Source organism: Mycobacterium kyorinense, from assembly GCF_002101735.1.
Taxonomy (GTDB): Bacteria; Actinomycetota; Actinomycetes; order Mycobacteriales; family Mycobacteriaceae; genus Mycobacterium; species Mycobacterium kyorinense.
In genome coordinates this window covers 1-56,239 of sequence record NZ_LQPE01000147.1, presented here as the reverse complement: position 1 = coordinate 56,239, position 56,239 = coordinate 1, and the positions used below count along the sequence as shown (strand labels likewise).

The following is a 56,239-nucleotide window of genomic DNA, read 5'->3' as shown; positions in this document are numbered from 1 at the left end:
CCTGGGTCCGTTCGGGCCGAATGGGCCGTACCCGGCGCTGCCCGACGTGTTGTCGTCGCCGCCGAACCCCAACGGCTTGCCGCCGACACCGGGCATCTCGATCGGCGGGCGACCGGGCGAGGTCGCGCCGGACGTTCCGGGCACACCGGTGCCGATCGCGCCGGGTCCGCCCGGGGGACGCAGCGAGCCACCAGGTCCTGTGGCGGGTCCGGCTCCGGCCAATCCCGCAGCGGCGCCTCCGCCGGCACCTCTGCCTCCCGGACCGCCCGCGCCGCCGGGGCCCGGGAACCAGTTGCCGGCGCCGTTCATCCCGCCCGGTCAAGGCGGAAACAGCCAGCCAGGCGGCGGGGGCGGAAGCTTGGGAGGTAGGGAAGGTTGAGCACCGTCTTCGATATCCGCAACCTACGGCTGCCCAAGCTGTCGCGGGCGGCGGTGATCATCGGATCACTGGTGATCGTGCTTGCCTTGGTCGCCGGCTATGTCGGGATTCAGCTCTTCAAAAAGCTGACCAACAACACCGTCGTCGCGTACTTCCCCGAGGCCAACGCGCTGTACAAGGGCGACGAGGTTCGGATCATGGGTGTGCCCGTGGGTTCGATCGACAAGATCGAGCCGGCCGGCGACAAGATGAAGGTGACCTTTCACTACGCGAACAAGTACAAGGTCCCGGCCAACGCCTCGGCGGAGATCCTCAACCCCACCCTCGTGGCGTCGCGCTACATCCAGTTGGATCCGCCCTACAAGGGCGGTCCGGTGCTGGGCGATAACGCGGTGATCCCTATCGAGCGCACTCAGGTGCCCACCGAATGGGACCAGCTGCGCAACACCGTTACCAACATCATCTCCAAACTCGGCCCCACCAAGGAGCAGCCCAAGGGGCCGTTCGGCGACATCATCGAATCGTTCGCCAATGGGCTCGCCGGCAAGGGCAAAAAGATCAACACCACGCTGGACGCCCTGTCGCGGTCACTCAACGCGCTCAACGAGGGCCGCGGCGACTTCTTCGCCGTGGTGCGCAGCTTGGCGCTGTTCGTCAACGCGCTGCATGAGGACGACCAGAAATTCGTCGCGCTCAACAAGAACCTGGCCCAGTTCACCAACAGCCTGGCCAGCTCGGACCGCGACTTGGCCAATGCCATCCAGCAGTTCGACAGTTTGCTCACGACGCTGCGGCCCTTCCTGGCCAAGAACCGCGATGTGCTGACGCACGACGTCAACAACCTCGCCACCGCAACCAACACGCTGCTGCAGCCCGATCCGCTGAACGGGTTGGAAACCGTGTTGCACGTCGCGCCGACCGCGCTGGCGAATCTCAACCAGATCTACCACCCGGCGATCGGTGCCGTCGTCAGCCAGCCGGTGTCGATCCTCGGCGGCATCGGCTTCGCGAGCCCGATGCAGTTGATCTGCAGCACGATTCAGGCCTTCAGTCGGGCGGGCTATCAGGAGTCTGCCGAACTGTGTGCGCAGTATCTGGCGCCGATTCTGGACGCGATCAAGTTCAACTACATCCCGTTCGGGTTGAACTTCTTCAGCACCGCTGCGACCCTGCCCAAGGAGGTGGCCTACTCCGAGCCACGGCTGCAGCCGCCACCGGGATACAAGGACACCACCGTGCCGGGGATCTGGGTGCCCGACACACCGACCTCGCACCGCAACACGCAGCCGGGCTGGATTGTTGCGCCCGGAATGCAAGGGACGAGGGTGGGCCCGATCACGGAAGGCTTGCTTACCCCGGAATCGTTGGCCGAACTGATGGGTGGCCCGAACATCGAGCCGGTCCAGTCGCAGTACCAAACCCCGCCGGGCCCGCCTAACGCGTACAACGAGGAGCCTGGTCCGCTGCCGTTCATCGGCGTACCCGGTAATCCGCAGCCGATACCGCCACCGCCGCCCGGACCAGAGGTGGTTCCCGGCCCGGTCGCGCCGACGCCGGCACCGGTCTCGGGTCCGGTCAGTCCGCAGGTGCCCGGCCCGGGCGGACCACCGCTGCCCGCTGAGGCAGCCTCTTCGATAGGAGGGGGCTCGTGAGCCGCGTGATGCACCTGGTCTGTGAAAGGGCCTGGCAGGGGCTGGTTCTGCTGGTCGCCGCGGTGATGGTGAGCTCGTGTGGCTGGCGCGGCATCGCGAATGTGGCGCTGCCCGGCGGCCCCGGCAGCGGAGCCGGCGCCTACACCCTCTACGTGCAGGTGCCGGACACGCTGGCAATCAACGGCAACAGCAAAGTGCTGGTGGCCGACGTGTTCGTCGGCAAGATTCGCGACATCCAGCTGAAGAACTGGGTGGCCACCCTGACGCTGGGGGTGGACGGCAACGTCAAGCTGCCGAAGAACGCCACCGCCAAGATCGGGCAGACCAGCTTGCTCGGTACTCAGCACATCGAGCTGGCCGCACCGCCCAACCCGTCGCCGCAACTGCTGAAGGACGGCGACACCATTCCGCTGAAGAACTCGTCAGCGTGGCCCAACATCGAGCGCACGTTGGCCAGCCTCGCAATGATTCTGCGCGGCGGCGGTATCTCGAATCTCGAGGTGATCCAAAACGAGGTCAACAACATCTTGAGCGGTCGCGGGCCGCAGATCCGCGCGTTCCTCGGCAAGCTGGACACCTTCACCCGCGAACTCAACCAGCAACGCGACGACATCACCCACGCCATCGACTCCACCGACCGGCTGCTGGCGTACGCGGGCACACGTGCGGACGTCCTGGATCGGGTGCTCACCGAATTCCCGCCACTGATCAAGCATTTCGCCGAAAAGCAGCAACTGCTGATCGACGCCACCAACGCGCTGGGCCGCCTCAGCTTGGCCGCCGACCAATACCTGTCGGAAACGCGGGGCCCGCTGCATCAGAACCTGCAGCTGCTGCAGTGTCCGTTGAAGGAGTTGGGCCGCGCCGCGCCGTATCTGCTCGGGACGCTGAAAATCCTCGCCACGATCCCGTTCGACATAGACACCGCTCCGAAGCTGATTCGAGGCGATTTCATGAACGCCTCGCTCAACCTCGACACGACGTTGTCGACGGTCGACAACGCCTTCCTCACCGGGACGGGGTTGTCCGGCGCGTTACGGGCGCTCGAGCAGTCGTATGGCCGTGACCCGGCGACGATGATTCCCGACGTCCGCTATACGCCGAACCCGAACGACGCCCCCGGCGGACCATTGGTGGAGAGGGCGACATGCTAACCAGGTTCATCAAACGCCAATTGGTGCTGTTCAGCATCATCACCGTGGTCGCGCTGGTGGTGCTGGGCTGGTACTACCTGCGTATCCCGACCTTGATGGGTATCGGCCAGTACCAGCTGAAGGCCGACCTGCCCGCGTCGGGTGGCTTGTATCCGACGGCCAACGTCACCTATCGCGGTATTACGATCGGCAAGGTCACCGATGTCGAGCCGACCGAGCACGGCGCGCAGGCGACGATGAGCATCGACAGCCGCTACAAGATCCCGGCCGATGCGACGGCGAACGTGCACTCGGTGTCGGCGGTCGGTGAGCAGTACCTGGACCTGGTGTCGCCGGGCAATCCGGGCAAGTTCTTCTCGCCCGGGCAGACCATCACGAAGGGCACAGTGCCCAGCGAGATCGGGCCGGCGCTGGACACCGCCTACCGCGGGTTGAAAGCGTTGCCGAAGGACAAGATCGGTCAGCTGCTCGACGAGACAGCGCAGTCGGTCGGCGGGTTGGGTCCGGCGCTGCAACGGCTGGTCGACTCGACTCAGGCGATCGTCGGTGACTTCCGGACGAATATCCGCGATGTCGACGACATCATTCAGAACTCCGCGCCGATCCTTGATAGCCAGGCCACGTCCAGTCCGCAGATCGAGCGTTGGGCGCACAACCTGAACGTGTTGGGCGCGCAGGCCGCCGAGAAGGACCAGAACCTCAGGGACCTGCTACCGAAGGCCGCGCCGACCGCCGACGATCTCAACTCGGTGTTCAGCGACGTCCGGGATTCGCTGCCGCAGACCCTGGCCAATCTCTCGGTCGTGATCGAGATGCTCAAGCGTTATCACGCCGGCGTCGAGCAGGTGCTGGTGCTGTTGCCGCAGGCCGGTTCGATCATCCAGACGATCTCGGCTCCGTATGAGCAAGAGCACAACGCGGTGCTGGACCTCGGTGTGGCGATCAACCAGCCGCCGCCATGTTTGACCGGGTGGCCTCCCGCGGCCGAGTGGCGGTCGCCAGCGGATGTGAGTTTGGCGCCCCTGCCGGAAGGCGCGTACTGCAAGATCCCCCAGGAGACGCCCGCCAACGTGGTGCGCGGAGCGCGCAACATTCCGTGTGTCGACGTTCCGGGTAAACGCGCCGCGTCGCCGAAGGAGTGCCGCAGCAACAAGCCCTACGAGCCCGCGGGTACCAACCCGTGGTACGGCGACCCGAACCAGATCCTCAACTGCCCGGCACCCGGTGCCCGCTGTGATCAGCCGGTGAATCCGGGCCAGGTGATACCGGCCCCGTCGATCAACAACGGCTTGAACCCGCTGCCCGCCAGTAAGCTGCCGCCGGGTGGGTTGACGCCGCCACCGATCAGCGACCCGCTGCAGCGGCCGGGGTCGGGTACGGTCCAGTGCAACGGGCAACAGCCCAACCCGTGCATATACACCCCGGCTGGACCCCCCACCGCGGTCTATAGTCCGCAGAGCGGTGAGGTGACGGGCCCCGACGGCGTTAAATACTCCGTCAACAACTCGAGCAACACAGGAGACGACGGATGGAAGGAGATGCTGGCGCCAGTCAGCTGAACCCCGCCGAAACAGACGATTCGTCGTCAGATCAGACCAGCACCGAGGTGAAGAGCGAAGATTCGGCTTCTGAGCTGACGGCCGAGGATTCGGCTTCGGAGGTGATGGCCGAGGATTCGCCAGAATCCGAGGGCGAAGCCGACCAGACAAGCTCCGCCGAGGGCGGAGCCGACGCGCAAGCCCAGGAGGAGCCGGCGGCCGAAGATGCTGCTGTTGACGAACGGGGCCCGTCGCGTTTGGGACGCAGGTGGTGGATTGGCATCGCTGCGTCGCTTCTTCTGCTGGCCGGCGGCATCGGGGCCGGTGGCTTCCTCGCGCTTCGGTTCAATCAAGAGAGCCAAGCCATCGCCCGCCACGAGGCCCAGGCCGTCGCGGCCGCAAAGGATTGCATAGCGGCGACCCAGGCGCCCGACGTCGAGGCGATGTCGGCCGGGGCGCAGAAGATCATCGACTGCAGCACGGGAGATTTCCGTTCCCAAGCGGTGCTGTACAGCAGCTTGTTCGTCCAGGCGTATCAGGTTGCCAACGTGCAGGTCCAGGTGTCCGATCTGCGTGGGGCGGTAGAACGGCGCAACCCGGACGGCTCCTTCGACGTGCTCGTGGCCCTGCGCGTCAAGATGTCCAACACCGAAACGCAGAACCGAGAAATCGGCTACCGACTGCGGGCGAAGATGGCACCCGACGAAGGGCAGTACCGGATTGCCAAGCTCGACCAGGTGGCCAAGTGACGGCAGTGGTCGACGAGACCGACACCGTGCCGGCAGTCGATACGGCGGCGCCGAATAGCTTGGCGCGCTGGCACATCCGTGCGGCCGCGTTCGTCGTCGACGTGTTGCCGAGCGTCGCCGTGGTGGCGACGGTGGTTTTAGCCTCACTAGCGGTACCGGTACGCAGCGCGTGGTGGTCACTGTGCATTGCGGTTGCGGCGACCGTGATACTGCTGACCCTGATCAATCGGACCGTGTGGCCGGCGAACCGCGGTTGGAGCCTGGGTCGTGCGCTAGTGGGAATCACCGTGGTACGCCGCGACGGGAGTTCCGCCGGAGTGGGGCGACTGCTGCTGCGAGACTTCGCCCACCTGTTGGACACGATTTCGGTGTTCGTGGGTTGGCTTTGGCCGCTGTGGGATTCGCGTCGACGTACATTTGCCGACCTGCTGCTGCGTACCGAGGTGCGCCGTGCCGAAGCGGATCAGCGGCCCACGGTCGCCCGCCGGATTGCCGCAATCGTCGTGGCGGCTGCGGCGGTGCTGTGTGCGGGCGGTGCGGTGTTGAGCTTCACGGTGGTCTTCATGAACGAGCGGGCGTGCGACCAGACGCGCGCTGCCATCCAGGCGCAGGGGCCGAAGATCGTCGCCGAGATGCTTACCTATGACCCGAAAACTCTGCAGCAGGATTTCGCGCGGGCGCGTTCACTGACCACGGACAAATACCGCGACCAGCTCGCCAAGCAGCAAGAGGTAGTGCAAAAGGGCCAGCCGGTGGTCAACGAGTACTGGGTGACCAACAGCGCGGTAAAGTCCGCGACACCGGATCGGGCGGAGATGCTGCTGTTCCTGCAAGGTCATCGCGGCGGCGAGCAACAGCAGCGGTTCATCACTGCCACCGTCCGAGTCGCGTTCGCCAAGAGCCACGACGCGCGCTGGCTCGTCGACGACCTGACCGTGGTGACCAAACCCAAGCCAGCCAAGGGGCAAAAGTGAGCCCGCGCCGCCGAGTTCAGCCCGGTGAAGAGCCACTGCTATCCCAAGGGATACCGAGGACATCGCTGTGGTCGCGGATGTCGTTGCGGCGGTTGAAGTTACCGCGCCAGTGGTGGAAACCGTCTAGGCAGTGGGTAATGCCGCTAGCGATGACGGTCGCCGTGTTGGTCGCGGCGGGCGCAATCACGGCGTCGTCGCTCATCCTGGTTACCCATCGCAAGCATCACGAGTTGGCGATGAAGGAAGTCGACGTGCTCGGCTTCGCCCGATCATTCATGACAACGTTCACGTCGCTGGACCCGTTTCACGCCAACGCCTACGTCGACAGGATATTGGCAAACGGTACCGGCGATTTCGCCAAGCAGTACCGAGACAAGGTGAACGAGGTCCTCCTCAACGTCGCGCAAGCTGAGCCCACCAAGGGCATCGCGCTGGATGCCGGGGTGGAACGGTGGAACGACGATGGCAGCGCAAGCGTGCTTGTGGCTACCGAAGTCACTTACAAGACTCCCGACGGGAAGCAAACAATCGAGAGCACAAATCGTTGGGTGTTAACCGCTCAGCGGGAAGGCGATCAGTGGAAGATCAGCAGCCTGCAGCAGGTGATCTGACCGAGGCCGAGCAGCCGCCGCGGAAGCGCCGCTGGTGGCCCAGCCGAGGACGCAACAAGTCCGCGGTTGCTTCGACCGAGGCTGTCGAGACGGATTCGGACGAGCCCGAGAAGGCCGACGAGCAACCCGAGGTGGAAGCGTCTGAATCGGCTGCCGACGATGCTGGTGAGAGCGCCACGGCAACAGCCGAATCCAACGAGTCTGACGAGGCCGCCGAGTCTGACGACGCCGCGGCCGAGGAAGCAGAGATCACGGAGACCGACCCGGCCAGGCGACCGGTCGGTCGGCGTCTCGCCATCGTGGTTGCCGCTGCGGCCGTATTGTTCGTGGCCTCTGCGGCGTTCGCCGGCGCGATGGTTCAGCCGTATGTGAAGGACCGCGCCACCGTGGACACCAAGCTGCGAGTCGCGAGCACTGCCGCCAATGCGATCACCACGTTATGGACCTACAACCCGGACAACATGGACAAGCTGGCCGACCGGGCGGCCCAGTACCTCAGCGGCGATTTCGAAGCGCAGTACCGCAAGTACATCGATGCGATTGTGGCGCCGAACAAGCAGGCCCAGATCACCAACACCACCGAAGTCACCGGGGCGGCGGTCGAGTCACTGCATGCCAACGATGCCACCGCGATCGTGTATACCAACACGACATCCACCAGTCCGTTGTCGAAAAACGTTCCTTCGCTGAGGTATTTGTCTTACCGGCTGACCATGAAACGTGATCACGCGCGCTGGCTGGTGACCAAGATGACGACCATCACCTCCTTGGATTTGACGCCACAGATATAGGGCAGCCCGCCGAAAGGTATTGGACCCCATGGCAGTTGCCTCGCCGGTGTCCGATCGACTCACGGTCGCCGCTTTGCTGCTACTGACATTCGCGACGGGTTTGGTGGACGCGATCAGCGTGCTGGTGCTCGGCCACGTCTTCGTCGCCAACATGACGGGCAACGTCATCTTCCTCGGGTTCTGGTTTGTGCCCGGCGCCGGAATCGACCTGACTGCCGCCGTCGTCGCGTTCCTGGGATTCCTGTGCGGCACGGTGATCGGCGGGCGGTTGACCCGGTTGCTTGGCGACGAGCCTCGACGGTGGCTCACCGTAGCGCTGGGCGTAGAGGTCGCGATGCTGGTGGCTCCGTCGATTCTGGCCGGTACGGGTGTGCTGGGCTATCACGACAACACAAAGCTCATCCTGATCGCGGGGCTGGCCATGACTTTCGGCGCGCAGAATGTCGCGGCACGCCAATTCGGGATCCAGGAACTCAGCACGACGGTGCTGACGTCGACGATCGTCGGCATCGGCTTCGACAGCAGGCTGGCCGGTGGCAGCGGCGAGCGGGAAAAGTTGCGCTACAGCGTGATTGCGGCGATGTGTGGCGGCGCCGTTGTCGGTGCGACGCTGTCCCGGATCACCGTCGCGCCGGTGATCGCGCTGGCCGCCGTGGTGATCGCGGTCAGCATGCTGATCTTCCGGTTCGGCAAGCCCCGGACACCGACCCACGCGTAGCCCGTTTTGCTGGGCCTGTGCGGCCGGATGGCAGTAGGCTCGTGTGCAGCCGATTGGCAGGGAGTGAGCACGTGCCAGTCCGTGAGTGGACGCATTGGGCGGTTGGCTATGGCGTGCTGCGCCCGGTGTGGAAACTGCAAGCCCGGCGGGGTGATCCCTTGGCGCGGCTGGTGAGAATCGATATCGATCCGGCCGCTGAACCGACCTTCAACGACACGATCGGATTGCACGGCCTCAAACGCCTACCGGTGTCGCTCGGCGCGGCCGTTGCGTCCTGACTGGCGCTCACGCGGCTAAGCGGTGACGCCCATCAGTCGGATGTTGCGGTGAAATAGGCAACTGCCCCCGACCGCAGCAGTCGGTTGACCCGCAACCCGGCGCCTGTGAGCCAGTCGCGCAGGTCCTCGGCGGTGCCGCCGGGGCCGAACACCGCGGCGCGGCGTAAGGCTCCAATCAAGTTGTCTTGGTGCCGCCCCACACCACGGACGACGGCGGAGCCCACCAGTCGGCCGCCGGGTGCCAGGCACCGCGAGATCTCCCGGACGGCTGCAGCAGGGTCGGGCAGACAATGCAGTCCGTTAAATGAAAGGCATAGGTCGAATTCGTTGTCGCCGAGCGGCATTCGCTCGATGTTGGCTTGGGCGAACTCGACATCGTCACGCCCCATCACGGATGCTCGCCGCCGGGCCCGCTCCAGCATGTCCGGTGAGATGTCCGCAGCCACGTAGCGCACCCGTTGCCCCTTCCGCAGGCCACGCAACGCGAGGCCACCGCCGCAGGGGATGTCCAGCACCGCTGAACCATCCGGCACCTCGCCCACCGCGCGGATGCTGTCGAACAGCAACCGGATGTCGGTGCCCCACAGTGCGAGACCCGCCGGTCTTGCAAGCCATTCCCGCTCAACGCCGAAGTCATAGACCGCCCCGCCGAGCTTCCCGAGGGTCCATCCACTCCATGCCGCGCGCGTATCAGCCATCCCCCCAACCATCGTGGACCACGGATTGGCCGTCAATGGGTTGCTTGTGAATCCCTGGCCCGAGATCGCGACCAGGGCTAGCTGCGCTTCGGCTGCACCTCTACGTAGATAGTCGGCACCGGCAGCCGCTTCGATGCGCCGTAATAGAGCCTGCGCCCAAGTCCGTAATTAGCGGCGATAGTGCGCTCTGCATAGTCTGTTTCGCGGGGGTCGAGGACGCGTGCGATGCCGACTGCCGGCGGACCAAGTGGCTTCCCACGCACATCACAAGGGGCGAGCCGCACCTCGGGATTGTTACGGATGCGTTTGACCTTGCCGGCGGCCTCTTCGGTGTCGAAATACACCCGATCCTGCTCGGCGCGGCCGAACCACACCGGTGATGGAACAGCCCGCCCGTCTTTGCGGTAGGTGAGCAGCAGGGCATACTTCTGCCCGGCGAGCGAAGCGAAGCCAGTGGTCGGTTCGGCGTCTGCCACCGACCAGGCAGCCTTGTGCCGCATCCGCTCGTAGAAGAAGTCGGTAACTTTGGTGACAGCCGACTTGGAGGAAGTTGCCATGTACCGAGTCTATGAGGGCTCCTTCGCATGATCGACATGCGCAGCGACACCGTCACCCGGCCCAGCCCGGCCATGCTCGAGGCGATGGCCCGCGCTGAGACCGGCGACGACGTGTGGGGCGACGACCCAACCGTGCTGCGGCTGCAGGCCCGACTGGCTGAGGAGGCGGGCAAGGAAGCCGGGCTGTTCTTTCCGAGCGGCACGCAAAGCAACCTCGCCGCGGTGATGGCGCATTGCGGACGCGGCGACGAATACATCGTCGGCCAGGCTGCCCACTCGTACAGATATGAGGGCGGCGGCGCGGCGGTGCTTGCCAGCGTCCAGCCGCAACCCCTGGACAACGCCGAGGACGGCACGATTCCGCTCGAGCGCGTCGCGGCGGTCATCAAACCGCTCGACGACCACTTTGCGCGCACCCGCCTGCTGGCGCTTGAAAACACCATCGGGGGAAAGGTTCTGCCGGCGGATTACGTCGCCGAGGCCACCCAGTTCGCGCACAGCCGCGGGCTGACGACTCACCTGGACGGCGCACGCCTTTTCAATGCGGCGGTCGCATCGAACAAGCCTCTGGCGGCGCTGACCGAGGGCTTCGATACGGTGTCGATCTGTTTTTCGAAGAGTCTAGGTGCGCCGGTGGGTTCGGTGCTGGTAGGCAGCAGGGCGCTGATCGACGTGGCGCACCGGTGGCGCAAGGTGCTCGGCGGCGGCATGCGCCAGTCGGGAGTGCTTGCGGCCGCGTGTCTTTACGCCCTCGATCACAACGTGGCGCGGCTGGCCGACGACCACGCGAACGCCGCGCGCCTTGCCAAGGGGCTGGCGCAGATCGACGAAGTAGGCGCGGTATCGCACGCCACCAACATGGTTTTCGCGCAGTTCCCGGAGGCGGAATGCGCGGCCCTGGAGGCGTGGCTCAAGAAGCGGGGCATTCTGACGCAGATGCTTTACTCATCGCGGTTCGTGACGCATCTCGACGTGAACACGGACGATGTCGACACGTTTGTTGCGGCAGTACGGGAGTACTTCACGCGTTGAGCTTTTGAGCCGATAACTTGGCCGAATATTTTGGCCCTCAACGACGCGGCGAGCACCTGGCTCAACAACCACCTAAACACGAGGACATAAGGCTGTCTGTATGAGCGAAACCAGCATTGTTCGGTCGGCGTCGTCGGCGGATGCGGCGGCTTGCGTCGCGATCTATCGTCCCTATGTCGAGGACACGGCAATCACCTTCGAGACCGAAGTCCCGACGACCGAGCAGATGGCGTCGCGCATCGCCGCGGCTCGCGAGAGCCACGACTGGCTTGTCCTCGAACTGGACCAGGAGATCGTCGGCTACGCCTACGCGCACGCGTTCAACCCGCGCGCCGCATACCAATGGTCGGTGGAGACGAGTATTTATGTCGTAGCCCACCATTACCGCTTTGGCGGCGGCCGCAAACTCTATGCACACCTTCTGCAGCGGCTCAGCGAGCGCGGCTATCGCCGAGCCTTCGCGGGAATCACCCAACCCAACGAAGCCAGCAACGCCTTTCATCGATCTTTCGGATTCGAGCAGGCCGGTCTCTACCGTCGCGTCGGATGGAAGCACGGGCACTGGCACGATGTCGCATGGATGCAGCTGGATCTACTCGGCGCCGCTGAAGACGACGGCCCGCCGGCCCCGATCACCTAACCCGTCTGCTCGGCAAGGAAATTAGTTGAATGCCAACCAGCTTGGCAATGCCCGCTCGTGCGAGTCGCAGAGCACTTGGCGGGTGTCGCAGGAGCCCTTCGGCACCCCGGCGCCGGCCCACATGCCGCCGGTGTCGCGTCGCAGCACAATCGCCGACGACCCGCCGCCGTCGAGCAAAATTGCGGTGTCGCTGCCCAATCCGCGGAACAGATCCTGGATATTGTCCGGTGTGTAGCTGCCGCCCTGGAACACGTACATCTCGTCCCGGGTCTTCGAATAGGCGAGCGCAGTCCGCGCCGCACTGGGCCCGCCGTCGTTGAGTTGGCCGGTACTCCCGGGGGACAACAACCCCAACCCGCTCACCGCAACAAACTGCTCGCCCTTGTCCACCAAACCCGTAACGACCTGTGTGGCGGCATCGTAGTCGTTGCCGTCACGTCCGCCGTTGGGCCACAACACATACGGCGCTCCGTGGGTCGGGAGGATCATCGTCGCCAATGCACTCCAGTGTTCGCTGCCGCCGGACAAGCCTTGCTTGCCGGCGTAGGGGATGGTGCCGGTGACAGCCTGGTTCGCCCGGCCCTGTCCGCGGGTGTTGTCGACGTAGGCGCCCAGCGGTGAGCTGCAGCCCGTCGACCGCCACGAGCCGCCTTTCTGTCCGCGGACATCGAAGAAGTTGGCGTTGATGGCGATGGTCGGCTGGCCCATCACCTGCCACGCTTGCACCGGGGCATAGGTTTCCGACGCCTGGAGGAGCCCGTCGCCGGTGCGCGCCCCCGGGTTGCGTTCACACCGGGCCTGGTAACCGCGGTGGCTGTCCACCAATAGGTGCGGGGAAAGCCGTTGCGAGGCAGCCTTGATGATCATCAGGTGGCCGCCGCTGGTCCCGTCGTACCAGCTGCCGCCCGCGTTGAGCATTGGCGCGGGGTGGCCGGCGCCGAAGTTGTACACCAGGTAGGAACCGCGGGTATTGGCAATGGCGTTGGCCAGCAGCTCGCGAGCCTCGGCGGCGCGCGCAACCGGCTGTCCGATGCCGGTCGCCAGCGCGACACACGACGCCAGCACGGCGCAGCAGGCTGTCACGCGCCGGAAGACGACAGCCAGAGTCGACACGGGTGACCTTTCGGCGCGGAAGTCGGTACAACAAGCACAACATTAGCCACGCCAATAACACAGTCAACTTACATAACAGTCGGGTGACGCTTTGGCTGCGGCGGAATTACGTTCAGCCGCTTCGATTTACGATTCTTCAGGCTCCGGCGTGGCCTTCTCCGGACCCGGCGCCGCCGGGATGCGGTGATACCCCCGGCGGTCGTAGATGCGAGTGACAATGCCGCCGAGCAGCAGCCCGATCACCAACCCGACGGCCGTCAATACCAGCGCGTGCGACAGCCCGGCATCGGCTCGCCCGTCGAGGTAAAGCAGGGCCCGCGCCCCCAGATAGACCTGGTGCATCGGTTCGAATTTGGCCAGCCAGCCGAACAGCGGCGGCGTCGCCTCCAAGGGAACCGTCGCGCCCGCCGACGGCAATCCGAGGATCACGAAGACGAACATGCTGACCACCAAGCCCAGTGTGCCCAGCACCGCGATCAGCGACGTCGACGTGACCCCCACCGCCGCAATGGCGAACACCCCGTAGAGCCAGATCGGCCAACTGCGATCGATGGGCATGCCGAGCCCGCTGGCTATCGCCATGTAGACCGCCGACGTCAACAGCGCCAGCAGTGCCATCAACGCCCATTTGATCAACAGTGTGCGAAACCGCGAGATTCTCACCTGTTCGGCGAACCGGTAGACCGGGCCGAATTCGGCCGGCACGTAACCGAGCATCGAGTCCACCAAAGTGCTGACGACGATGCTGCCGGTGAATCCCGCCAACAACAGCAGCAGCGCGTAGTAGAACGCGGACAGGCCGTTGCCGGTGCCGTTGGGCAAGGGTTTGTAGACCTCGCTCTTGACGTCGATGGGGCTGCCCAGTATCGCCGCTACAGCGGCGGCCATCGGTGCGCCCTGGCTTTGCATCGCCACCTCTTGGGAAAGCCGTTCGCCCAAGCGGTGATTCGCCACCGTCATCGCTTGGGACAGCGTGTGGCCGGCGATGCTGGACCCCAACCTGCCGGCCCGCGGATTCGTCGTGACGTGGACGACAGGTCGGTCGATGGGTCCCAAAGCCACTGCGCTGCGGGCGAAGTCCTGCAGCTTCGACGAGAACGTCGGAGGTATCACCACGGCCCCGTACACCTGCGCGGTGTCCAATTGCCGCATGGCGTCTTGGCGGGAGAGCGCGCGGACGTCGAACTTGTCCTTGTCCAAGCCGGATGTCACCCCGCTGACGAGTTGATCGCCCGTCGGCCCCGCATCTTCGTTGACCACCGCGATCGGAAAATGCCGCAGGTTAGTCGTCGGATTCAAGATGCCGCCGAGGTAGAAAGCGGCGAGCGCCGACAATACCGCCACTGTGATGACAATCGGTACCGCCCAGAAGCGCACGGTTCGGGTGGCTCTGACGCCGGCCTTGGGGTCGGGCGCTGCGTGTCGCGGTCGGGTATCAGACATACAGGCTCCTGTTCGTCGCGCTCACCCTAACCGCGAAAAAGTTAGGCGCGGCGCATCAGCGGGCACTCTGGTGTTGACGGCGCCGGCGGGCGCCTCCCGAACACAGGAGAAGCAATGATCGGAACCATTTTCAGCGCCCTGATCGCCGGGCTGATCGTCGGAGCGCTTGCCCGACTGGTGATGCCGGGCAAGCAGAACATCGGCATCATCATGACGATCGTGCTGGGCGCGCTCGGTTCATTTCTCGGGTCGTGGTTGACGTACAGCGTGGGCTACAAGAACGCGAACGGCGGCTGGGCGGTAATCCCGTTCCTGGTGGGCATCATCGTCGCCGTCGTGCTGATCGCGATCTACCTGGGACTGACGGGACGACGAGGCCAGATCCATCGGTAGCGGCCTATCTGCCAAGTGCCGTGTGCATCTCCCAGACCAAAATCTCCGACGGCGCAGCGGCGGTGACGCGTTGGCCGTCCGACTCGGTGAAGCGCACGGCGTCTCCCTCGGCCAGGTCACCGGTGCCCTCGACGTTGACCTGGCCGCGCGCGGCGAAGAGGTGCAGATAGGGCGCCGCCGGTAATTCCACGGCCGCATCTGGCTCGAGCCGGGCGGCGTACAGCGCGGCGGAGCGGTTGTGGATGGCGATCGCGGCGTCCTGTCTGGGCCGCCCTGAGGCGATGGGCACGAGGCCACGCAGGTCGCCGATCTCGTGCTGCTGGTAACTCGGGTCGATGCCGGTCTCGTCGGGCGCCACCCACATCTGCACGAAATGCACCGGCTTCGTGGCAGAGTCGTTCTTTTCGGAGTGCATGATGCCGCTGCCGGCCGACATCCGTTGGGCCAGGCCGGGATAGATCACGCCGCTGTTGCCGGCTGAATCGCGGTGCGCCAGCGACCCGTCCAGCACCCAGGTCACGATCTCCATATCGCGGTGCGGGTGGGTGTCGAAACCCGAAGCAGGGGCGACGATGTCGTCGTTGTTGACCAGCAGCACGCCGTGATGGGTGTTGTCGGGGTCGTAGTGGTCGCCGAACGAGAACGAGTGCCTCGAGTTCAGCCACGACGTCGTGGTGACGGCCCGGTCTTGTGCACGTCGGACGTCGACGGTGGGAGCGCTGGACATGGTTGCCACTGTATGACGGGGGCGAGGCTTCAGGTGAGCTCCTCGGCCAGCTGCCGATATCTGTCGCGCATCTTGATGATCCGTCGGCGGCGAGGCGCGATCAGATAGTCGGGTGACCCGAGTCGCACGGTGTACGTGTCGTCGTCAAATCCGCCGGCTCGCAGCATGGTGGCAGCACGCCGCGCGACACTGCTCTGTTCCAGCCCGAAATGGCTCATGAGATCCCTGACTTGTATACCGCCGGTCCCTTGCTCGAACAGGTCGTTGGCCTTGCCGACTATCCAGACCAGCGCTGCGGCAGCCGTTTCCGCGCGGCCCCTGCGACGGAAAAACTCCGGCTCCCTGACTGCGATACGGGCAAGTAGCCGTCGGCATGCGGTGCGGTATTCGACGTCGAGAATCTCTTCGCAGCAGCGGTCGGTGAGCGCGAGAACCTCCTCGCAACGTGCCGTCACGTCGTCGGAGATGCCCTCCCACCGGAACGGTTCGTCCGGTAATGGGGTGTCGTCGAGCTGATCCAACTGATCGTGGTCTCCGACGGTCAGCGCGAGCCAGGCAAGCAGCGACTCTTCGAAGCTCTCCTCGGCATCGAACGGCTCGTCCGCCATGTCCTCTGTATCGATGCCGAGCGCGGCGAGCAGCGCGGCGGGCCCCTGCGGTCGTGGTGAGCGGATCGTCTGCTGGTACCGCGGCTCCCAGTCGTCGATCGCGGCCAGGGTCTCGTCGGTCAGATCGGCTCGCAGTCCGATCTCCGCGTGAGCAAAGCGGATGAACGCCCGTAGCAAGTCGGGCGCCTTGGCCAGGTACTCGGGAGGCGCCACGATCTTCCGGGGTATCCAGTCATCGAGCAGGATCTCCACCCGGACCGCACTCCAGCGCAGCGGGTCGCCCGGGCCGTAGTCGGTGCCGTACCACAGCAGGGACTCAAGGAGGTCGCGGTGGTCGGGATCGTCGAGCTGGGCTCCGTACGGCGAGGCGAAAAAATGATCGGTTAGCTGGGCGAGCTCCGCGGAATCCCATTGTGGCCGTTGATATCCGGTTCCACCTTCGGGCAGGCCCCGGGTAATCCATTCGACCAGCGCGCGACACGCGGGCTACGTCTCGGTCTCCAGCGGTGGAAAGGTGATCGCGGCCAGTTCGATCGCCGTCTCGATCCAGGCTCGCGCGTCGGCCAGGCTGATGTCTTCCCACCGCGTGTCGGGGTCCTCGGTTACGCGCCTGAATTCGGCCACCATGTCTGCGACCGGCGCGGGTACGAAGAACGCGTCCTTCACCAGCGTGCCGAGGTTATGGTCGATGTAAACCAAGCAGGTGAGCTCGTGTCCGCCCGGCAGCCGCACCCCGAGCATGATGTTGTCGCCGTCGCCGAGGACATGACTCATCCGAACGGCCTGATAGGTTGATGTCTCCCGAAGCCGGGCAAGCCATGCCGGTTCGACCTTCAGGCGCGTGCCGAGCTCTCGTCGGATGCGGGCACGCAGCACGTCGTCGTCACCCGCCATCTCGGCGATCACCGCCAGCAGCGCCGACGTCTCCGGGATAACGACGTCGAGGAACGTCCGGATAAGTTTCTCGCGGGTAACTGCCCTCGGGTCCGGGGCCTCGTCCAGGGTGAACGGGTGATTGCGCCGGGTATCGGTCGCGCACAGCAGCGTGCTCACGTAGGTCAGGAAGCTCAGCGGGCTCGGATCGGCGAGGGCGCGTCGAACATCGGCAAGCAGATCTGGCTCGGTAGAGGTGCGCTGCCGAGCGCGGGTACCACGCCGGGCCGGGCTGTGCTTCTTCGGCTTGCCACGTCGATTCCTCTTCGACATGGCCGCCACCATACTGCGTGTCCTATGCGCGTGCGACGTACGGCGCGAGCTTGTCGCTGAGCGGCACAATACGCGGCCAGCGTGGCTGATCGAAGTAATGCGGCTTGCGCCGCCGCATTATTTTCTCGCCGTCGGCCTTCCAGTCGAAGTGCTTGCGCCCCAATAGTTTACGGAACACCTGGTTAGTTTGCTCGGGGGCGCGCGCGGCCATCCGCTCGAACAGCACCGGCGAGATGCTGGCGTCATCGAGGTAGTCGCGGAGTCGGCGGCGATAGTCCGGATGCTGAAGCAGGCTCGGGTCGGCGAACGCCTGCTCGATCGGCCCGAACTCGGCGTACAGGCCCAGACCCTCGACTTCGTCGTGGATCACCGCGACCGCATCCGAAGCGACCAGAGCACCAGGGTAATCCGGGCCGTGGAACGGCTGGTCCTTCGGTTGCCTACCGGAGCCGGCGATCTCGGCCATCGCCTGATCGCGACAGAATGCGTAGAAACTCCCCATTCGTTCGGTTAGCCGGGCTCCGGGAATGACGACAAAGTCGGCGCGGAAAAATCGGATGAACCGGTCGTGCTCGGCGTTCAGCAGCTGTTGTGCGCGAATAAGTTTGTCTCTATTACGGAACGCCCTCTCCGGGTGCCGCATCGTGAACTCGCATGCGACGCGAAGAATCGACGTGCGGTCACGTTTCGGGTAGCCCACGAAGTTGCCGCTGATCAACCATTCGTGCCCGACCGGCACGAACCGGCCGACTATGAAACCGCCGGCTTCCAGCGGCCGAAAAACGCTCGGCCCCATATTCGAGCGCACGCGGTACGTCAGCTCATCGATAAGGTTCTCCGTGACCAGCGTGTCGCCGTCGAGGGACTTGACTTCGAAGATGCCCTCAACAACGTTCCGCCAGCCCAGCAGCAGCTCGCGCTCGTCTTCGGGCAGATCAGGGCGGCTGGCTGCAAACCTCTCCACCACGGTCTTCCCGCTGCGCAACTCGTGCTGCAGCAAGAAGTAGTCGAGCGCCGTTATCAGTTCCGACTCGTCGCCGACGTATCGACCGGAAAAGTGGTTCCGCAGCACCTCGCGGCGGTCGCGGTCGAAGCGCGGCTGCCGGGAGAACTCGAGCAGTTCTCGCTTCAGCTCCGCGCTGCGCTCCACCAGGCTCGTGACCACTGCAACCACCGCTTCCTCGATGCATCGGTTCGGAGTCGCTCCTACGCTATGCGCGGGTAGTCAACGACCGTGTGCGCCACTCCGATTCGACATTGTCCGGTTTCGACTCAGTAACGGATCGGCTCCCGCGGGCCGTCAGCGACCTGGCACCCAATGAAGGTCAGTCCTTCTTAGCGCTCAGTGTTGTCTACGTGATAGTCTACTTAAGTGGCGACTGCGACGACGACAATTAGGGTTCCGATCCAGACTCGTGACCGTCTGGCCGCTCAGGCCCGTGAACGAGGAATCTCCCTCGCTGCCCTGCTTACGGAGCTGGCCACACATGCCGAGCACGAGGCGATCTTCCGCGCCGAACGCGACGCCACCCGCGCGGACGTAACCGTCGTCGGGGTGCGCAACGAGGACCGCGACTGGGACGAGACCGCCGGCGACGGCCTTGCCTGAACCCCGACGCGGTGAGGTGTGGCTGGTCGCTCTCGGTGCTGCCCGCGCGGGCGAGCCCGGCAAACATCGCCCCGCAGTCGTCGTCTCAGTCGACGAAATACTCACCGGCCTCGACGACGAGCTTGTTGTGGTGGTGCCGGTGTCGAGTTCACGTGCCGGCTCTCCTTTGCGGCCGCGCGTCTCGCCCACCGAAGGGGTAGACACGGAAAGTGTCGCGGTCTGTCGCGGCGTTCGCGCCGTCGCGCGCTCCCGACTACTGCAACCGCTAGGCACTTTGGCGCCCGGGACGATCCGCCAAATCGAGCAGGCCCTCGCCCTGATTCTGGGCATCAGCGCCTGACCACACGACGCCCGGTTACCAGTCGGCGTCGGTGTATTTGATGACGCCGCGGATGTTCTTGCCGTCGAGCATGTCCTGATAGCCGTCGTTGATGTCTTCGAGCCGGTAGGTGCTGGTCACCATCTCGTCGACCTTGAGCAGCCCGGACTTGTACAGGCCCACCAGCCGCGGTGTCTCCACGTGCGAGCTGCCACCGCCGAAGATGTTGCCCTTCAACGTCTTCTGCAACATGGTGAACAGGAACAGGTTGAGCTTGACGTCGACGTCGGTCATCGCGCCCATGCCGGTGACCACGCAGGTGCCGGTCTTGGCGGTCAGCGTCATCGCCTCTTCGATCATCTCCCCGCGCATCTCGCCGACCGCGATGATGGTCTTGTCGGCCATCAACCCGTAGGTCAGGTCGATCATCGGCGCGATGGCCTCGGCCATCGTCGGGTACACGTGGGTGGCGCCGAATTTGACGGCCTGGTCGCGCTTGAACTCCACCGGGTCGATCGCGATGACGTGCTTGGCGCCGGAGAGCACGGCGCCCTGCAGCGCGCTCATCCCGATGCCGCCGACGCCGACGATCGCCACGGTGTCGCCGGGCTGGACTTCAGCGACGTTGGTGGCCGAGCCGAATCCGGTAGGCACCGCGCAGCCCATGATCGCCGCCGACTCGAACGGCACGTCGGGGTCGATCTTGACGACGGAATCCTTGTGCACGGTCATGTAGGGCGCGAACGTGCCGAGCAGGTTCATCGGAGAGACCTCGTGCGAGCCGGCGCGCACGCGGCTGGTTCCGTCGGCGATGGCCTTGCCGCCGAGCAGCACGGCGCCCCGATCGCACAGCGACCGGAAGCCCTTCAGACACGGCGGGCACTGCCCGCAGGCGGGGATAAACGCCAGGATGACGTGGTCGCCCTCCTGCAGCCCGGTGACGCCCTTACCGACCTTGGTGACGACGCCGGCGCCCTCGTGGCCGCCCAGCGCCGGCAGCCCGATCGGGGTTGCTCCCGTGGTCAGGTGGTAGTCGGAGTGGCACATGCCGGCGGCATGGAGTTGGATCTGGACTTCGTCCTGGACGGGATCGCCGACCTCGATCTCGTCGACTTTGAACGGCGAGTTCAGCTCCCACAGCAGAGCGCCCTTGGTCTTCATGCCTCGCGATCTTAACCACCCAGCCAGAACGCGTTACAAAACAGGTCAGCATTGAGGCTCTGACCTGCGTTGATATGGCGCTATGCGCTCTTGTGCGGTACGCCCACCGTCAGGCCGCCGTCCACGACGAATTCTCCGCCGGTGGAGTACGACGACTCGTCGGAAGCCAGGTAGACGACGCACGCCGACACCTCGCCCGGCTCGGCGCCGCGGCCCAGCGGGATCTGCAGGAAGTCCTCCGGAATGCCCGCCGTCATCGGGGTGCGAATCAGTCCGGGATGGATGGAATTGACCCGGATGTTGTGCGGCGCGAGCTCCAGCGCGGCGGCCTTGGCCAGGCCCCGCACGCCGAACTTCGATGCGACGTAGCCGTACAGACCGGGGCTGCCGCGCAGCCCTTCGACCGACGAGATGTTGATCATCGAACCGCCGCCGGCGGCGATCATCGGTTCCACCGCGGCCTGCATGCCCAGGAACGTGCCGGTGAGATTGATGTCGATGATCCGCTGCCAGTCGGCGAGCGGGAAGTTCTGCAGGGTGTTGCCGTTGACGATGCCGGCATTGTTGACCAGCACGTTGAGCTTGCCGAATGCGTCGACTGCCGCGTCGACGGCGGCCTTCCACTGCTCGGGCAGGGTGACGTCGAGGTGCACAAAGCGGGCCGCGGAGCCCAGCTCGCCGGCCAGCGCGGCGCCGTCGTCGTCGAGGATGTCGCCGACGACGACCTTGGCCCCTTCGGCGATCAATGCCCGTGCGTGGGCGGCGCCCATACCCCGCGCGCCGCCGCTGATCAGTGCAACTTTTCCGTCTACGCGTCCCATGGCGGGTCAGGCTACTAGCAGCGCCTGCGCGTGCTTTAGCGCGTTATCGAGTTCGGCGAGCGTCAGCCTCTGTGGGCGGCCGAGGTGGATCTCGATCTGGTACTCCGGCTGGGCGTTGCGGCCGAAGACCGGTAGGACGACGAATTCCGTTGAGGCCAACTCGGTTTCGAGCGTGTCGGTTACGGAGTGCAGGGTGACCATCGTCATCAATGTGCTGAGCTGACGCGTCACTTGCGCGGTTGGCTCCAGCGAGGCCAAGACCGTGGCGAGCCGATCGTGCAGCGAGGCGTGGGCGTCGTCGAAACGCCAGGCGCCGTAGCCGCGGTCGCGGATATCGGCGAGTACCCGTCGATGCGCGGCGATATCTGCCTGGGTCAGGCGGGGTTGGACCCGGCGCAGCCATGCGTCGACGGCGTCGTCGTCGCGCCAGGCCATTGCCACCAGACCGAACGGCGGGTCGATCGGAAAGCGTTGGCCGACGGCGTGTTCGCTGTCGGTGCCGTGGCCCACCGTGTCGACGGTAATCAGGTACCGGTCGCCAATCTTCGACATCGAGCAGCCGGCGCCCAGCGTTTCGTGCAGGAAGGTGAGCGCGTCGCGGCCACGGTCAAGCAATGGGAATTGTTGGCGCAGCCCGTGGACCAGGCCGAACAGACCGCTGCCCAGCACGTAGCGGCGGTCGTCGCGACGGGCTACCCAGCTGCGTTGTTCCAACTCGGCCAGTATCAGTGCGCACGTCGAAGTGCTGATACCGCAGGTTTTGGACAGTTCGGCCGACGTGTGCCCGTCGGTTGAACCCGCCAGTGCGGCAAGGACATCCATGACGCGACCGGTGGGTGGCGATTTGACCGTTGACGACGCCACAGCCACCTCCCTACGATCTGTCCAGAATATAGCTATCTTCGTCCTAACATTAGGAGATCGGGATGTACAAGGTCGGCGTATGGGGCCCGGGCTCGATGGGACTGATCGCGCTGCGCGGAGTGATCGACCACCCACAGCTGGAGTTGGTCGATCTCGTCGTGCACAGCGACGCCAAGGCGGGCCGGGACGCCGGCGAGCTGTGCGGGATCGACCCGGTGGGTGTGGCGGCGACCCAAGACCCCGCGGCTCTGCTGGCCGGTGACGCCGAGGCGGTGGTCTACGCCGCGGCGGCGAATCTGCGTCCGGCCGAGGCGATCTCGGACATGGTGTCGATTCTGCGGGCCGGCAAGAACGTGGTGTCCTGCTCGATGGTACCGCTGGTCTTTCCCGACGGCGTCGATGCCGCATTCGCCGATCCGTTGCGGGAAGCTGCGCTGGCCGGCGGTGTGTCGTTCTTTACCACCGGCATCGACACCGGGTTTGCCAACGATGTTCTGCCGCTGGTGCTTTCGGGGGTGTCGCGGGTCATCGAGAGTGTGCGCGTGACCGAGATGTTCAACTACGCCACCTATCCCGACAAGGAGGCGGTCTACGAGATCCTCGGGTTCGGCAAGCCGCCCGAATTTCCCGCGTTCGCGGCGCAGCCGGGAATGTTCACCTTCGGTTGGGGGCCGGTGCTGCACCAGCTCGCCGCCGGGCTCGGCGTGAAGGTCGACCACATCGACGAGAACGTGGAGCGGGTGGCCGCGTCCGAGTCGTTCGACACACCGACCGGGCGTATCGCTGCCGGGACGATCGGCGCGATGCGATCGACGTTGACCGGATACGTCGACGGCAGAGCAACTTTCGTCGTCGACCATGTCACCCGCATGCACGACGAGTTGGCGCCGGACTGGCCGCAGCCGCACATCTCGATCCCGCCGCGCGATTTCGGCTACGGGGCCGCCTCGGGCCGCGGCGCGTACCGCGTCGAGATCGACGGCTCGCCGAGCATGCGGTGCGAATTCGAGATGGCCGACGACCACGACCACGACCTGGGCGCGCGGATGGCCGGCGCGTCGCGAATGGTCAACGCCATCCCAGCGGTGTGCGACGCAGCGCCCGGTCTGCTGTCCGCACTGGACCTGCCGCTGATCACCGGCAGCGGCATGGTCCGCCCGGTGGCCGGCCCGTCACCCGATTCGCGCCTGTTCTAAGTTCTGGGCGCCGAATGTGGACTTAGTCAACGCTTTTCCACCAGCGGCGTTGCGCAAGCCCACATTCGACTTGCGCTGTCAGCTGGTGCTGACAAGGTCAGCGCATGGGGAGCAGACTTGGCCATTTGTCGGCACTGAAGCATTGCAGAAGGACGAGCTACCAAGCGCACCCTACGCAGCCGACACGAGATGATCTATCGCAACGTCTACATGCCGAACGGCCACGAGTCGACCGCCGTCACGAAAGGGATCGCGGCCTGGCTGTGGTCTGGACGGGCCGCCACGATCGCCGGCCTGTCGGCCGCCGCGCTGCATGGTTCGCGCTGGATCGATTCCCGGCTCCCGGCGGAGTTGAATCGCACCGAGGCCCGCAGCGTCGACGGCATTGTCATCCGTCGCGAGAAACTCCAGGATGACGAGACGTGCCTGGTCCGCGGGATGCCGGTCACCACACCGGCGCGGACAGCCTTCGACCTGGCTCGCCGGAAGGGCTTGACTACGGCGGTCATTCGCGTGGATGCACTCGCAAACGCCACCGGCCTCAGCTCGACCGGTATCGAATCCGTCGTCGAAAACCATCGCGGAGCGCGTGGACTCGTTCAATTGCGGCGAGTTCTGGAGTTGATGGACGCTGGCGCGGAATCGCCACAGGAAACGCGGACGCGGCTCGTACTCGTCCGTGCCGGACTGCCAAAGCCGAAGTCGCAGATCGTCGTACGCGATCGATACGGCATACCGTTCGCCCGCATCGACATGGGATACGACGAGTGGAAGGTCGGCGTGAAGTTCGACGGTCCGCAACACTGGACCGATCCGGCGATACGGACCGCCGACATCGATCGACGGGCCGAGCTTGCCGCGCTGGGCTGGCGGATGGTGCACGTCAGCGGTGAGCTGCTGCGGCATCGATCCGACCTCGTAGTGGTTCGCACATGCGATGCGCTGCAGGCCGCTGGCTGCACATGGCTCGCCGATTGTGGGCTACAGGAACGTTTCCGGCGACGCCGCGTGGCATAAGTCCACACTCGGCGGCTAGAGGGAGGCCGGTAACCCGAACCTCCCAAAGAGGCTCGTGTCGAGGAAGGCGACGACGTGAGATACGCCGTCGGGCCGCATGTCGATCACCTGCAGCTGGAACGGCAGGTGGCGATCGCCGTCGCGCATATACATCGCGGCCGCGGGTTGGCCGTTGGCCACCAGCGGAAGAAGCCGCATGTCGCCGGCGGCTTGGGCGGGGCATTGCTGCCGGATCAGGGTGGCAATCGCCTGCGGGCCCTGGTACCAGCCGACGAACGGCGGCATCTCCCAGACCGCCTCGCTGGTGAACAACTCCACCAGCCGGTCGACGTCGTAGGCCTCGAATGCCGCGATGTAGCGGGCCAACCGGTCCTGCGCGTCCGGCGAATCGGGTGCCGCCAGCCGCTCCTCGTCACTGGGCCCGACCGCTTCCAGTTGTGCGCGAGCCCGTTGCAGCAGGCTGTTGACGGCGGCCGCGCTGGTGCCGATGGCCTCGGCGACTTCGGCGGCCTTCCACTGCAGCACGTCGCGCAGCACCAGCACCGCCCGCTGGCGCGGCGAGAGGTGCTGCAGGGCCGCGACGAACGCCAGCCGCACGGATTCACGCGAGCCGACGATGTCGGACGGATCACCGGCCGGGTCCGGTAACGGCTCAAGCCACGCAATCTCAGTGCGTTCCACCAACTCGGCCGCCGGATCCGAGCTGGGCGCACCCAGCCCGCTCGGCAACGGCCGGCGCTGCCGGCCTTCCAGCGCGGTCAGGCAGGTGTTGGTGGCGATGCGATGCAACCAGGTGCGCACCGACGACTTGCCCTCGAAGCGGTCGTAGGCCTTCCATGCCCGCAGATAGGTTTCCTGCACCAGGTCCTCGGCGTCGTGCAGCGACCCGGTCATCCGGTAGCAGTGCGCGAGCAGTTCACGGCGGTAGCGCTCCGCTTGGGCGGAGAAGTCGCTGTCGAAGTCTTCTGCGACCAAACTCACCCGAGTGAGCTTACGCAGCACGTGTGACATGCTGCCTCTGATGAGTACCACCCGCACCGAACGAACCTTCGACGGCGTCGGCGGCGTGCGCATCGTCTACGACGTCTGGACACCGGACGCCGCACCGCGCGGGGTCGTCGTGCTCTCGCACGGGCTCGGCGAACACACCCGCCGCTACGACCACGTCGCGCAGCGATTCGGCGACGCCGGGCTGGTCACCTACGCGCTGGACCATCGCGGGCACGGCCGCTCCGGCGGCAAGCGGGTACTGCTGCGGGACATCTCGGAGTACACCGGCGACTTCGACACGTTGGTGGGAATCGCCAGCAAGGAATATCCGGGCTCTAAACGCATCGTGCTGGGACATAGCATGGGCGGGGGCATCGTGTTCGCCTACGGCGTCGAACGCCCCGACAACTACGACCTGATGGTGCTCTCCGGCCCGGCGGTGGCCGCCCAAGACGCGGTGTCCCCGCTGCTGGTGTTCCTCGCGAAGACACTCGGCGCCGTCGTGCCGGGACTGCCGGTGCAGGAACTCGACTCCAGCGCGATATCGCGCGACCCGGCGGTGGTCAACGCCTACGACACCGACCCACTGGTGCACCACGGCAAGGTGCCCGCCGGCATCGCCCGCGCGCTGGTGCTGGTCGGGGAGACGATGCCGCAACGCGCACCCGCGTTGACGGCGCCACTGCTGGTCGTGCACGGATCCGAGGACCGGCTGATCAGCGTCGACGGCAGCCGGCGGCTGGTCGAATGCGTCGGCTCCACCGATGTCGAGCTGAAGGTCTATCCCGGTCTGTACCACGAGGTGTTCAACGAGCCCGAGCAGGATCAGGTGCTCGACGACGTGGTTTCGTGGATCAACGCACGACTGTGAATGGCTGCACCGAAATGTCGTACGGGTGCCGTAGTTTGGCGCTATGACACGCGCCGGCGACGATGCGGAGCGCAGCGATGAGGAGGAGTGGCGCCATTAGTGACGACAAGATGCTGGCGCGGATCGCGGCGCTGCTGCGTCAAGCCGAAGGCACCGACAACGTCCACGAGGCCGAGGCGTTCATGGCGGCCGCGCAGCGGCTGGCCACCGCGACCTCCATCGACTTGGCGGTCGCTCGGGCACATGCGGCCAAACGCACGCCGGCACAGTCGCCGATTCAGCGCACTATCACGATTGGTGAAGCAGGCACCAAGGGTCTGCGTACCTACGTGCAGCTGTTCGTGGTCATCGCCCACGCCAACGACGTGCGCTGCGACGTGGCGTCGAATTCGACGTTCGTGTACGCCTACGGGTTCGCCGAGGACATCGACGCCACCCATGCGCTCTACGCAAGCCTGGTGGTTCAGATGGTCCGCGCGTCGGATGCGTACATCGCGTCCGGTGAGCACCGGCCCACGCCGACGATCACCGCGCGGCTGAATTTCCAACTGGCGTTCGGCGCCCGGGTCGGGCAGCGGCTGGCCGAGGCTCGCGAACAGGCCCAGCAAGACGCCAAGAAGGACCGCGGCAGACCGCCGGGGACCGCAATCGCCCTGCGCAACAAGGAAATCGAGTTGCGCGACTACTACCGCACCGCGTCGAAGGCCCGCGGCACCTGGCGGGCCGCCAGCGCCTCGGCGGGATACTCGTCGGCGGCCCGCCGCGCAGGCGACCGGGCCGGCCGGCGGGCTCGGCTCGGCAACAGCCCGGAGCTGTCGGGAGCGCGGGCCGCTCTGGAGTGATGGGCACTGCCGATCGCGACACGCAGCGCTCGAGGGTCTACGCCGCCGAGGAATTCGTTCGCACACTGTTCGACCGTGCCGCCGAGCACGCCTCACGCAGCGTCGAGTTCTTCGGCGCGCAGCTGACCCTGCCGCCTGAGGCGCGGTTCGGTTCGGTGGCCGCGGTACAGCGCTACGTCGACGACGTGCTGGCCCTGCCGGCGGTCCGGGAGCGGTGGCCGGACACGCCGCCGCTGCGGGTGCGCGCCCGGCGGGCGGCCACCGCCGCGCATTACGAAAGCGGCGAGGGCACAGGCGTTATCGCGGTGCCTGACCGCGACACCGCCGACTGGGCGATGCGTGAGCTGGTCGTGTTGCACGAGATCGCTCATCATCTGTGCGACCGGCCGCCTCCGCACGGACCGCAGTTCGTCGCGACCGTGTGCACACTGGCCGAGCTGGTGATGGGACCGGAGCTGGGGTACGTGCTGCGGGTGGTGTACGCGAAAGAAGGTGTGCGGTGAGCGATCCCGACGCGCGCGCCCGCGAGGTCGAGGCGCAGATGACCGACGTCGAGCGGTTTTCGTTGCTGCGCAGCGTGATGGGCGCCAGCGAACTGCTGCCGATCCGCGATGAGCGCATACCCGCCGACGTCCCGATGAGCGCCGGCTACGTGCCCGGCGTACCTCGTCTCGGTGTGCCCGCGCTGTTGATGAGCGACGCCAGCCTGGGTGTCACCAACCCCGGCTACCGGCCGGGCGACACCGCGACCGCGCTGCCGGCCGGCCTGGCGCTGGCGGCAAGCTTCAATCCCGCCCTCGCTTATGCGGCCGGCGCTGCAATTGGGCGCGAAGCCCGCAGCCGCGGATTCAACGTGCTACTGGCCGGTGGAATCAACCTCGCCCGCGACCCGCGCAACGGGCGCAACTTCGAATACCTTTCCGAGGACCCGCTTTTGAGCGCGGCGATCGCCGCTGAGACCGTCAACGGCATCCAGCAGCAGGGCGTCATCTCGACCGTCAAGCACTACTCGCTGAACTGCAACGAAACCAACCGGCACTGGCTCGATGCGGTGATCGATCCCGACGCGCACCGCGAATCCGATTTGCTGGCTTTCGAAATCGCCATCGAGAGGGCACAGCCCGGTGCGGTGATGACCGCCTACAACAAAGTCAACGGCCAGTACGCCGGCGGCAACGACGCCCTGCTCGACGGCGTGCTGAAAGGAGCCTGGGGATACCGCGGCTGGGTGATGTCCGACTGGGGCGCGACACCGAGCTGGGAGTTCGCGGTCCACGGCCTCGACCAGGAATCCGGCGCGCAGGTCGACGCCATGCTGTGGCACGGCGAGGCGTTCGGCGATCCGCTCAGGGCGGCCTACGCCGACGGGAAGCTGTCCAAGGAACGCCTGTCGGACATGGTGCGACGGATCCTGCGGTCGATCTTCGCGGTCGGTGTCGACCAGTGGGGCGCGGCGCCTGCGGTGGACATGGCGGCTCACCACCAGATCGCGCTGGAGATCGCGCGGCAGGGCATCGTGTTGTTGAAAAACGATGGCGTGCTGCCGCTTTCGCCCGATGCGCGTATCGCGGTCATCGGCGGTTGCGCGCAACTCGGCGTTCCGGCGGGCTGCGGGTCGAGCACCGTGGTCCCGCCGGGCGGCTTTGCCCAAGTGTTCCCGCTCGGCTGGCCGGGCGGCCTGCGCAACCTGTACCTGCTGCCGTCGACGCCGGTCGACGAACTGCGACGGCACCTGCCGAGCGCGAGCATCGAATTCGATCCCGGCGTCACCCCGGCCGAGGCGGTGCTGGCGGCGCGGCGGGCCGATCTCGCGATCGTGTTCGCCATCCGCGTGGAGGGCGAAGGCCTCGACAGCGCCGACCTCTCGCTGCCGTGGGGTCAGGACGAGGTGATCGCCGCGGTTGCCGACGCCAATCCGAACACCGTCGTAGTGCTGGAGACCGGCAACCCCGTCGCAATGCCGTGGCGCGACAAGGTCAACGCGATCCTGCAAGCCTGGTACCCGGGGCAGGCCGGTGCGCAGGCGATCGCCGAAATCATTGCCGGACAAGTCAATCCGTCGGGCCGGCTGCCAGTCACATTCCCGGCCGATCTCGGCCAGACGCCACGTCCCGAGCTGCCGGGCCTTGGCGAACCGTGGGGAACCGAGATAACCATCTGCTACACCGAAGGCGCCGAGGTCGGCTACCGCTGGTTCGCCGACCAGGGCCTCGAGCCGATGTTCGCGTTCGGCCACGGCCTGTCCTACACCAGCTTCGAGCACCGCGACCTGGCGGTCAGCGGCGGGGACACCGTCAGCGCTAGCGTGACCGTGGCGAACACCGGCGATCGTCGCGGCGCCGACGTGCCGCAGCTCTATCTGACCGCGGCACCAGATGGACAACGGCTGCGGCTGCTGGGATTCGAACGAGTCGAACTCGACGCGGGCGAGTCGCGCCGCGTCACGATCGAGGCGGATCCGCGCCTGCTGGCGCGCTATCGCGATGGCAGGTGGTGCGTCGCCGCCGGCCGCTACCGCGTCGCGGTGGGCTCGTCGGCGGCGGCCATGGCGCTTGCGGGCGAAGCCGAGCTGACCGGCCGCGTCTTCGGGCGGTGATCGGTCAGCTCGGCTCCGCGAATCCCTAGCTGACAGCGACCAGTTCGTCGCCGCACGTGCAGCGGTACGCCTCACCCGAACCGGCGCAGTGACATTCGACCTCGATGCGAACCCGGCAACCGCAGCCTTCGTGGCCGCAAGTGAGCAAGGTCCCAGCCTCGTAATTGCCCATGACGTCACCCTTATCTGTGTTGGGATCCCGGACGGATCCGGGATGCTTGCCCGCCACGAGCATATACCCCATACGGGTATATGGTAAAGCCCCGCCGGGCGGGCTGGGTCGCGCTGCTCGGTAGCGTGGGGTCATGACTGCGCAGCCAAATCCGAAGGAAGTCGACGCATTTCTGGATGCCACCGTGGTGGGCGACGATTCCGCGTTGACCGCCGCACTCGAGGCCAGCGACGCCGCCGGGTTGCCGCGCATCGCCGTCTCGGCCCAACAGGGCAAGTTCCTGTGCCTGTTGGCCGGCGCGATCGGGGCCCGTCGCGTCCTGGAGATCGGCACGCTGGGCGGGTTCAGCACCATCTGGCTGGCCAGGGGCGCCGGCCCGGAGGGGCGGGTGGTGACGCTGGAATACGAGCCCAAGCACGCCGAGGTCGCCCGCGCCAACCTCGCCCGCGCCGGTGTCGGCGACCGGGTGGAGGTGCTGGTGGGACCCGCGTTGGAGACGTTGCCGGCGGTGACGGGCGGCCCGTTCGACCTCGTGTTCATCGATGCCGACAAAGAAAACAACGTCGGCTACGTAGAGTGGGCGGTCCGGCTCTCCCGCCCAGGTTCAGTCATCGTGGTAGACAACGTGATTCGGGAAGGGCAGATCCTGGCAGCGGACTCGCGCGACAAGGCAGTCAAGGCATCGCGCCGCACGCTGGAGCTGATGGGCGAGCATCCGCGCCTGGACACCGCGGTGATTCAAACGGTCGGAGCCAAAGCGTGGGACGGCTTCGCGATGGCGTTGGTCAAGTAGGCGTCAAGTCCTCGACGGCCTGCCGGGCCGAGGTCACCTCGTTGATGCGCAACGCGGTTTCGCCGGCGTAGAGGGCACCGCAGTCCACCGACGACTCGGGCATGCCCTGTAGCGGCGCCAGCGGCGAAAACACGGGCAGGGCAGGGGATTGCAGACGGATCAGCGCGCCGGCGTCGAAGTAACCCAGTACGGATAGCCACCGGCTGGCGGCGTTGAGAGCGGCCGGCAGTGCCTTGGCAGACCCGTCGTCGCGGCACCACCGCCGGGTGGCGGCGTTGGGGACGACCCGGTGCCGAAGCGGCCAACTCAGCCCGAACAGCGTGGTCTCGACGGTCCTGTCGGCGTTGATGATTCGCCGCTGATACTCCGGGTGGGCGCTGGCCTCACGCGTCATCAGGAATCGCGTTCCGGCGACGACGCCGGCGGCTCCGGCATCCAGTGCCGCGCGGGTGTCGGCACCGGAAGCGATTCCGCCGGCGACGAACACGGGCCGCTCGCCGGCCACTGCCTGCGCGCGGGGCAGGAACTCGAGCGCGGGCATTGTCCCGACGAGATGCCCGCCGGCCTCCCGGCCCTGGGCGATCAAACCGTCGGCGCCCCAACCGATTGCGTCGCGTGCCTGCGCGTCGGTGCCGACCATCACGAATACGAAGATCCCGGCGTCGCGGAGCCGCTGCACCAGGTGACGATCGCCGCCGAAGGCCACCACCGCGACGTCGACCCGGTGCTTGATGCACACCTCGACGTGGCTGCGGCGCGCGAAGGGCATCAACAGGTTGACCGCGACGGCGCGTCCGGGCGCCTGGGCGCGTACCTGGTCGATCGCCGACCGCAGTCGTCCCGGCGACACCAGCCCGAGCGTGCCCAGCCCGCCGGCCGCCGCGACCGCGCCGGCCAGCCGCGCACCCGCCATTCCGCCGCCCATGCCGGCCTGCGCCACCGGGACGTCGAGCCGAAGTCGATCAGCGATGTCCATGTGCCGACCGTACGGCGTGGGTGATAGCTGGGCCGCACCGGGTACGGGCCCGCCGAATGCCACCCGTTTTCGTTGCTGGCGGATGATCAGCGAGCGTAATCTTGGAAGAGGTGGATGGTTTGCAGCCAGCCCAAAAGGCTTGCTGCATAACAGAAAGGTCACAAAATGAGCACAGTCCATTCATCAATCGATCACCACCCGGATTTGTTGGCTCTGCGGGCGCGGTATGAGCGCGCCGCCGAGTCGATGTCCGCGCAAGGCACCTTCGGCCTCACTTTGCTGACGGCGGTCTATGCGGCGGTGTCGCCGTGGATCGTCGGCTTCCAAATGACCAGGCCGCTGGCTGTCAACGACCTGATCGTCGGTCTTGTGTGCGCGGCGCTGGCGTATGGGTTCGCGGCCGCACTGGACCGCACTCACGGCATGACCTGGACGCTGCCGGTCTTGGGGGTGTGGTTCATCGTTTCGCCGTGGGTCATCTACCACGTGTCGCCGCACGGCGGCATGATCTGGTCGAATGTGATTGCAGGTGCGGTGCTGACCTTGCTGGGCCTGAACGCGATGTACTTCGGTATGCGCGCGCGCAGCGACGAAGCAAAGCACGCATAGCCAGCCCAGGCGCCTCGGCGCGAGCGTGCGAAGAATGCCGCCGTTTAACGGCGTGTCGTGTACAAACACGCACGCTCGCGCCTTAGCCGCAGACCGCTCCGATTGCCGCGGACCCGACCAGCTTGGTGTACTTGGCCAGCACGCCGGTGGTGTACCGCGGCGGCAGGGGCGTGAAACCCGCACGACGGGAAGCGAACTCGTCGGCGTCTACCAGCACGTCGAGAGTGCCGTTGGCGACGTCGAGGCGGACACGGTCGCCGTCGCGCAAAAACGCGATCGGCCCGCCGTCGACCGCCTCCGGTGCGACATGCCCGACGCACAGTCCGGTGGTGCCGCCGGAGAAGCGGCCGTCGGTCAACAACAGCACGTCCTTACCCAGCCCGGCGCCCTTGATGGCGCCGGTGATGGCGAGCATTTCGCGCATCCCGGGCCCGCCCTTGGGGCCCTCGTAGCGGATCACCACGGCATCGCCCGCGGTGATGGTGCCGTCCTCCAGTGCATCAAGCGCGGCCCGCTCGCGGTCGAAAACCCTTGCGGTGCCTTCGAACACGTCGGAATCGAAACCGGCTGACTTGACGACCGCGCCTTCGGGCGCGAGCGATCCGTGCAGGATCGTGATCCCGCCGGTCGGGTGAATGGGATTCTGCAGTGCTCGCAGCACCTTGCCGTCGGGATCGGGCGGGGCGATGTGCGCGAGGTTTTCGGCGACGCTCCGTCCGGTCACCGTCAGGCAATCACCGTGCAGCAGGCCGGCATCCAGCAGTGCTTTCATCACCACCGGGACACCGCCGACGCGGTCGACGTCGAGCATCACATGCCGGCCGAACGGCTTGACGTCGGCCAGGTGCGGCACTCGCGACCCGATGCGGCTGAAATCCTCCAGCGACAACTTGACATTGGCCTCGTACGCGATCGCCAGCAGATGCAAGACGGCGTTGGTCGAGCCGCCGAACGCCATGACCACCGCGATCGCGTTCTCGAACGCCTCTCTGGTGAGGATGTCGCGGGCGGTGATGCCGCGCCGCAGCAGTTCGATGACGGCCTCGCCGCTGCGGCGGGCGAACACGTCGCGGCGGCGATCCGTCGCCGGGGGTGCCGCGCTGCCGGGCAGCGACATGCCCAGTGCCTCAGCGGCACTGGCCATGGTGTTGGCGGTGTACATGCCCCCGCAGGCGCCCTCGCCGGGGCAGATGGCCCGCTCGATGGCGTCGACGTCCTCGCGCGGCATCAGCCCGCGGGCGCACGCGCCGACCGCCTCGAAGGCGTCGATGATGGTGACTTCGCGCTCGGTGCCGTCGGACAGCTTGGCCCGCCCCGGCAGGATCGAGCCCGCGTAGAGGAACACCGCGGCCAGATCCAGTCGCGCGGCCGCCATCAGCATTCCGGGCAGCGATTTGTCGCAGCCGGCTAGCAGCACCGAGCCGTCGAGGCGCTCGGCCTGCATCACGGTTTCGACGCTGTCGGCGATCACCTCGCGCGACACCAGCGAGAAGTGCATGCCCTCGTGGCCCATCGAGATGCCGTCGGACACCGAGATCGTGCCGAACTCAAGCGGATAGCCGCCGGCGGCGAAGACCCCTTCCTTGACCGCCTTGGCGAGTCGGTCCAGCGACAGGTTGCACGGCGTGATCTCGTTCCACGATGACGCCACACCGATCTGCGGCTTGGCGAAGTCGTCGTCGTCCATGCCGACCGCGCGCAGCATTCCGCGGGCCGCGGCCTTCTCCAGACCGTCGGTGACGTCGCGGCTGCGGGGTTTGATGTCGGGGGTCTGTGCCATCGTCCAAGTATGCGTGGGCCGCGAGCACCTCCCAAATCAATTTCGATACCCCGCGGGGGTACCCTGGAGCCATGACAGCCGCCCACGGCTATTCGCCGCAGAAGGACAACTACGCCAAGCGGCTGCGCCGCATCGAGGGCCAGGTGCGGGGCATCGCCAAGATGATCGACGAGGACAAGTACTGCATCGACGTCCTCACCCAGATCAGCGCCGTCAACAGCGCCCTGCGGTCGGTGGCGTTGAACCTGCTCGACGAGCACCTCGGGCACTGCGTCACCCGCGCGGTGGCCGACGGCGGCGACGATGCCGACGCGAAGCTCGCCGAAGCCTCCGCCGCGATCGCGCGGCTCGTGCGTTCCTGACGCGCACACGCCCGAATACCCATGATTGAGTGCTGGTCGTGGGCGATGTGCGTACGGTAAGTGCAGCCCTGATGACCGCCGAAACCGAAACCCTTCGCAGCGGACCGTGGACGCCGCGGATCGCGGTGCAGTTGTCGGTGCTGGCCGCTGCGGCGTTCATCTACGTCACGGCCGAGATTGTGCCGGTGGGTGCGCTACCGGCCATTGCGCGCGATCTGCATGTCAGCCTGGCTCTGGTCGGCACCTTGTTGTCCTGGTACGCCCTGGTGGCGGCGCTGACGACGATTCCGCTGGTGCGCTGGACCGCGCACTGGCCGCGGCGACGGACGCTGCTGCTGACCCTGGTTTGCCTGACCATGTCGCAGCTGGTGTCGGCGCTGGCTCCGAATTTCGCGGTCTTGGCCGGCGGACGAGTGCTGTGCGCGGTCACGCACGGCCTGATGTGGTCGGTCATCGCGCCGATCGCGACGCGGTTGGTGCCGCCCAGCCACGCCGGACGTGCGACGACGGCGATCTACGTGGGCACCAGCCTGGCTCTGGTGGTCGGTAGCCCGCTGACCGCGGCGATGAGCCTGATGTGGGGCTGGCGCTGGGCCGTGGTGTGCGTGACCGTCGCCGCGGGGATCGTCACGCTGGCCGCGTGGCTGGCGCTGCCGGAGATGGTCCTCTCGGCGGAGCAGCTCGAGCGGGTCGGGCCGCGGGCCCGCCACCATCGCAATCGCCGGCTGTGGGCGGTGAGCTTGCTCACGATGGTGGCCGTCACCGGACACTTCGTGTCCTACACCTTCATCGTGGTGGTCATCCGCGACGTGGTGGGGGTGCGAGGACCCAATCTGGCCTGGGTGTTGGCCGTTTACGGAATCGCCGGGCTGGTGGCCGTGCCGGTGGTGGCCCGCCCGCTGGACCGCTGGCCCAAGCGCGCGGTGATCGTGTGCATGGCCGGGCTGGCGGCCGCGTTCGTCCTGTTGACGGCGCTCGCGTTCGGTGGCCGGGCCACCGCGGCGACGGCGCTGGTGGGGACGGGTGCGATCGTGCTGTGGGGGGCGATGGCGACCGCAGTGTCGCCGATGCTGCAGTCGACGGCGATGCGCAACGCCGCGGGTGACCCCGACGGGGCGTCGTCGCTGTACGTCACGGCGTTTCAGGTCGGCATCATGGCCGGTTCGCTGGCCGGCGGGCTGCTCTACGAGCACGGCGTGCCGATGATGCTGGCCGCGTCGGCGGTTCTGATGGGCGCCGCGCTGGCCGGGATGACCGCGAGCCGGCACATCTTCGACGTCCCCGTCGGCCACGAGTAACGTTTCCGGCCCCGCGGCCGATGACGCATTAGCGCAGTTCAGCGCGGTGAAGGGGGATGCCCAGCGGCCGCTGGATCGCGAGCCGCTCTCGCCGCTATGCCACACTGGTTGGGACTGTGACTGGAGGTATGCATATGTCGCGATGGACGACGGGAACTCTCGTCGCCGCGCTCAGCACAGCCGGATTGACCGCTGTGCTGACGCTGGGCACCGGTTCGGCATTGGCCGATCCCGACCAGCCACCGCCCCCCGGCGACCCGGGCGTGGCCGACGCCGCGCCCGCTGACCCGCCGGCGCCGCCGCCCGCTCCCGAGCCGATCGCACCCCCGCCGGCCGACCCGCTGGCCGGGCCGCCCCCCGCTGCACCCGCGGCACCCGCTGCACCCGCGGCACCCGCCGCTCAGCCTGCGACCGCCTCGGGCCCCGTGGCCGGGCAGAACCCGGAGCCTTTCACGGGCCAGCCGCCGTTCCTGCCGCCGACCTTCACTCCGGTCAGTGGCTCGATGGTCGGCGTCGCCCAGCCGATCATCATCAACTTCCAGCGGCCGATCGCCGACAAGCCGATGGCCGAGCAGGCGATCCACGTCTCGTCGACCCCGCCGGTGCCGGGCAAGTTTTACTGGATGACCCCCACTCAGGTGCGGTGGCGCCCCATCAACTTCTGGCCGGCCCATACCAGCGTGCACATCGACGCCGCGGGCACCACGTCGGACTTCCACACTGGCGACGCGCTGGTGGCGACGGCCGACGACGCCACGCACACGATGACCGTCACCCGCAACGGGACCGTGGAGAAGACCATCCCGATGTCGATGGGGATGGCGGCGGGCGGACATCAGACCGCCAACGGCACCTACTACGTGCTCGACAAGAAGGCCAAGGTGGTGATGGATTCCACCACCTACGGCGTGCCGGTCGACTCGACCTACGGCTACAAGGTGAATGTCGAAAACGCCGTGATGTTCGACAACAGCGGCGATTTTGTGCACAGCGCGCCGTGGTCGGTGGCCGACCAGGGCAAGCGGAACGTCAGCCACGGCTGCATCAACATCAGCCCGGCCAACGCCAAGTGGTTTTTCGACAACTTCGGCACCGGCGATCCCATCGTGGTGAAGAACTCCGTCGGCACCTACAGCAAGAACGACGGCTCCAACGACTGGCAGATTTAGCCCATCTGCTCGCGCTAGTTCCAGATGCGGACCCGCCGCTGCGGTTCCAGGTAGAGCGCGTCGTTCTCGGCGACGTCGAACGCATCGTAGAACGCGTCGATGTTGCGGATGACGCCGTTGCAGCGGAACTCCGGCGGCGAATGCGGGTCGACCGCCAGACGCCGAATCGACTCGGCCTCACGGGATTTGGTCCGCCACACCTGCGCCCAGCCGAAGAACACCCGCTGGATCCCGGTCAGCCCGTCGATCACCGGGGCGGGGCGGCCGTCGAGGGAAAGCTGATATGCGAGCAGAGCTATTGAGAGCCCGCCCAGATCGCCGATGTTCTCGCCGACGGTGAATGCGCCGTTGACGTGGTGGCCGTTGCCGAGTGCTCGCGGGATAAAGCCGTCGTATTGCTCGATCAGCGCCTTTGTGCGGGCGCCGAACTCGGCGCGGTCGTCGTCGGTCCACCAGTCGACCAGGTTGCCGTCGCCGTCGTATTTGGCGCCCTGGTCGTCGAACCCGTGCCCGATCTCGTGGCCGATCACCGCGCCGATTCCGCCGTAGTTGGCGGCGTCGTCAGCGTGGGGATCGAAGAACGGCGGCTGCAAAATGCCAGCGGGGAAGACGATTTCGTTCATCCCGGGGTTGTAGTAGGCGTTGACGGTTTGCGGGGTCATGAACCACTCGTCGCGGTCGACGGGACCGCCCAGCTTGGCGAGCTCGCGGTCGTGGTTGACCGCGTAGCCGCGACGGTAGTTGCCGTAGAGATCGTCGCGGTCGATCACCAGCGCCGAATAGTCACGCCACTTGGCCGGATAGCCGATCTTCGCGGTGAACTTGTCCAGCTTGGCCAGCGCACGTTCCCGGGTCTGCGGCGTCATCCAATCCAGGTTGGAGATGCTGATCCGGTACGCCTCGCGCAAGTTGTCTACCAGCGCGTCCATCCGGGCCTTGGCATCCGGCGGGAAATGCCTTTGCACGTATAGCTTTCCGACGGCGTCGCCCAGCAGGCCCTCCACCATCGACACACCGCGCTTCCAGCGCTCGCGGATCTCTTCCGCCCCGGTCAGCGCTCGCCCGTAGAACGCGAAGTCCTCGCGAACCAGCTCGTCGGTCAATAGCCCGGCGCGGGCATGGATCAATCGCCAGCGGGCCCAACGCTTCCAGTCGTCGAGCTCCTCGGCGCGCCACAGCGCCGCAAACTCGGTGAGGTAATCCGGTTGACGCACAACAAGTTCCGCAACTGCCTCCGGTGTGCTACCCAGTGCGCTCACCCAGCCCGGCCAATGGAAGCCGGGCGCCTGCTCCTGCATCTCGGCGAACGTGCGCAGGTTGTACGTGAGGTCGGCGTCGCGGCGCTTGACCACATCCCAGTGTGCGGCAGCCAGTTTGGATTCCAACGCCACGATGCGGTCGGCTGTTTGGGCATGGTCCGCCGCGTCGCCGCCGTAGACCAGTGCGAACATCCGCGCGATGTGGCCGGGATAGGCGGCCAGCAGCTTCGCGTGCTGCTCGTCGCGGTAGTAGGACTCGTCGGGCAGCCCCAGGCCCGACTGGTTGACGTGCACCAGATAACGGGCGGAGTTTTTCTCGTCGGTGTCGACATACACGCCGACCCCGCCGCGGACGCCGGTGCGCTGCAGCGCCCCCACCACCGCGGCCAGCTCGTCGGCTTCGGCAGCGGCGTCGATCAGTGCCAGCTCGTCGAACAGGGGCTGCAGGCCGCGTTGCTCGACGGCGTCCTCGTCGAGGAAGCTGGCGTACAGGTCGCCGATGCGTTGTTCGTCGGCGTCGGCCGCCGCGGAGCGTTCGCTGAGCTCGGTGATCAGGTCGCGGACCTGCTCTTCGGCACGGTCGAACAGCGAGCGGAAGGCGCCGTCGGTCGCCCGGTCGGGCGGGATCTGATACTCGGTCAGCCAGCGGCCGTTGACGTGACCGAAGAGGTCGTCTTGCGGGCGGACACCAGCGTCGACATTGCTCAGGTCGATCCCCGAGCGCATTGCTTCAACCGTCACCTTGTCATCCTTACCATCGATCGGCAGGTAGCCTCACGGCCATGCCCGACGAGGGGGACCAGACCGAGCCGGCCGCCGAAGAAGCGCCCGGCGGCCCGATCTTCTCCGCCTACGGCATCGCCTCGGCCGTGCTGGGCGTGCTGTCGGTCGCGGCGATCGCGCTGGGCGCACTCATCTGGACGACGCATCGCGGCGACGTCGACGAGCGGCACTACCAGAGCCGGGTCATGCAGACCGCGGCCGACTGGACCGGTGTGTTGATCAACATGAACACCGATAACGTCGACGCCAACCTGCAGCGGCTGCACGACGGCACCGTGGGAGAACTCAACGCCGACTTCGATTCCGCGATGCAGCCCTACCGGCAGGTGGTGCAGCGGCTGCAGGCCCGCAGCACCGGCCGCATCGAGGCCGTCGCGATCGAAGCGGTGCACCACGAGCCGGACGCCCAGCCGGGCCGCCGGCCGTCCGAACCGCTGCCGGCGGGAATCGCCCGGCGTACCGACACGGTCATGGTGGTCGCCACGTCGGTCAGCGAGAACGTCGGCGGCAAGCCGCAGATCGTGCATTGGAACCTGCGGCTGGCGGTGTCCGACGTGGACGGCAGGCTGCTGATCTCGCAGCTGGGGTCGATCCGATGAGAAACGCGTGGCGCGTGGCGGCCTTCGACGTGGCGGCGCCGCTGGCAGCGCTCGCGGCGTTGCTGGCGATCGGCGTGGTGCTGAGCTGGCCGCTGTGGTGGGTGGCGACCTGCTCGGCGCTGATCCTGCTGATCGTCGAGGGCGTGCTGGTCAATTTCTGGCTGCTGCGACGGGATTCGGTCACCGTGGGCACCGACGACGACGCGCCTCTGCTGCGGCTGATTGTCGCGGCGCTGTGCGCGGCCGCGCTGGTGGCCGCGGTGCTGACCGGCTATTACCGCTGGACGACGCCCGACCGCGACCTCAAACGCGACTCGGCCGAAGTGGTACGGATCGCGACCGGGATGGCGGAGGCGGCGGCGTCGTTCTCCCCGGGCGCCCCGACCGCGTCGATCGACCGGGCTGCCGCGATGATGGCACCCGACAAAGCCGGGGCGCTAAAGGAGCAGTACGCCAAGTCCAGCGCCGACCTGGCCCGTCGCCACGTCAGCGCCCAGGCCGAGACGCTGGCGGCCGGGGTCGAAGCGATCGGCCCGTCGGCGGCGGTGGTGGCGGTGATCCTGCGGGTCACCCAGGATGTGCCGGGTCAGCCGCCCGAGCACGCCAGCCCCGCGGTGCGGGTGGTGCTGAGCAAGGACAGCGGCAGCTGGGTGGTGCTCGACTGGTCACCGATCAATTCGCGCTAGCGGCGATCGCAAGCGCGGCGCAGCCGGGCGCGGCGGGTCGCCGCAATCAAGGCAGCCGCGCGTGCTCGACCATCAGGCACCGGTCCATCACCACGTGCAGCCCGGCGGCCGCGGCGTCGCGTCCCACCTGCTCATGCCACAGACCTTGCTGCAGCCAAAGGGTTTTCGGATGCGGCTGCAGCGCCAGAGTGTCGGCCAGCACGGCCGGCAGTTCGTCGAACCGGCGGAAGACGTCGACCATGTCGGGAATCACCGGCACGTCCGCCAGCCGCGGATACACTGGGGCGCCGTCGATTTCCGTGATCGTCGGGTTGACCGGGAACACCTGGTACTGGCCGGTCGACACCAGATACGAGTAGATCTCGTAGCTCGGCCGGGTGCGTTTGGCCGATGCGCCGACCACCGCGATGGTGCGGGTCTCGGCCAGGATGCGCCGCAGCGCCGCGTCGTCGGGCGAAGCCGTCATCCGTTGTCCGGTGGGCGCCGTGACCGCGACTTGGCGAATCGGTCGGACAGCCGTCGCATCCGGATCATCAGCGAGGCCGACGGGCTGACCCTGGCGTCAAGGTAGCTGGCCAGTTCCTCGGCGGGGACACCGATGCGTGATGCGAATTCCCGTGGGCCCAGCCCGGATCGGTCCATCAGCAGGCGCACGTGGCGGGCCACTTCTTCGCGCTCGTTGGCTTCCAGGTGGGCGCGGGCGCGGTCGAGCACCTCGGCGAGCGCTTTGGAGATGCCGTAGGGGCGGGCCCGCTCGAGCACCTCTTCGACCTGACGTGCGGTGCGGCCGTACGGGTCTCGCTTGATCGCGACCGCGATCTGCTTCCAGGTGGCGATGTCCCCGCTGTCCAGCGCCGCACGGATCGCCGAGGTAGGCCAGAACTCGACGGGCTGGTCGGCGTAGGCAGGGCGGGGCGGCCGCTGCGGCGCCGGGCGTGGGCGCGGGGCGGTGGGGGACCGATGCGGCGCCGGTCCGGGGCGTCGGTCCGATGCCAACGTCACCTCGCCTCCTCCAGCATCGCCACCGCCACCGACAGGCAGCGCTGCCTGACCTCCTCCCAGTCTGCCTTCCCTTCCGGCTCGGGCCACTGATCGTCCTCGACATCGGACGGGTGTGGATCCGCGAGCCGACGAACCAACTGGGTAGCGATCCATTGTCGCTTAGATGATTGACAACAGTAGTACTTATCCATCCCCGCCAGCACGACCGCGGCGGTCTCGGGCTCCATCGCGTCGACCAGTTCAGCAAATTCCGCGTAGTCGCGGCTGCTGTTGCGCGACATGATCAGGTACCCCTTGAGACGTAGCGTTTCGGCGCCAGTGGGGATTTGCAGGCGGTCACCGGTGGGCAACTGCACGTGGGTGGTCTCCACCGGGCTGCGGCGCTCGAACCGCGGCTGGTCGGCCCGGCGTGCGCTTTCCAAGGCATCGAGCGCGACGGAGAGCCGACCACGCCACAGCGTGACAGGGTGCACCGGCCGCCCGGTGCCGTTGCGGTACGGCAGGCCGCCGACGAGTTTGCGGGCCACGGACCCGCCGTTGGTGCCGTTGCCCGCAGCGGCCATGGCGACGCGGTGGGTGGCGGCGTCGTCGCTGCCCTTGACCCGTCCGCGCAGATCGCCGTTGCGCCCGCATCCGGTGAAGGCCAGCGGGTCGGCCACGCAAATCGCGTCCGGGACAAGGTGTTTGAGCTTGGCCGCCGACTTGAGCACCATCCGCAGGTCGGCGCCCGGCACGACGGGGGCGGAGATGTCGTCGGGGATCATCACGACGTCGCCGAGATCGGCCATAGGCAGCGGTTTTTCGAAGTCCACCGACGGCAGGATGCGGTGCAGCCAGGCCGGCAGCCACCAGTTCCACTGGTCGAACATCGCCATCAGCGCCGGCACCATCACCAGCCGGACCACGGTGGCGTCCACCGCGATCGCCACCGCGCAGGCCACACCGATTTCGGCGACCAGCGGCATGCCGGCGAACGCGAATCCGATGAACACCGCGATCATGATCAGCGCCGCGCTGGTGATGGTGCGGGCACTGGTGCTGACCCCGTAGGCGACGGCGTCTCGGGTGTGGCCGGTCTGCAGGAACCGTTCCCGGATCCGGGTGAGCAAGAAGATCTCGTAGTCCATCGACAGGCCGAACGTCATCGCCAAGACCAGCGGCGGAACCGTGGAATCGATCGAGGTGATCGGTTCGAAGCCCAGCTTCTGCAGCCAGCCCCATTGGAAGACCATCACCAAGCTGCCGTAGGCGGCCGCCACCGACAGCACGGTCATCAGCACGCCCTTGAACGCCAAGAACACCGACTGGATCGAAACCAGCAGCATGACGAACGCGATCAGCGCGACGAACACCAACACCAGCGGCTCGGTCGCCGACACCTGGTCGTCGAAGTCTTTGATCAGCGCGGTGGGGCCGCCGATCGCCACCTGGGCCGAACCCACCTGCGGCAGGCCGGGCAGGTGGGCCCGCAGCCAGTCCACGGTGTGCCGGGCGCCCAGGTCCTCGGGATCCACCGCAAGCACCGCGGACAGCATGGCGCTGCTGTTGTCGTCGGCGAACACCGGCGGTGCCACCGTGACGATGTCGGGTGCCTGCGCGATCTCGTGTTGCAACGCCTCCAGCGCCTGGCTGTGCCCGGGGGAGGACGCGTCGCCGTTGGGGAACGTGATCAGCACCTGCACCGGGCCCAGCGCGCCGGGCCCGAGCGCCTCGGCCGCGCCGGCCACCCCGGCGCGGATCTCGTGTGACGAATCGAATTGGCGCAGCAGGCTATTGCCCAGCACCATCGACAGTGCCGGCGCCGCCATCGCCAGCAGGACCGCCGAGGCGGCCAGCGCCCATGCCCACGGCCGGTGCATCACCCAGCTGATCCAGTGCGTCCAGAACCGCGACTGGGTGGTCTCGGGCCGCCGCGACCAGTGCAGCACCGCGGATCTCTTGGCCGCCGCCCGGCCGAACGTCGCCAGCACCGCCGGCGTCATCGTGGTGGAGGTCAGCATCGCCACCGCCACCGCCAAGATCGCGCCGGTGGCCATGGACGCCAGCGCCGGGGTGTCGATCAGGTAGATCCCCGTCAGCGACGCGACGACGGTCATGCCGGACAACGCCACCGCCAGCCCGGAGGTGGCCATCGCGGCGTCGACGGCCTCGGCGGGCTGACGTCCGGCTCGCAGTTCCTCGCGGAAGCGCATCAGGATGAACAGCGAATAGTCGACGGCCAGCGCGATACCGAACATCGACACCGTCGAGGTGACGAACACCGACATCGTGGTGTAGGTCGACAGCAGATAGACCAGACCCATCGTGATCGCGACGGTGCAGACGCCCAGCGCCAGCGGGATCGCCGCGGCGGCCAGCGATCCGAACACCGCCAGCAACACGATCAGGATGATCGGCAGATTCCATTTTTCCGCCGCGGCGATGTCGTGCTTGGTGTTGGCGGCCGCGGCCGTGCTCAGCGCGCCCTGGCCGATCACGTACAGCCGCACCCGGCCGTTTGCGATCTGCCCGGGTTTATCGCCGTGTACGCCCACCTTGGTGCGCAGCTTCTTGGCGGCATCGCTGGCGCTGTTGTTGTTGGAGTCCAGCCGCAGCGTCACCACGTAGGGCCGGTCGGGCTGCGGCGCCCGCTGGGTCGGGTTGGGCACCATCACCACGTCGGGAACCTCGCCGGCGACCCGCTTGAGCATCGCCGCGGCGTCGTTCATGTCCTCGAAGCTGGCGTCCGCCCGCGGTGCTGCCACCAGCGCCAGCGGCGAAGCGCCCTGGTCGGGGTAATGGGCCTCGAGCTCGTCGTGCACGCGCAGCGACTGCGACCCGGCCACCTCGAAGCCGCCGCCGGTCAGATGCCCCGACTGGGTCACCGTCAGATAGATCGCAGGTATCAGCGCGAGCAACCAACCCGTGAAGACCAGCCAGCGGAAGCGACGCAGGTTGCTGCTGAGGCGCATCATGAACTGCTGGATGGCCGCCCTCCCCGCTTTCCGCGTTTCGTGCAGGCGAGCCTACCGCAGCGTGCTGTAAAGTATCTCGGCTTCGGGTCGCTGAGCTGCAACGACTCGGCATCGGCGACCGTTACCCGGGCACTGCGCCTGCGCAGTTTGCGCTCGCCAGGATTGGCGGAGGCGCCGCAGCCGATGGCAGGATGTCCGGTGGGCGTTTCCGGGTCGGGGATCACCTCCCACTGTCATGTGGCAAGACCAGGCGTCCGCAAGCCCTTAAGGAGTGTTCATGACGACGACTGCGACGTTGCGCCACAGGCTCTTTGGCGTACTGACCGCCACCGCGCTGGGCGGCGCTGCCATTGTCGCGTCGGCTGTGCCGTCGGCGGTCGGTGCGTCCGATCCCTGCGCGGCGAGCGAGATGGCGCGCACGGTCGGCTCGGTGGCGAAGTCTGCAGGTGACTACCTGGACTCGCACCCGGAGACCAACCAGGCGATGACCAACGTCATGCAGCAGCCTGCCGGACCGCAGTCGGTCAACTCGCTGAAGTCGTACTTCGACGCCAATCCCAAGGCCGCCAGCGACCTGCAGACCATTTCGCAGCCACTGACCGCGCTGTCGACCAAGTGCAAGTTGCCGATCAGCCTTCCGCAGATGCTGGGACTGATGCAGGGAGCGCAGAACGGGCTGCCCGGTGGTGGTGCGGCTCCGGCGTTGCCGGTGGCGGGTCCCGTCGGCACTCCTCCGAGCGGCGGCGCCCCCGCGGCACCGGCCGGCCCGGCTGCACCCGTCGTCGTCAGGTAGCGGCCCGGCCCCCGGGTTCGGGGTCCGGTGGCGGCACTGGGCCTTGTAGCGCGCCGTCGCCCGGATCGGCCGGCGGGATCTGGTCCGCCGAATCCTGCTCGGTGTCCGGGTCGATCTCGTTTTCGGTGCGGAACATGAAGAAGAACACCACCCAGCCGACCGCGGCGATCAACAACCAGCTGATCACCCGGTAGATCAGCATCGCCGAGATGGCATCGGGCAGCGACATGCCGCTGGAGACCAGACCGGGCACCAGCACCGCCTCCACGACCAGCAGCCCGCCCGGCATCAGCGGGATCGTGCCGACCGCGCGCGCCGCCGCGTAGGCAACGGTCAGCCCGGCCACCGACGCATTTCCGCCGGCGGCGTACGCGGCGAAGCCGAGGCAAGCCACGTCGGCGATCCAGTTGAACAGCGACCAGCCGAACGCCACCGACAGGTCGCGGCGGCCCAGGCTGACCGACTCCAGCTGGTCGAGGGTTTGGCGCCACCTGTCGATGCCCGTGGTGGCCGGCTTGCCGCGCACCGAGTTGACCCAGGACAGCACCCGCAGACCGATGCCGTCGATCAGCTCCGGTCGTGACGCCACCGCTTGGGCCAGCAACAACAGCGCGACAAAGCCGCCCAGCGTGAACAGCAACGAGAACGGGTTGTTCTTCGCGCCCAGAAAGAACGCGCCGCCCAGACCGAGCAGCGCCAGGCCCACCGCCTGCAGCACACCCGACATCACCAGCTGCCAGGACGCCACCACCGTCGACGCGCCCCAAATCCGTTGCTGCCGAAGCAGAAACGTCGCCGATAGCACAGGGCCGCCGGGCAGCGTGGTACTCAACGAGTTGGCGGCGTAGAAGGCGGCCTCCGAGCGCCACTGCTTGACGTCGACGCCCGCGGACCTCAGCAGGGTCCGCTGGATCTGGGCGAAACTGTGCATCGACGCGCCGGCCGCCAGCGCTGCTGCCAGCAGCCAGTACCACTTGGCCGAGTACAGGCTGTTGGCCGCCTTGGCCAGCTGGTCCCGCACCAACGCCACCTCGACCGCGAGCACGACGGCGACGATGCCCAGGATCACCCACCGAAGCCACCAGTATTTGCCGTGGACGGGCGCTTCCTGCTGACCGTCGACGTTGTGTGGCAACGCGTCGTGCGACACGTGGTTTAGGGTAGCCGCGCAGGTCGCGCCAGGATCGTTGCTTCGCGTCGCGCCGTGTCGGTGTCCGCGCCGATTACGCTTGACCGCATGCCGTCGATCGACGACTCGGTCGAACCCCTCGTCCGCAAGACCGCCGCCTGGGCGTGGCGGTTGCTGGTCATCCTGGCCGCCGTTGTCGCATTCCTCTGGGTGGTCAAGAAGCTCGAAATCATCGTCGTCCCGGTGCTGGTGGCGTTGATGCTCAGCGCGTTGCTGGTGCCCCTGGTGGACTGGCTGGACCGCCGCGGCGTGCCCCGCGGCGCCGCGGTGACCCTGGTGCTGCTGGCCGGCTTCGCGATTCTCGGCGGCATCCTGTCGTTCGTCATCAGCGAGTTCGTGATCGGGCTACCGGATTTGGTCGACCAGGTGACGCACAGCATCGACTCCACCCGCAAGTGGCTGATCGAAGGTCCGCTGCATCTGAGCCGCCAGCAGATCGACAACGCCGGCAACGCCGCGATCGAAGCGCTGCGCAACAATCAGGCGAAGTTGACCAGCGGCGCGCTGTCGACCGCGGCAACCATCACCGAGATCCTCACGGCCGCGCTGATGATGCTGTTCACGCTGATCTTCTTCCTCTACGGCGGGCGCAACATCTGGCAGTACGTCACCAAGATCTTCCCGGTCGCGGCGCGAGAGCGGGTCCGCGCCGCCGGCCGGGCCGGATACGGCTCGCTGATCGGCTACATCCGGGCCACCTTCCTGGTGGCGCTGGTCGATGCGGCCGGAGTCGGCACGGGCCTGGCGATCATGGCCGTTCCGTTGGCGCTGCCGCTGGCCTCGCTGGTGTTCCTCGGCGCGTTCATCCCGCTGGTCGGTGCCGTGATCAGCGGCATTTTGGCGATCGTGGTGGCCCTGCTCGCAAAGGGATTCGTCTACGCGCTGATCACGCTCGGGGTGCTGATCGGGGTCAACCAGCTAGAGGCGCACATTCTGCAGCCGCTGGTGATGGGCCGGGCGGTGTCGATCCACCCGCTGGCGGTCGTGCTGGCGATCTCGACCGGCGGAGTGCTCGCCGGTATCGTCGGCGCGCTGCTGGCCGTCCCGACGGTGGCTTTCCTCAACAACGCGTTCAAAGTGCTGTTGGCGGCCGAACCGTCCGCGGAGGCCGAAGCGCTGACCGAGGAAGGCGAGTCCGTCATGGAGGCAGAGCCGGACGATATCGAGGCCGAAGCGGCCGCAGAACCCAGTAGCTAAAACCGGCCTTCGCGGCGCAGCAGGTCCTGCGCACTCAGACCCCCGCCGCGACGCTGCCGCGTCCGCTCGGGGTCGGCGGCGTCGCGGGCCCGGGTGTTCAGTTTCTCCGTGGCCATGTCGGAGTCGTCGTCGTCCGACGGCGCCGTGGGGATGGCCGTGGTGGCTTCTTCCTCGTCGTCGTACGGCTGCGGCGGCGCAGGAGGCTCGGCGTTACCCGCACCACGTGAATCAGCCTGCCGCTCAGCGGGTTTGGGCCCACGCAGCTCGCTGAGCCAGGACTCGATTTCGCGGTCCTGCGCCGGCGTGCCCGACGGCTTGGGCCGGCGCTCGCCACCGGAGGGCTCCGGCGCGGCGTTCCTCGGGGCAGCGAAGCGCGTCGTCGCCGGCTCTTCCTCGGGCTCCGGCGGCGTCGGGGTCCGCATCCGGGTGGTGCCCGCCGCCGACGGCGTGTCGGAACGCGGTGGCCGGTACTCCGGCCGGGGGCGCGGACGGGCGGCGCCTTCCGCGGACGGGTGGGTGGGATCGTGCGGCGGTCGCGGTTTGGTGGCAACCGGACCACGCGGCGCGACGGCAACGTGCTCGGGCCGACGCTGCGCAGGCCGCTTGCGTTCGGGGGGCAGGTGGATCTCGCCAAGACCGAGCCGGGTCTGCAGCCGCTTCATCCAGCGCGGCGCCCACCAGCAGTCGTCGCCGAGCAGCTTCATCACCGACGGCACCAGGAACATCCGCACCACGGTGGCGTCCAGCAGCAGCGCCGCCATCAAGCCGAACGCCAGGTACTTCATCATCACCAGGTCGGAGAACACGAACGAGCCGGCGACCACGGCCAAGATCAGCGCCGCGGCGGTGATCAGGCGACCGGTGGTCGCGGTCCCGATCCGGATGGCCTCCGACGTGGACATCCCTGATTCGCGCGCCTCCACCATCCGCGAGACCAGGAACACTTCGTAGTCGGTGGCCAGGCCCCAGCCCACCGCGACCACCAGCGCGATGACCACCACCATCAGGGGCGTCGGGGTGAAGTTCAGCAACCCTGCACCGTGTCCGTCGACAAAGATCCAGGTCAGGATTCCCATCGTCGAACCGAGCGTCAACGCGCTCATCACCGCGGCCTTGATCGGCAGGACCACCGAGCCGAACGCCAGGAACATCAGCAGTGTGGTGGTGGTCAGCAGGATCACCAGCATCAGCGGCCCCTGAGCGGACAAAGCGTGGATGCTGTCCTGCTCGAGGGCCGGGGTTCCGCCGACCATCAGCTCCAGCCCCTTGGGCGGGGGGATCGCCCGCAGCTCTTTGATCTTCTGCGCGGCGTCGTTGCGGTTGATCAGACCGTTCTCGATCACCCGCACCGACTTGTCCTTCGACGCACCCGGCAGCACGGGGCGTTCCTTCCACATGTCGGCCGGGTTGTTGTCGGGCTCGACGAACCCGCTGATGGACATCGCCCTGTTGCGAATGTCGGCGACCTGCTGATCGGTGACGGGCTTGTGGTTGTCGGATTCGATGACCAGGGTCAGCTTCTCGGTGCGGAACCCGGGGAAGATCTTGTCGAATTGCTCCTGTGCCTGACGGCTGGGATTGTCCGGCGGCAGATATTTCTCGCTCATCCCGCCGAACGACAATTTCCCCAGCGGGATGATCAGCAGGATCATCGCGATCACGATCGGGACGGCGAACGCCAGCGGCCGCTTCATCACGACGTTGACCAGCTTGCCCCAGAATTCGCCCTCGACTTCCTCGCGTGTCTTGGTCTTCTGGGTCTTCTCGGCCAGGAAGTTCAACCACCAGTTCATCGGCTTCCAGCTACGGAAGAACGGCACCCGCAGCAGGGTTCGCACCCCGAGCGCGTCGACGTGGTGGCCCAGCACACCCAGGCAGGCCGGCAGCAGCGTGATCGACAGCAATGCCGCCAGCCCCACCGCCGCGAAGATGGCGTAGGTCAGCCCCTTGACGAAGCCTTGCGGCATCACCAGCAGGGCGGAGGCCGAGACGATGATCAGCACGGCGGAGAACACCACGGTACGACCGGCCGTCATCACACTGCGGCGCACCGCGGCCTCGGTGTCGTAGCCTTCGGCGATCTCCTCACGGAAGCGGCTCACCACGAACAGCCCGTAGTCGATGGCCAGACCCAAACCGATCAGCGAGATCACCGGCTGGGCGAAGAAGTTCACCGGCCCGAAGAGGGTGGCAAACCGCAGGATGCCCGTCGCTCCGGCGATGCTCAAGCCGCCGACCATGACGGGCAGCCCGGCGGCGATGACCCCGCCGAACACGAAGAACAGCACCACCGCCACCAGCGGCAGTGCCAGAACCTCCATTCGCCTCTGGTCGGTGGCGATGGTGCCGGTCAATGCGTCGGCGATCGGCTGCAAACCGGCCAGTTTGACCGTGCCGCCGTCGAGCTTTTGCAGGCTCGGCTGGACGGCCTGGTAGTTCTTCAGGATGGTGTCGTCGTCGTCGCCCTTGAGCTGAATGGACGCGAAGGCGTGCTGTTTGTCGGCGTCGGCCATGGTGCGCAGCGCCTCGGGGTTGGTGAAGTACCCCACCCAGCTGAGCACCTGGTCAGGGTGGTCGCTTTTGACCTTGTTGAGCCCGTCCTTGGTGCTGTCGAACCACTGCTTGTCGTCAACCGTCTTGCCTTTGGGCGCAGTGAAGACGGCGACGATGTGGCTGGTTCGGTCGCGGCCGTAGACCTGGTCGCCCAGGATCGACGCCTTCACCGACTGGCTGCCGTCGTCGTAGAACCCGCTTTGCGTGACGTGTTTGCCGAGGCTCATCCCGAAGATGCCGCTGCCAAGGCACAGCGCCACCATGACGCCGATTACGACGTACCGGTAGCGGTATACAGTTCGGCCCCACCAGGCGAACACGTAAGCTCCTTACTGGATCTGCTGAAAAATCTCAGTGACCCGCGGCATTCTTCTCCAGTTGTCACACACGCGAGGTCAGTAGCGACGACAGCGGCCGGAACGGCTGCAGCCACGCCCCCTGCTCAGGCAGCGAATCCAGTCCGATTCGCGGCAGCGGTTCCCGGAACACACCGTCGATGTCCTCCAGGTCGACGAACTCCAAGGTATCCGACGCTAACGCCCAACTCGCATGTTCGCGAAATCCGAGCACCTGGACCGGGACCCCGCCGCGCGAGATGTCTTCCAGCGGTTCACGGAAGGCTTGGCCGTCGGCGGAGGCCACCACCAGCGCCGCCAGCCCCTCCTGGCAGCGCAACGCGATGTGCTGCAGCATGTCGGTGTCGACGTCGCTGTCCTCGTCGATTTTCGGCTTGGCGAAGACGGCAAATCCCACGTTACGCAACGCATCCACCCATGGTCGAACTACTTCGGCGCTGCCGGGTGCGATGTTGGTGAACACGGTGGCCTCGGGTTCGCTCGACACGTCGTGGCGATCGGCGGCCACCTCGGCGGTGCGGGTCAAAAGCCAGCGGCCCAGCGCGTCGAACCGCGGCCGTTCCAGCGCCGTGGGCCGGCGGCCCAGGATGGAGCCGAGGCCCATGTCCAGGTTCGGCGCATCCCAGACCAGCAGCACCCGTCGGCCACCGGGGCCGGCGGGGTCGTCGCCGGACGGCTCCGCCAGCGCGGGCATCAGCGCGCCCGTTTCTTCGGTCAGGCTCATGGACTGGTTCTTTCCCAGAGCAATTCGGTGACGGCGCTGCCGGCGTGTTGTGCCTTGGACTCGTATTTGGTGGTCGGGCGGACGACCGAGATCGGCAGTGTCGGGTCGTCCGGATCGACTCGGCGCAACCGTGGCTCGGCGTCGCCGACCTCGGCGATCTGCGCGGCGTAGTCGGCGTGGTCGGTGGCGGTGTGCAGCACCCCGCCTGGGCGTAACCGGTCGGCGATCAGGGCCACGGTGGGCGGCTGCAGCAGCCGCCGCTTGTGGTGGCGGGCTTTGGGCCAGGGGTCGGGGAAGAACACCCGCACCCCGGTCAGGGTGCCCGACGGGATGAGGTGCTCGAGGACGTCGAGCGCATCCCCGCGGACCAGGCGGATGTTGCCGACGTTCTCCCGGTCGATGCCACTCAGCAGCTGCGCCAGCCCGCGCCGATAGACCTCGACGGCGATCACATCGACGTCCGGTTCGGACTGTGCCATTACGAGGGTGGAAGTGCCTGTGCCGCAACCGATCTCGAGAACCACCGGCGCCTCCCGGCCAAACCAGGCACCGATGTCCAGCGGATCGGCCGGCCCGTCGGCGCTGCGGGCCACGGTGCCCAGTTGCGGCCACAACCGGTCCCAGGTCCGCTGCTGGGCGGCCGAGAGGGCCGAACGCCGTGTCCGGAAGCTGGTCGTCCGGGGATAGCCGCCGGTGGGGCGGGGCTCCGCCACGCCGGTATCCGGGCGCGCCTGGACCCCGGACTGTGCGTGCATCCGTCCATCGTTACCCATATACCCATGGTGTAGCCGCATCGCGGTACAGATTGATACCCAACAGTTGCCTTCGACTGGTATCTGGTGATGGCTGGCTCGCGCCCCGGCGGGGCAGATGTCACGATGCGATGGGGAGCGGCGCTCGCCGGTTCAGCAGGCCAGTTCAGCGACAATGGGCAGGACATGAGCGGACAGCGGCACCGGGATTTCCTCGACGAGCTGGCGCGATATGCCGCCGACAGCGACGACGTCCGCTGGGCCGTGATTGCCGAGCGGCTCGCGGCGCCCTTGCGGGTCGCCGTGTCCGGGCGTCGCGGAGTGGGCTGCCGCACCGTCGCGCACGCTCTTGCCCAGGCGGGGGTGCCGGTGACGCCCGACGCCGATCTGCATCTCCAGGTGATCGCCGAGGTGGTCAAACCCGAGGACCGGGCCGCGATCGCGACAGCCCGACGGCCGGTCCTGGCGGTGCTGAACAAGGCCGACGTGGCCCGCGTACCGGTGGCCGGGCTGGGCGTGCCGATCGCGCCGATGGTGGGATTGCTGGCTGTGGCCGTACTCGACGACCTGCTGGACGACGCGCTGTGGGACGCGTTGCGGGTGCTTGCGACCCGGCCCGCCGACCTGAGCTCACCGGACAGCTTCGCGGCCGGGTTGCACCCGGTGCCGGTCGAGGTCCGCCGGCGGCTGGTCGACACCCTCGACCTGTTCGGCATCACTGCGTCGCTCGCCGCCATTCGCCGGGGCGCGTCGAAGGCCCAGGTGCGCGCCCGGTTGCGCCGGCTGAGCCGCATCGACGCCGTGCTGGCTCGGCTGGCGGCCGTCGGCGCCGAGGTGCACTATCGCCGGATGCTCGACGCCGTCGCCGAGCTGGAGGCCCTGGCCGTCACCGATTCCCGGGCCGCCGAGTTCCTGTCCCGCGACGCCACAGTAATCGCCCGGATGGCCGCCGCCGTCGACGTCGTCGAGGCAGCCGGGCTGGACGTCGACCGCTGCGACAGCCCCGCGGCTCACCTGCGGCGCGCCCTGCGCTGGCGGCACTACGGCCGCGGACCGGTGAGCGGCATCCATAACGCCTGCGGCGCCGACATCGCCAGGGGATCGCTGCGGCTCTGGTCGCACGCCGGGGGATCGCCATGACCGATCCGGTCGCCGACGTCGACGCAATGGTCGGCGCAATCGGTCCGCGGCTCAGTGCGCCCGTCATTCAGCGCCGCGACGCGGTGCTGGTGACCGGTCCGTGGCTCGCCGGAGTCAGCGGCGTCGTCAGCGTGCTGCGCCAACGGCTGCCCCAGCACACCTTCGTCGAAGCCGCGGACCTGGCGCCAGGGGAGGCGCCGAGCGTCGTGGTGTTCGTGGTTTCCGCGGCCGCGGTGCTGACCGAATCCGACGCGGCGCTGCTCGACGCAGCGGTCACCGACACCGACGCGGTGATCGGCGTGGTGTCCAAGATCGACGTACACCGCAACTGGCGCGACGTGCTGGCCGCCGACCGCGACACGCTGGCCGAGCACGCGCCCCGCTACGCCCCCGTGCGCTGGGTGGGAGCCGCCGCGGCGCCCGAACGGGGTGAACCGCGCGTCGACGACCTGATTGCCGCGGTCGAAGAGCAACTCGCCGACCCCGACCTTGCGCGGCGAAACCGGTTGCGGGCCTGGGAGTCCCGGCTGCAGACCATCGCGTGCCGGCATGACCGTGACGCCGAGGGCGCCGGCCGCCGGGCGCGGGTCGACGCGCTGCGCGAGCAACGCAACGCCGTGCTGCGCCAGCGGCGGCTGTCCAAATCCGAGCGTACGATCGCGCTGCGCAGCCAGGTCCAGCAGGCGCGGGTGCAGCTGTCCTACTTCGCCCGGAACCGCTGCGCCTCAGTGCGTTCGGAGTTGCAGGAGGATGCCGCCGGCCTGAGTCGGCGCAAACTGCGAGAGTTTGAGGCCTACGCCCGCGGTCGCGTCGGGCAGGTGGTGACCGAGGTGGACGAAGGCACCACCGCGCACCTGACCGACGTCGCGAAGGCGCTGGGCCTGGCGGTGGAGCCGCCCGCCGGCGAGCTGCCGCAGGTGGAGATCGGTGCGCCGCCGCTGAAGTCGAGGCGGCTGGAAACCAGGCTGATGATGCTGCTGGGCGCCGGCTTCGGGCTGGGCGTGGCGTTGACGCTGAGCCGGCTGCTGCTCGACCTGGCGCCTGGCCTGACCGCTGCCGGGATCGTCGCCTGTGTGGCGATCGGGCTGGCGGTCACCGTCTGGGTGGTCGGCACCCGCGGCCTGCTGGCCGATCGCGCGGTGCTCGACCGCTGGGTCGGCGAGGCGACCGGATCGTTGCGCGCGGCCGTCGAGCAGCTGGTGGCGACCCGGGTGCTGTCCGCCGAATCGGCGCTGAGCGCCGCGCTGGGCGACCAGGACGAAGCCGAGGGCGCACGAGTGGCCGACCAGGTGAGCGTCATCGACACCGAACTGCGTGAACATGCCGTCGCGGCGGCTCGGGCGGCGGCGTTGCGTGACCGGGAGATGCCGACGCTGCGGGCCGCACTCGACACCGTCCGCGCACAGCTCGGAGACGGCGCTTCGGGCGAAACCCCGGCCGCGGTGTCGACGACTGAGGCAGATGAGGCAATCTGAATCGTTCTTGTGAGTGAGCTGATACACGCCCGAGCCATTTTGGGTATACGGCCCGCGATAACCTGTGTTAAGGATCGCAAAGCCGTTTTGCAAACCTTCGCAGCCGTGACACGCACGAGTGAGAGTTCAGGAGATTTCGATGACCTCAGCGACCATCCCAGGTCTGGATACCGCGCCGACTAACCACCAGGGCTTGCTGTCCTGGGTGGCGGAGGTCGCCGAGCTCACCCAGCCGGACCGGGTGGTCTTCGCCGACGGCTCCGACGAGGAGTGGCAGCGCCTGGCCCAGCAGCTGGTCGAGGCGGGCACCTTCAAGAAGCTGAACGAGAAAAAGCACCCCAACTCGTACCTGGCGCTGTCCGACCCGTCCGACGTGGCGCGGGTGGAGTCCCGGACGTTCATCTGCTCGGAGCGCAAGGAAGACGCCGGTCCGACCAACAACTGGATGGACCCCGCGGAGATGCGGGAGACCATGACCGAGCTCTACCGCGGCTGCATGCGCGGCCGCACCATGTGGGTGGTGCCGTTCTGCATGGGTCCGCTGGGCGCCGACGACCCCAAGCTGGGCGTGGAGATCACCGACTCCGAGTACGTCGTCGTCTCGATGAAGGTGATGACCCGGATGGGCAAGGCCGCCCTGGAGAAGATGGGCGACGACGGCTTCTTCGTCAAGTGCCTGCACTCGGTCGGGGCGCCGCTGGAGCCCGGCCAAAAGGACGTGCCGTGGCCGTGCAACGACACCAAGTACATCACCCACTTCCCGGAGACCCGCGAAATCTGGAGCTACGGCTCGGGTTACGGCGGCAACGCGCTGCTGGGCAAGAAGTGCTACTCATTGCGGATCGCCTCGGCGATGGCCCGCGACGAGGGCTGGCTGGCCGAGCACATGCTGATCCTCAAGCTGATCTCACCGGAAAATAAGGCCTACTACTTCGCTGCGGCGTTCCCGTCGGCCTGCGGCAAGACCAACCTGGCGATGATCCAGCCGACCATCCCGGGCTGGCGCGCCGAGACTCTCGGCGACGACATCGCCTGGATGCGGTTCGGCAAGGACGGCCGGCTGTATGCGGTCAACCCGGAGTTCGGCTTCTTCGGTGTTGCGCCGGGCACCAACTGGAAGTCCAACCCGAACGCGATGCGCACCATCGCCGCCGGCAACACCGTCTTCACCAACGTCGCGCTCACCGACGACGGTGACGTGTGGTGGGAGGGCCTGGAGGGCGAGCCGGATCACCTGATCGACTGGAAGGGCAACGACTGGGTCATCCGCGAGACGGAAACCAAAGCGGCGCACCCGAACTCGCGGTACTGCACGCCGATGTCGCAGTGCCCGATCCTGGCGCCGGAGTGGGACGACCCGCAGGGTGTGCCGATTTCGGGCATCCTGTTCGGCGCCCGCCGCAAGACCACGGTGCCGCTGGTGACCGAGGCCCGCGACTGGCAGCACGGTGTGTTCATGGGCGCCACGATGGGCAGCGAGCAGACCGCCGCCGCCGAAGGCAAGGTCGGCACCGTGCGGCGTGACCCGATGGCTATGCTGCCGTTCCTGGGCTACCACGTGGGCGACTACTTCCAGCACTGGCTCGACCTCGGCAAGAACTCCGACGAGTCCAAGCTGCCGAAGGTGTTCTTCGTCAACTGGTTCCGCCGCGGCGACGACGGCAAGTTCCTGTGGCCGGGCTTCGGCGAGAACAGCCGGGTGCTGAAGTGGATCGTCGACCGCATCGAACACAAGGCCGGCGGAAAAGACACCCCGATCGGCATCGTGCCCACCGCCGACGACCTCGAGCTCGACGGGCTGGATGTCGAGCGCGCCGACGTGGAGCGCGCGCTGGAGGTCAAGGCCGACGAATGGCGGCAGGAGCTGCCGATGATCGAGGAGTGGTTCGAGTTCGTCGGCGAGAAGCTGCCCACCGGCGTCAAGGACGAATTCGAAGCCCTCAAACAGCGCCTGAGCTAGTCACCTTCCTCTTGCCGCGAGCCCTCTGACCCTTCCGGGGGCCGCCTCGCAGGCGTGAAAATGGGGTCGGGTCGCCCGCCACGCCGGTCACTCTATGGGACTTTGGAACCC

At 67.1% G+C, this 56,239-nt stretch carries 56 protein-coding genes (1 of these 56 cut by a window edge); 33 read left to right on the top strand and 23 right to left on the bottom strand.

Annotated elements, in window-relative coordinates; genetic code table 11:
* The 10 genes from AWC14_RS20130 to AWC14_RS28375 all read left to right on the top strand — a co-directional run.
* Positions 1-379, top strand: partial view of a virulence factor Mce family protein gene (locus AWC14_RS20130; protein WP_045375546.1) — the end only. The gene continues 1,226 nt to the left of window position 1, outside the view; only the last 379 of its 1,605 coding nucleotides appear in the window; the start codon falls outside the window, past its left edge; its stop codon occupies positions 377-379.
* The gene (locus AWC14_RS20125; RefSeq protein WP_085241413.1) at positions 376-2,031 is read left to right on the top strand and encodes a virulence factor Mce family protein; all 1,656 of its coding nucleotides are present in this window, start codon (positions 376-378) and stop codon (positions 2,029-2,031) included. Before AWC14_RS20130 ends, AWC14_RS20125 begins: the two co-directional genes overlap by 4 nt.
* 8 nt (positions 2,032-2,039) lie before the next feature.
* Entirely contained in the window at positions 2,040-3,185 is a 1,146-nt protein-coding gene (locus tag AWC14_RS20120; RefSeq protein ID WP_085241415.1) for a virulence factor Mce family protein, read from the top strand.
* A complete protein-coding gene (locus tag AWC14_RS20115) occupies positions 3,179-4,744 on the top strand; it encodes a virulence factor Mce family protein (protein ID WP_045375550.1) in 1,566 nt (521 codons plus the stop codon). Before AWC14_RS20120 ends, AWC14_RS20115 begins: the two co-directional genes overlap by 7 nt.
* Positions 4,714-5,472, top strand: a complete 759-nt coding sequence (locus tag AWC14_RS20110; RefSeq protein WP_045375552.1) for a hypothetical protein — start codon at positions 4,714-4,716, stop codon at positions 5,470-5,472. The genes AWC14_RS20115 and AWC14_RS20110 overlap by 31 nt, the downstream gene beginning before the upstream one ends.
* Positions 5,469-6,446: an RDD family protein gene (locus AWC14_RS20105; protein WP_045375554.1), complete on the top strand. Its 978-nt coding sequence runs from the start codon at positions 5,469-5,471 to the stop codon at positions 6,444-6,446. The genes AWC14_RS20110 and AWC14_RS20105 overlap by 4 nt, the downstream gene beginning before the upstream one ends.
* Positions 6,443-7,057, top strand: a complete 615-nt coding sequence (locus AWC14_RS20100; RefSeq protein WP_081968027.1) for a mammalian cell entry protein — start codon at positions 6,443-6,445, stop codon at positions 7,055-7,057. The genes AWC14_RS20105 and AWC14_RS20100 overlap by 4 nt, the downstream gene beginning before the upstream one ends.
* Entirely contained in the window at positions 7,024-7,848 is an 825-nt protein-coding gene (locus AWC14_RS20095; RefSeq protein WP_057003095.1) for a hypothetical protein, read from the top strand. The genes AWC14_RS20100 and AWC14_RS20095 overlap by 34 nt, the downstream gene beginning before the upstream one ends.
* 28 nt (positions 7,849-7,876) lie before the next feature.
* Complete coding sequence (locus tag AWC14_RS20090; RefSeq protein WP_045375558.1) at positions 7,877-8,566, top strand: YoaK family protein; 690 nt, start codon at positions 7,877-7,879, stop codon at positions 8,564-8,566.
* A gap of 71 nt (positions 8,567-8,637) precedes the next feature.
* A complete protein-coding gene (locus AWC14_RS28375; protein ID WP_142281772.1) occupies positions 8,638-8,844 on the top strand; it encodes a hypothetical protein in 207 nt (68 codons plus the stop codon).
* A gap of 32 nt (positions 8,845-8,876) precedes the next feature.
* Here AWC14_RS28375 and AWC14_RS20085 read toward each other — a convergent pair whose 3' ends face one another.
* Both AWC14_RS20085 and AWC14_RS20080 read right to left on the bottom strand, forming a co-directional pair.
* Positions 8,877-9,542 carry a class I SAM-dependent methyltransferase gene (locus AWC14_RS20085; RefSeq protein WP_045375560.1) on the bottom strand — a complete coding sequence of 222 codons (666 nt, stop codon included), beginning with the start codon at positions 9,540-9,542 and terminating at the stop codon, positions 8,877-8,879.
* 77 nt (positions 9,543-9,619) lie between these two features.
* A complete protein-coding gene (locus AWC14_RS20080) occupies positions 9,620-10,099 on the bottom strand; it encodes a PPOX class F420-dependent oxidoreductase (protein ID WP_052425515.1) in 480 nt (159 codons plus the stop codon).
* A gap of 27 nt (positions 10,100-10,126) precedes the next feature.
* On the opposite strand from AWC14_RS20080, the gene ltaE reads away from it, so the two are divergent.
* Complete coding sequence (gene ltaE, locus AWC14_RS20075; protein WP_045375562.1) at positions 10,127-11,131, top strand: low-specificity L-threonine aldolase; 1,005 nt, start codon at positions 10,127-10,129, stop codon at positions 11,129-11,131.
* A gap of 100 nt (positions 11,132-11,231) precedes the next feature.
* The gene (locus tag AWC14_RS20070; protein WP_142281771.1) at positions 11,232-11,771 is read left to right on the top strand and encodes a GNAT family N-acetyltransferase; all 540 of its coding nucleotides are present in this window, start codon (positions 11,232-11,234) and stop codon (positions 11,769-11,771) included.
* A 21-nt stretch (positions 11,772-11,792) separates the two neighbouring features.
* On the opposite strand, the gene AWC14_RS20065 is transcribed toward AWC14_RS20070, so the two are convergent.
* Together AWC14_RS20065 and AWC14_RS20060 are read right to left on the bottom strand one after the other, a co-directional pair.
* Positions 11,793-12,884 carry a phosphodiester glycosidase family protein gene (locus AWC14_RS20065; RefSeq protein ID WP_045375564.1) on the bottom strand — a complete coding sequence of 364 codons (1,092 nt, stop codon included), beginning with the start codon at positions 12,882-12,884 and terminating at the stop codon, positions 11,793-11,795.
* Positions 12,885-13,010: 126 nt separating this feature from the next.
* Positions 13,011-14,327: a YhgE/Pip domain-containing protein gene (locus AWC14_RS20060; RefSeq protein ID WP_057003094.1), complete on the bottom strand. Its 1,317-nt coding sequence runs from the start codon at positions 14,325-14,327 to the stop codon at positions 13,011-13,013.
* A gap of 114 nt (positions 14,328-14,441) precedes the next feature.
* Between AWC14_RS20060 and AWC14_RS20055 the strand changes: the two genes are divergently transcribed.
* Positions 14,442-14,720, top strand: a complete 279-nt coding sequence (locus tag AWC14_RS20055; RefSeq protein ID WP_045375566.1) for a GlsB/YeaQ/YmgE family stress response membrane protein — start codon at positions 14,442-14,444, stop codon at positions 14,718-14,720.
* A gap of 4 nt (positions 14,721-14,724) precedes the next feature.
* Here AWC14_RS20055 and AWC14_RS20050 read toward each other — a convergent pair whose 3' ends face one another.
* The 4 genes from AWC14_RS20050 to AWC14_RS20035 form a co-directional block, all read right to left on the bottom strand.
* On the bottom strand, positions 14,725-15,447 hold the full coding sequence (locus AWC14_RS20050; protein WP_045375568.1) for a pirin family protein: 723 nt from the start codon (positions 15,445-15,447) through the stop codon (positions 14,725-14,727).
* A 29-nt stretch (positions 15,448-15,476) separates the two neighbouring features.
* The gene (locus AWC14_RS20045) at positions 15,477-16,307 is read right to left on the bottom strand and encodes a DUF6398 domain-containing protein (protein ID WP_052425516.1); all 831 of its coding nucleotides are present in this window, start codon (positions 16,305-16,307) and stop codon (positions 15,477-15,479) included.
* A 234-nt stretch (positions 16,308-16,541) separates the two neighbouring features.
* Positions 16,542-17,261: a hypothetical protein gene (locus AWC14_RS20040; RefSeq protein WP_142281770.1), complete on the bottom strand. Its 720-nt coding sequence runs from the start codon at positions 17,259-17,261 to the stop codon at positions 16,542-16,544.
* Between the two features lie 22 nt (positions 17,262-17,283).
* A complete protein-coding gene (locus tag AWC14_RS20035) occupies positions 17,284-18,426 on the bottom strand; it encodes a DUF7986 domain-containing protein (RefSeq protein ID WP_052425518.1) in 1,143 nt (380 codons plus the stop codon).
* 207 nt (positions 18,427-18,633) lie between these two features.
* Between AWC14_RS20035 and AWC14_RS20030 the strand changes: the two genes are divergently transcribed.
* Both AWC14_RS20030 and AWC14_RS20025 read left to right on the top strand, forming a co-directional pair.
* Positions 18,634-18,870, top strand: coding sequence for a hypothetical protein (locus AWC14_RS20030; protein ID WP_045375570.1), 237 nt, complete (start codon positions 18,634-18,636; stop codon positions 18,868-18,870).
* A complete protein-coding gene (locus AWC14_RS20025; protein WP_045375572.1) occupies positions 18,863-19,210 on the top strand; it encodes a type II toxin-antitoxin system PemK/MazF family toxin in 348 nt (115 codons plus the stop codon). Before AWC14_RS20030 ends, AWC14_RS20025 begins: the two co-directional genes overlap by 8 nt.
* A gap of 15 nt (positions 19,211-19,225) precedes the next feature.
* Here AWC14_RS20025 and AWC14_RS20020 read toward each other — a convergent pair whose 3' ends face one another.
* The 3 genes from AWC14_RS20020 to AWC14_RS20010 form a co-directional block, all read right to left on the bottom strand.
* Positions 19,226-20,350 carry an NDMA-dependent alcohol dehydrogenase gene (locus tag AWC14_RS20020; RefSeq protein WP_045375574.1) on the bottom strand — a complete coding sequence of 375 codons (1,125 nt, stop codon included), beginning with the start codon at positions 20,348-20,350 and terminating at the stop codon, positions 19,226-19,228.
* Positions 20,351-20,430: 80 nt separating this feature from the next.
* A complete protein-coding gene (locus tag AWC14_RS20015) occupies positions 20,431-21,171 on the bottom strand; it encodes a glucose 1-dehydrogenase (RefSeq protein WP_045375576.1) in 741 nt (246 codons plus the stop codon).
* Between the two features lie 6 nt (positions 21,172-21,177).
* A complete protein-coding gene (locus tag AWC14_RS20010; protein ID WP_045375577.1) occupies positions 21,178-21,993 on the bottom strand; it encodes a helix-turn-helix domain-containing protein in 816 nt (271 codons plus the stop codon).
* Between the two features lie 104 nt (positions 21,994-22,097).
* Here AWC14_RS20010 and AWC14_RS20005 point away from each other — a divergent pair, with 104 nt between their 5' ends.
* Entirely contained in the window at positions 22,098-23,231 is a 1,134-nt protein-coding gene (locus tag AWC14_RS20005; RefSeq protein ID WP_082632470.1) for an NAD(P)H-dependent amine dehydrogenase family protein, read from the top strand.
* A gap of 189 nt (positions 23,232-23,420) precedes the next feature.
* On the top strand, positions 23,421-24,248 hold the full coding sequence (locus tag AWC14_RS20000) for a hypothetical protein (protein WP_045382998.1): 828 nt from the start codon (positions 23,421-23,423) through the stop codon (positions 24,246-24,248).
* A gap of 15 nt (positions 24,249-24,263) precedes the next feature.
* On the opposite strand, the gene AWC14_RS19995 is transcribed toward AWC14_RS20000, so the two are convergent.
* Entirely contained in the window at positions 24,264-25,322 is a 1,059-nt protein-coding gene (locus AWC14_RS19995) for a sigma-70 family RNA polymerase sigma factor (RefSeq protein ID WP_081968265.1), read from the bottom strand.
* Between AWC14_RS19995 and AWC14_RS19990 the strand changes: the two genes are divergently transcribed.
* The 4 genes from AWC14_RS19990 to AWC14_RS19975 all read left to right on the top strand — a co-directional run bounded on the left by AWC14_RS19990 (position 25,270) and on the right by AWC14_RS19975 (position 29,547).
* Positions 25,270-26,109 carry an alpha/beta hydrolase gene (locus tag AWC14_RS19990; RefSeq protein WP_045383013.1) on the top strand — a complete coding sequence of 280 codons (840 nt, stop codon included), beginning with the start codon at positions 25,270-25,272 and terminating at the stop codon, positions 26,107-26,109. The two genes, AWC14_RS19995 and AWC14_RS19990, sit on opposite strands and share 53 nt — an antisense overlap.
* A 95-nt stretch (positions 26,110-26,204) precedes the next feature.
* The gene (locus AWC14_RS19985; protein WP_045383010.1) at positions 26,205-26,951 is read left to right on the top strand and encodes a DUF2786 domain-containing protein; all 747 of its coding nucleotides are present in this window, start codon (positions 26,205-26,207) and stop codon (positions 26,949-26,951) included.
* Complete coding sequence (locus tag AWC14_RS19980; protein WP_045382994.1) at positions 26,951-27,454, top strand: TIGR04338 family metallohydrolase; 504 nt, start codon at positions 26,951-26,953, stop codon at positions 27,452-27,454. The genes AWC14_RS19985 and AWC14_RS19980 overlap by 1 nt, the downstream gene beginning before the upstream one ends.
* On the top strand, positions 27,451-29,547 hold the full coding sequence (locus tag AWC14_RS19975; RefSeq protein ID WP_193393789.1) for a beta-glucosidase: 2,097 nt from the start codon (positions 27,451-27,453) through the stop codon (positions 29,545-29,547). The genes AWC14_RS19980 and AWC14_RS19975 overlap by 4 nt, the downstream gene beginning before the upstream one ends.
* Positions 29,548-29,572: 25 nt before the next feature.
* On the opposite strand, the gene mymT is transcribed toward AWC14_RS19975, so the two are convergent.
* Entirely contained in the window at positions 29,573-29,719 is a 147-nt protein-coding gene (mymT, locus tag AWC14_RS19970; RefSeq protein WP_045383006.1) for a copper-binding metallothionein MymT, read from the bottom strand.
* Between the two features lie 133 nt (positions 29,720-29,852).
* On the opposite strand from mymT, the gene AWC14_RS19965 reads away from it, so the two are divergent.
* Positions 29,853-30,512, top strand: coding sequence for an O-methyltransferase (locus AWC14_RS19965; RefSeq protein WP_045382992.1), 660 nt, complete (start codon positions 29,853-29,855; stop codon positions 30,510-30,512).
* On the opposite strand, the gene AWC14_RS19960 is transcribed toward AWC14_RS19965, so the two are convergent.
* On the bottom strand, positions 30,505-31,488 hold the full coding sequence (locus AWC14_RS19960; RefSeq protein WP_045382990.1) for an NAD(P)H-dependent flavin oxidoreductase: 984 nt from the start codon (positions 31,486-31,488) through the stop codon (positions 30,505-30,507). The two genes, AWC14_RS19965 and AWC14_RS19960, sit on opposite strands and share 8 nt — an antisense overlap.
* Positions 31,489-31,653: 165 nt before the next feature.
* Between AWC14_RS19960 and AWC14_RS19955 the strand changes: the two genes are divergently transcribed.
* A complete protein-coding gene (locus tag AWC14_RS19955) occupies positions 31,654-32,097 on the top strand; it encodes an SPW repeat protein (protein WP_045382986.1) in 444 nt (147 codons plus the stop codon).
* A gap of 82 nt (positions 32,098-32,179) precedes the next feature.
* Here the strand turns inward: AWC14_RS19955 and ilvD are convergent, their stop codons facing one another.
* Positions 32,180-33,877, bottom strand: coding sequence for a dihydroxy-acid dehydratase (gene ilvD / locus AWC14_RS19950; RefSeq protein ID WP_045382984.1), 1,698 nt, complete (start codon positions 33,875-33,877; stop codon positions 32,180-32,182).
* A gap of 71 nt (positions 33,878-33,948) precedes the next feature.
* On the opposite strand from ilvD, the gene ricR reads away from it, so the two are divergent.
* The 3 genes from ricR to AWC14_RS19935 all read left to right on the top strand — a co-directional run bounded on the left by ricR (position 33,949) and on the right by AWC14_RS19935 (position 36,706).
* A complete protein-coding gene (gene ricR, locus AWC14_RS19945) occupies positions 33,949-34,239 on the top strand; it encodes a copper-sensing transcriptional repressor RicR (RefSeq protein ID WP_045382982.1) in 291 nt (96 codons plus the stop codon).
* 71 nt (positions 34,240-34,310) lie between these two features.
* On the top strand, positions 34,311-35,537 hold the full coding sequence (locus AWC14_RS19940) for an MFS transporter (RefSeq protein WP_045382980.1): 1,227 nt from the start codon (positions 34,311-34,313) through the stop codon (positions 35,535-35,537).
* Positions 35,538-35,671: 134 nt separating this feature from the next.
* On the top strand, positions 35,672-36,706 hold the full coding sequence (locus AWC14_RS19935) for a L,D-transpeptidase (protein ID WP_045383004.1): 1,035 nt from the start codon (positions 35,672-35,674) through the stop codon (positions 36,704-36,706).
* Between the two features lie 14 nt (positions 36,707-36,720).
* Here AWC14_RS19935 and AWC14_RS19930 read toward each other — a convergent pair whose 3' ends face one another.
* Positions 36,721-38,691 carry a M13 family metallopeptidase gene (locus tag AWC14_RS19930; RefSeq protein WP_142281777.1) on the bottom strand — a complete coding sequence of 657 codons (1,971 nt, stop codon included), beginning with the start codon at positions 38,689-38,691 and terminating at the stop codon, positions 36,721-36,723.
* Positions 38,692-38,747: 56 nt separating this feature from the next.
* Here AWC14_RS19930 and AWC14_RS19925 point away from each other — a divergent pair, with 56 nt between their 5' ends.
* Complete coding sequence (locus AWC14_RS19925) at positions 38,748-39,347, top strand: hypothetical protein (protein ID WP_045382978.1); 600 nt, start codon at positions 38,748-38,750, stop codon at positions 39,345-39,347.
* Positions 39,344-40,033 (top strand): hypothetical protein, encoded by a 690-nt coding sequence (locus tag AWC14_RS19920; protein WP_045382976.1) that lies wholly within the window; start codon positions 39,344-39,346, stop codon positions 40,031-40,033. Before AWC14_RS19925 ends, AWC14_RS19920 begins: the two co-directional genes overlap by 4 nt.
* 46 nt (positions 40,034-40,079) lie before the next feature.
* Here AWC14_RS19920 and AWC14_RS19915 read toward each other — a convergent pair whose 3' ends face one another.
* The 3 genes from AWC14_RS19915 to AWC14_RS19905 are packed head-to-tail and all read right to left on the bottom strand — an operon-like array spanning position 40,080 to position 43,989.
* The gene (locus AWC14_RS19915) at positions 40,080-40,499 is read right to left on the bottom strand and encodes a CoA-binding protein (protein ID WP_045382974.1); all 420 of its coding nucleotides are present in this window, start codon (positions 40,497-40,499) and stop codon (positions 40,080-40,082) included.
* Positions 40,496-41,035 carry a hypothetical protein gene (locus tag AWC14_RS19910; protein WP_045382972.1) on the bottom strand — a complete coding sequence of 180 codons (540 nt, stop codon included), beginning with the start codon at positions 41,033-41,035 and terminating at the stop codon, positions 40,496-40,498. Before AWC14_RS19910 ends, AWC14_RS19915 begins: the two co-directional genes overlap by 4 nt.
* A complete protein-coding gene (locus tag AWC14_RS19905; RefSeq protein ID WP_057003092.1) occupies positions 41,032-43,989 on the bottom strand; it encodes an MMPL family transporter in 2,958 nt (985 codons plus the stop codon). The genes AWC14_RS19910 and AWC14_RS19905 overlap by 4 nt, the downstream gene beginning before the upstream one ends.
* A gap of 277 nt (positions 43,990-44,266) precedes the next feature.
* On the opposite strand from AWC14_RS19905, the gene AWC14_RS19900 reads away from it, so the two are divergent.
* The gene (locus AWC14_RS19900) at positions 44,267-44,782 is read left to right on the top strand and encodes a hemophore (RefSeq protein WP_045383002.1); all 516 of its coding nucleotides are present in this window, start codon (positions 44,267-44,269) and stop codon (positions 44,780-44,782) included.
* Here AWC14_RS19900 and AWC14_RS19895 read toward each other — a convergent pair.
* Positions 44,775-45,932, bottom strand: a complete 1,158-nt coding sequence (locus AWC14_RS19895) for a lysylphosphatidylglycerol synthase transmembrane domain-containing protein (protein WP_045382970.1) — start codon at positions 45,930-45,932, stop codon at positions 44,775-44,777. The two genes, AWC14_RS19900 and AWC14_RS19895, sit on opposite strands and share 8 nt — an antisense overlap.
* 87 nt (positions 45,933-46,019) lie before the next feature.
* Here AWC14_RS19895 and AWC14_RS19890 point away from each other — a divergent pair, with 87 nt between their 5' ends.
* Positions 46,020-47,168 carry an AI-2E family transporter gene (locus AWC14_RS19890; RefSeq protein ID WP_045383000.1) on the top strand — a complete coding sequence of 383 codons (1,149 nt, stop codon included), beginning with the start codon at positions 46,020-46,022 and terminating at the stop codon, positions 47,166-47,168.
* On the opposite strand, the gene mmpL3 is transcribed toward AWC14_RS19890, so the two are convergent.
* The 3 genes from mmpL3 to trmB form a co-directional block, all read right to left on the bottom strand.
* Positions 47,165-50,041 (bottom strand): trehalose monomycolate exporter MmpL3, encoded by a 2,877-nt coding sequence (gene mmpL3 / locus AWC14_RS19885; protein WP_045382968.1) that lies wholly within the window; start codon positions 50,039-50,041, stop codon positions 47,165-47,167. The two genes, AWC14_RS19890 and mmpL3, sit on opposite strands and share 4 nt — an antisense overlap.
* Positions 50,042-50,102: 61 nt before the next feature.
* Entirely contained in the window at positions 50,103-50,801 is a 699-nt protein-coding gene (locus AWC14_RS19880; RefSeq protein ID WP_045382966.1) for an NYN domain-containing protein, read from the bottom strand.
* Positions 50,798-51,595: a tRNA (guanosine(46)-N7)-methyltransferase TrmB gene (gene trmB, locus AWC14_RS19875; protein WP_428838990.1), complete on the bottom strand. Its 798-nt coding sequence runs from the start codon at positions 51,593-51,595 to the stop codon at positions 50,798-50,800. The genes AWC14_RS19880 and trmB overlap by 4 nt, the downstream gene beginning before the upstream one ends.
* Before the next feature lie 144 nt (positions 51,596-51,739).
* Here trmB and AWC14_RS19870 point away from each other — a divergent pair, with 144 nt between their 5' ends.
* The 3 genes from AWC14_RS19870 to AWC14_RS19860 all read left to right on the top strand — a co-directional run bounded on the left by AWC14_RS19870 (position 51,740) and on the right by AWC14_RS19860 (position 56,128).
* Entirely contained in the window at positions 51,740-52,693 is a 954-nt protein-coding gene (locus tag AWC14_RS19870; RefSeq protein ID WP_045382962.1) for a hypothetical protein, read from the top strand.
* Positions 52,690-54,168, top strand: coding sequence for a hypothetical protein (locus AWC14_RS19865; RefSeq protein WP_052425665.1), 1,479 nt, complete (start codon positions 52,690-52,692; stop codon positions 54,166-54,168). Before AWC14_RS19870 ends, AWC14_RS19865 begins: the two co-directional genes overlap by 4 nt.
* 139 nt (positions 54,169-54,307) lie before the next feature.
* Complete coding sequence (locus AWC14_RS19860) at positions 54,308-56,128, top strand: phosphoenolpyruvate carboxykinase (GTP) (protein WP_045382958.1); 1,821 nt, start codon at positions 54,308-54,310, stop codon at positions 56,126-56,128.
* Positions 56,129-56,239: the final 111 nt, after the last annotated feature.

Bases quoted from the DNA above. Each gene is read 5' to 3' on its own strand.
- AWC14_RS20015 (WP_045375576.1), bottom strand. From the start codon at position 21,171: ATGGGACGCGTAGACGGAAAAGTTGCACTGATCAGCGGCGGCGCGCGG.
- AWC14_RS19980 (WP_045382994.1), top strand. From the start codon at position 26,951: ATGGGCACTGCCGATCGCGACACGCAGCGCTCGAGGGTCTACGCCGCC.
- ricR (WP_045382982.1), top strand. From the start codon at position 33,949: ATGACAGCCGCCCACGGCTATTCGCCGCAGAAGGACAACTACGCCAAG.
- AWC14_RS19860 (WP_045382958.1), top strand. From the start codon at position 54,308: ATGACCTCAGCGACCATCCCAGGTCTGGATACCGCGCCGACTAACCAC.
- AWC14_RS20000 (WP_045382998.1), top strand. From the start codon at position 23,421: ATGATCTATCGCAACGTCTACATGCCGAACGGCCACGAGTCGACCGCC.
- AWC14_RS19995 (WP_081968265.1), bottom strand. From the start codon at position 25,322: ATGCGCACGCCGCCGACGCCGTCGAAGGTTCGTTCGGTGCGGGTGGTA.
- AWC14_RS19865 (WP_052425665.1), top strand. From the start codon at position 52,690: ATGACCGATCCGGTCGCCGACGTCGACGCAATGGTCGGCGCAATCGGT.
- AWC14_RS20080 (WP_052425515.1), bottom strand. From the start codon at position 10,099: ATGGCAACTTCCTCCAAGTCGGCTGTCACCAAAGTTACCGACTTCTTC.
- AWC14_RS19990 (WP_045383013.1), top strand. From the start codon at position 25,270: ATGAGTACCACCCGCACCGAACGAACCTTCGACGGCGTCGGCGGCGTG.
- AWC14_RS20120 (WP_085241415.1), top strand. From the start codon at position 2,040: ATGCACCTGGTCTGTGAAAGGGCCTGGCAGGGGCTGGTTCTGCTGGTC.
- AWC14_RS20005 (WP_082632470.1), top strand. From the start codon at position 22,098: ATGTACAAGGTCGGCGTATGGGGCCCGGGCTCGATGGGACTGATCGCG.
- AWC14_RS20070 (WP_142281771.1), top strand. From the start codon at position 11,232: ATGAGCGAAACCAGCATTGTTCGGTCGGCGTCGTCGGCGGATGCGGCG.
- AWC14_RS19940 (WP_045382980.1), top strand. From the start codon at position 34,311: ATGACCGCCGAAACCGAAACCCTTCGCAGCGGACCGTGGACGCCGCGG.
- mymT (WP_045383006.1), bottom strand. From the start codon at position 29,719: ATGGGCAATTACGAGGCTGGGACCTTGCTCACTTGCGGCCACGAAGGC.
- AWC14_RS19905 (WP_057003092.1), bottom strand. From the start codon at position 43,989: ATGATGCGCCTCAGCAGCAACCTGCGTCGCTTCCGCTGGCTGGTCTTC.
- AWC14_RS20050 (WP_045375568.1), bottom strand. From the start codon at position 15,447: ATGTCCAGCGCTCCCACCGTCGACGTCCGACGTGCACAAGACCGGGCC.
- AWC14_RS20040 (WP_142281770.1), bottom strand. From the start codon at position 17,261: ATGTCGAAGAGGAATCGACGTGGCAAGCCGAAGAAGCACAGCCCGGCC.
- trmB (WP_428838990.1), bottom strand. From the start codon at position 51,595: ATGCGGCTACACCATGGGTATATGGGTAACGATGGACGGATGCACGCA.
- AWC14_RS20110 (WP_045375552.1), top strand. From the start codon at position 4,714: ATGGAAGGAGATGCTGGCGCCAGTCAGCTGAACCCCGCCGAAACAGAC.
- AWC14_RS19925 (WP_045382978.1), top strand. From the start codon at position 38,748: ATGCCCGACGAGGGGGACCAGACCGAGCCGGCCGCCGAAGAAGCGCCC.
- AWC14_RS20060 (WP_057003094.1), bottom strand. From the start codon at position 14,327: ATGTCTGATACCCGACCGCGACACGCAGCGCCCGACCCCAAGGCCGGC.
- AWC14_RS19965 (WP_045382992.1), top strand. From the start codon at position 29,853: ATGACTGCGCAGCCAAATCCGAAGGAAGTCGACGCATTTCTGGATGCC.
- AWC14_RS19890 (WP_045383000.1), top strand. From the start codon at position 46,020: ATGCCGTCGATCGACGACTCGGTCGAACCCCTCGTCCGCAAGACCGCC.
- AWC14_RS19900 (WP_045383002.1), top strand. From the start codon at position 44,267: ATGACGACGACTGCGACGTTGCGCCACAGGCTCTTTGGCGTACTGACC.
- AWC14_RS19920 (WP_045382976.1), top strand. From the start codon at position 39,344: ATGAGAAACGCGTGGCGCGTGGCGGCCTTCGACGTGGCGGCGCCGCTG.
- AWC14_RS20090 (WP_045375558.1), top strand. From the start codon at position 7,877: ATGGCAGTTGCCTCGCCGGTGTCCGATCGACTCACGGTCGCCGCTTTG.
- AWC14_RS19915 (WP_045382974.1), bottom strand. From the start codon at position 40,499: ATGACGGCTTCGCCCGACGACGCGGCGCTGCGGCGCATCCTGGCCGAG.
- AWC14_RS19960 (WP_045382990.1), bottom strand. From the start codon at position 31,488: ATGGACATCGCTGATCGACTTCGGCTCGACGTCCCGGTGGCGCAGGCC.
- ilvD (WP_045382984.1), bottom strand. From the start codon at position 33,877: ATGGCACAGACCCCCGACATCAAACCCCGCAGCCGCGACGTCACCGAC.
- AWC14_RS19955 (WP_045382986.1), top strand. From the start codon at position 31,654: ATGAGCACAGTCCATTCATCAATCGATCACCACCCGGATTTGTTGGCT.
- AWC14_RS19935 (WP_045383004.1), top strand. From the start codon at position 35,672: ATGTCGCGATGGACGACGGGAACTCTCGTCGCCGCGCTCAGCACAGCC.
- AWC14_RS20115 (WP_045375550.1), top strand. From the start codon at position 3,179: ATGCTAACCAGGTTCATCAAACGCCAATTGGTGCTGTTCAGCATCATC.
- AWC14_RS19870 (WP_045382962.1), top strand. From the start codon at position 51,740: ATGAGCGGACAGCGGCACCGGGATTTCCTCGACGAGCTGGCGCGATAT.
- AWC14_RS20055 (WP_045375566.1), top strand. From the start codon at position 14,442: ATGATCGGAACCATTTTCAGCGCCCTGATCGCCGGGCTGATCGTCGGA.
- AWC14_RS19930 (WP_142281777.1), bottom strand. From the start codon at position 38,691: ATGCGCTCGGGGATCGACCTGAGCAATGTCGACGCTGGTGTCCGCCCG.
- AWC14_RS20020 (WP_045375574.1), bottom strand. From the start codon at position 20,350: ATGAAGACCAAGGGCGCTCTGCTGTGGGAGCTGAACTCGCCGTTCAAA.
- ltaE (WP_045375562.1), top strand. From the start codon at position 10,127: ATGATCGACATGCGCAGCGACACCGTCACCCGGCCCAGCCCGGCCATG.
- AWC14_RS20085 (WP_045375560.1), bottom strand. From the start codon at position 9,542: ATGGCTGATACGCGCGCGGCATGGAGTGGATGGACCCTCGGGAAGCTC.
- AWC14_RS19880 (WP_045382966.1), bottom strand. From the start codon at position 50,801: ATGAGCCTGACCGAAGAAACGGGCGCGCTGATGCCCGCGCTGGCGGAG.
- AWC14_RS20010 (WP_045375577.1), bottom strand. From the start codon at position 21,993: ATGGATGTCCTTGCCGCACTGGCGGGTTCAACCGACGGGCACACGTCG.